The 56,233-nt window shown below is 71.0% G+C and carries 63 protein-coding genes (1 of these 63 cut by a window edge); 43 read left to right on the forward strand and 20 right to left on the reverse strand.

What is annotated here, in order from left to right; genetic code table 11:
* Positions 1–133: 133 nt before the first annotated feature.
* The 32 genes from GA0115233_RS20605 (at position 134) to GA0115233_RS20755 (ending at position 23,996) form a co-directional block, all read left to right on the forward strand.
* Positions 134–820 (forward strand): glycosyltransferase family 2 protein, encoded by a 687-nt coding sequence (locus tag GA0115233_RS20605; protein WP_255310286.1) that lies wholly within the window; start codon positions 134–136, stop codon positions 818–820.
* 211 nt (positions 821–1,031) lie between these two features.
* A complete protein-coding gene (locus GA0115233_RS20610; RefSeq protein ID WP_093721739.1) occupies positions 1,032–1,433 on the forward strand; it encodes a hypothetical protein in 402 nt (133 codons plus the stop codon).
* Positions 1,430–1,780: a hypothetical protein gene (locus GA0115233_RS20615; RefSeq protein WP_093721740.1), complete on the forward strand. Its 351-nt coding sequence runs from the start codon at positions 1,430–1,432 to the stop codon at positions 1,778–1,780. The genes GA0115233_RS20610 and GA0115233_RS20615 overlap by 4 nt, the downstream gene beginning before the upstream one ends.
* Before the next feature lie 125 nt (positions 1,781–1,905).
* Complete coding sequence (locus tag GA0115233_RS20620; RefSeq protein WP_141689545.1) at positions 1,906–2,316, forward strand: MFS transporter; 411 nt, start codon at positions 1,906–1,908, stop codon at positions 2,314–2,316.
* 3 nt (positions 2,317–2,319) lie between these two features.
* Positions 2,320–2,451 carry a hypothetical protein gene (locus GA0115233_RS41820; protein WP_255310276.1) on the forward strand — a complete coding sequence of 44 codons (132 nt, stop codon included), beginning with the start codon at positions 2,320–2,322 and terminating at the stop codon, positions 2,449–2,451.
* Positions 2,448–3,161: a hypothetical protein gene (locus GA0115233_RS20625; RefSeq protein ID WP_093721742.1), complete on the forward strand. Its 714-nt coding sequence runs from the start codon at positions 2,448–2,450 to the stop codon at positions 3,159–3,161. The genes GA0115233_RS41820 and GA0115233_RS20625 overlap by 4 nt, the downstream gene beginning before the upstream one ends.
* Positions 3,162–3,235: 74 nt before the next feature.
* On the forward strand, positions 3,236–3,457 hold the full coding sequence (locus GA0115233_RS20630; protein ID WP_093721743.1) for a hypothetical protein: 222 nt from the start codon (positions 3,236–3,238) through the stop codon (positions 3,455–3,457).
* Between the two features lie 194 nt (positions 3,458–3,651).
* Complete coding sequence (locus GA0115233_RS20635) at positions 3,652–4,794, forward strand: AAA family ATPase (protein ID WP_176711883.1); 1,143 nt, start codon at positions 3,652–3,654, stop codon at positions 4,792–4,794.
* On the forward strand, positions 4,791–6,590 hold the full coding sequence (locus tag GA0115233_RS20640) for a hypothetical protein (RefSeq protein ID WP_093721745.1): 1,800 nt from the start codon (positions 4,791–4,793) through the stop codon (positions 6,588–6,590). Before GA0115233_RS20635 ends, GA0115233_RS20640 begins: the two co-directional genes overlap by 4 nt.
* A 171-nt stretch (positions 6,591–6,761) precedes the next feature.
* Positions 6,762–7,259, forward strand: a complete 498-nt coding sequence (locus GA0115233_RS20645; protein ID WP_093721746.1) for a hypothetical protein — start codon at positions 6,762–6,764, stop codon at positions 7,257–7,259.
* A 107-nt stretch (positions 7,260–7,366) separates the two neighbouring features.
* Complete coding sequence (locus GA0115233_RS20650; RefSeq protein WP_093721747.1) at positions 7,367–7,783, forward strand: hypothetical protein; 417 nt, start codon at positions 7,367–7,369, stop codon at positions 7,781–7,783.
* Entirely contained in the window at positions 7,780–8,553 is a 774-nt protein-coding gene (locus tag GA0115233_RS20655; protein WP_093721748.1) for a tetratricopeptide repeat protein, read from the forward strand. The genes GA0115233_RS20650 and GA0115233_RS20655 overlap by 4 nt, the downstream gene beginning before the upstream one ends.
* Complete coding sequence (locus tag GA0115233_RS20660; protein ID WP_255310277.1) at positions 8,550–9,698, forward strand: hypothetical protein; 1,149 nt, start codon at positions 8,550–8,552, stop codon at positions 9,696–9,698. Before GA0115233_RS20655 ends, GA0115233_RS20660 begins: the two co-directional genes overlap by 4 nt.
* A complete protein-coding gene (locus tag GA0115233_RS20665; RefSeq protein WP_255310278.1) occupies positions 9,695–10,177 on the forward strand; it encodes a hypothetical protein in 483 nt (160 codons plus the stop codon). Before GA0115233_RS20660 ends, GA0115233_RS20665 begins: the two co-directional genes overlap by 4 nt.
* Before the next feature lie 26 nt (positions 10,178–10,203).
* Positions 10,204–10,959: a hypothetical protein gene (locus tag GA0115233_RS20670; RefSeq protein WP_093721749.1), complete on the forward strand. Its 756-nt coding sequence runs from the start codon at positions 10,204–10,206 to the stop codon at positions 10,957–10,959.
* 27 nt (positions 10,960–10,986) lie between these two features.
* Positions 10,987–11,391 carry a hypothetical protein gene (locus tag GA0115233_RS20675; protein WP_093721750.1) on the forward strand — a complete coding sequence of 135 codons (405 nt, stop codon included), beginning with the start codon at positions 10,987–10,989 and terminating at the stop codon, positions 11,389–11,391.
* Positions 11,388–11,750, forward strand: a complete 363-nt coding sequence (locus GA0115233_RS20680; RefSeq protein ID WP_093721751.1) for a hypothetical protein — start codon at positions 11,388–11,390, stop codon at positions 11,748–11,750. Before GA0115233_RS20675 ends, GA0115233_RS20680 begins: the two co-directional genes overlap by 4 nt.
* Before the next feature lie 313 nt (positions 11,751–12,063).
* A complete protein-coding gene (locus GA0115233_RS20685) occupies positions 12,064–12,453 on the forward strand; it encodes a hypothetical protein (protein WP_093721752.1) in 390 nt (129 codons plus the stop codon).
* Positions 12,450–13,256 (forward strand): DUF317 domain-containing protein, encoded by an 807-nt coding sequence (locus GA0115233_RS20690; protein ID WP_093721753.1) that lies wholly within the window; start codon positions 12,450–12,452, stop codon positions 13,254–13,256. The genes GA0115233_RS20685 and GA0115233_RS20690 overlap by 4 nt, the downstream gene beginning before the upstream one ends.
* Positions 13,257–13,286: 30 nt before the next feature.
* The gene (locus tag GA0115233_RS20695; protein WP_255310279.1) at positions 13,287–13,568 is read left to right on the forward strand and encodes a hypothetical protein; all 282 of its coding nucleotides are present in this window, start codon (positions 13,287–13,289) and stop codon (positions 13,566–13,568) included.
* Positions 13,569–13,615: 47 nt separating this feature from the next.
* Complete coding sequence (locus GA0115233_RS20700; protein ID WP_093721754.1) at positions 13,616–13,963, forward strand: hypothetical protein; 348 nt, start codon at positions 13,616–13,618, stop codon at positions 13,961–13,963.
* A complete protein-coding gene (locus GA0115233_RS20705) occupies positions 13,960–14,772 on the forward strand; it encodes a DUF317 domain-containing protein (RefSeq protein WP_093721755.1) in 813 nt (270 codons plus the stop codon). The genes GA0115233_RS20700 and GA0115233_RS20705 overlap by 4 nt, the downstream gene beginning before the upstream one ends.
* 69 nt (positions 14,773–14,841) lie before the next feature.
* Positions 14,842–15,441: a hypothetical protein gene (locus GA0115233_RS20710; protein ID WP_255310280.1), complete on the forward strand. Its 600-nt coding sequence runs from the start codon at positions 14,842–14,844 to the stop codon at positions 15,439–15,441.
* Positions 15,441–16,214, forward strand: a complete 774-nt coding sequence (locus tag GA0115233_RS20715; RefSeq protein WP_255310281.1) for a DUF317 domain-containing protein — start codon at positions 15,441–15,443, stop codon at positions 16,212–16,214. Before GA0115233_RS20710 ends, GA0115233_RS20715 begins: the two co-directional genes overlap by 1 nt.
* Positions 16,215–16,259: 45 nt before the next feature.
* A complete protein-coding gene (locus GA0115233_RS20720) occupies positions 16,260–18,050 on the forward strand; it encodes a type IV secretory system conjugative DNA transfer family protein (protein WP_093721757.1) in 1,791 nt (596 codons plus the stop codon).
* An 81-nt stretch (positions 18,051–18,131) separates the two neighbouring features.
* On the forward strand, positions 18,132–18,893 hold the full coding sequence (locus tag GA0115233_RS20725) for a hypothetical protein (protein WP_093721799.1): 762 nt from the start codon (positions 18,132–18,134) through the stop codon (positions 18,891–18,893).
* A 70-nt stretch (positions 18,894–18,963) separates the two neighbouring features.
* Complete coding sequence (locus tag GA0115233_RS20730; protein ID WP_255310282.1) at positions 18,964–19,773, forward strand: hypothetical protein; 810 nt, start codon at positions 18,964–18,966, stop codon at positions 19,771–19,773.
* A gap of 83 nt (positions 19,774–19,856) precedes the next feature.
* A complete protein-coding gene (locus tag GA0115233_RS20735) occupies positions 19,857–20,231 on the forward strand; it encodes a hypothetical protein (protein WP_093721758.1) in 375 nt (124 codons plus the stop codon).
* A 94-nt stretch (positions 20,232–20,325) separates the two neighbouring features.
* A complete protein-coding gene (locus GA0115233_RS20740) occupies positions 20,326–21,195 on the forward strand; it encodes a hypothetical protein (protein WP_093721759.1) in 870 nt (289 codons plus the stop codon).
* Positions 21,192–22,457 carry a DNA cytosine methyltransferase gene (locus GA0115233_RS20745; protein ID WP_176711881.1) on the forward strand — a complete coding sequence of 422 codons (1,266 nt, stop codon included), beginning with the start codon at positions 21,192–21,194 and terminating at the stop codon, positions 22,455–22,457. Before GA0115233_RS20740 ends, GA0115233_RS20745 begins: the two co-directional genes overlap by 4 nt.
* Positions 22,458–23,567: a DnaB-like helicase N-terminal domain-containing protein gene (locus GA0115233_RS20750; protein WP_093721760.1), complete on the forward strand. Its 1,110-nt coding sequence runs from the start codon at positions 22,458–22,460 to the stop codon at positions 23,565–23,567.
* A gap of 54 nt (positions 23,568–23,621) precedes the next feature.
* Entirely contained in the window at positions 23,622–23,996 is a 375-nt protein-coding gene (locus GA0115233_RS20755; protein WP_093721761.1) for a hypothetical protein, read from the forward strand.
* A 74-nt stretch (positions 23,997–24,070) separates the two neighbouring features.
* Here GA0115233_RS20755 and GA0115233_RS20760 read toward each other — a convergent pair whose 3' ends face one another.
* The 3 genes from GA0115233_RS20760 to GA0115233_RS20770 form a co-directional block, all read right to left on the reverse strand.
* Entirely contained in the window at positions 24,071–24,958 is an 888-nt protein-coding gene (locus GA0115233_RS20760) for a DUF5655 domain-containing protein (RefSeq protein ID WP_093721762.1), read from the reverse strand.
* A 525-nt stretch (positions 24,959–25,483) separates the two neighbouring features.
* Positions 25,484–26,815, reverse strand: coding sequence for a class I SAM-dependent RNA methyltransferase (locus tag GA0115233_RS20765; protein WP_093721763.1), 1,332 nt, complete (start codon positions 26,813–26,815; stop codon positions 25,484–25,486).
* Between the two features lie 55 nt (positions 26,816–26,870).
* Entirely contained in the window at positions 26,871–28,919 is a 2,049-nt protein-coding gene (locus GA0115233_RS20770) for an APC family permease (protein ID WP_093721764.1), read from the reverse strand.
* 461 nt (positions 28,920–29,380) lie between these two features.
* On the opposite strand from GA0115233_RS20770, the gene GA0115233_RS20775 reads away from it, so the two are divergent.
* A complete protein-coding gene (locus tag GA0115233_RS20775) occupies positions 29,381–30,052 on the forward strand; it encodes a potassium channel family protein (protein ID WP_093721765.1) in 672 nt (223 codons plus the stop codon).
* Positions 30,052–30,729, forward strand: coding sequence for a potassium channel family protein (locus GA0115233_RS20780; RefSeq protein WP_093721766.1), 678 nt, complete (start codon positions 30,052–30,054; stop codon positions 30,727–30,729). The genes GA0115233_RS20775 and GA0115233_RS20780 overlap by 1 nt, the downstream gene beginning before the upstream one ends.
* Positions 30,730–30,869: 140 nt before the next feature.
* Here GA0115233_RS20780 and GA0115233_RS20785 read toward each other — a convergent pair whose 3' ends face one another.
* Together GA0115233_RS20785 and GA0115233_RS20790 are read right to left on the reverse strand one after the other, a co-directional pair.
* Positions 30,870–31,589 (reverse strand): DUF3159 domain-containing protein, encoded by a 720-nt coding sequence (locus tag GA0115233_RS20785; RefSeq protein ID WP_093721767.1) that lies wholly within the window; start codon positions 31,587–31,589, stop codon positions 30,870–30,872.
* 3 nt (positions 31,590–31,592) lie between these two features.
* Positions 31,593–31,991, reverse strand: a complete 399-nt coding sequence (locus GA0115233_RS20790; protein WP_093721768.1) for an OB-fold nucleic acid binding domain-containing protein — start codon at positions 31,989–31,991, stop codon at positions 31,593–31,595.
* Positions 31,992–32,126: 135 nt separating this feature from the next.
* On the opposite strand from GA0115233_RS20790, the gene GA0115233_RS20795 reads away from it, so the two are divergent.
* Both GA0115233_RS20795 and GA0115233_RS20800 read left to right on the forward strand, forming a co-directional pair.
* Complete coding sequence (locus GA0115233_RS20795; RefSeq protein WP_093721769.1) at positions 32,127–32,696, forward strand: TetR/AcrR family transcriptional regulator; 570 nt, start codon at positions 32,127–32,129, stop codon at positions 32,694–32,696.
* Positions 32,697–32,707: 11 nt separating this feature from the next.
* Entirely contained in the window at positions 32,708–33,847 is a 1,140-nt protein-coding gene (locus GA0115233_RS20800) for a GDSL-type esterase/lipase family protein (protein ID WP_093721770.1), read from the forward strand.
* A gap of 5 nt (positions 33,848–33,852) precedes the next feature.
* Here GA0115233_RS20800 and GA0115233_RS20805 read toward each other — a convergent pair whose 3' ends face one another.
* The 4 genes from GA0115233_RS20805 to GA0115233_RS20820 all read right to left on the reverse strand — a co-directional run bounded on the left by GA0115233_RS20805 (position 33,853) and on the right by GA0115233_RS20820 (position 37,074).
* Complete coding sequence (locus GA0115233_RS20805) at positions 33,853–35,019, reverse strand: alginate lyase family protein (protein ID WP_093721771.1); 1,167 nt, start codon at positions 35,017–35,019, stop codon at positions 33,853–33,855.
* A 159-nt stretch (positions 35,020–35,178) separates the two neighbouring features.
* The gene (locus GA0115233_RS20810; RefSeq protein ID WP_093721772.1) at positions 35,179–35,940 is read right to left on the reverse strand and encodes a DUF3710 domain-containing protein; all 762 of its coding nucleotides are present in this window, start codon (positions 35,938–35,940) and stop codon (positions 35,179–35,181) included.
* A 1-nt stretch (position 35,941) separates the two neighbouring features.
* Positions 35,942–36,493: a dUTP diphosphatase gene (dut, locus tag GA0115233_RS20815; protein WP_093721773.1), complete on the reverse strand. Its 552-nt coding sequence runs from the start codon at positions 36,491–36,493 to the stop codon at positions 35,942–35,944.
* Positions 36,490–37,074, reverse strand: a complete 585-nt coding sequence (locus GA0115233_RS20820; protein ID WP_093721774.1) for a PaaI family thioesterase — start codon at positions 37,072–37,074, stop codon at positions 36,490–36,492. The genes dut and GA0115233_RS20820 overlap by 4 nt, the downstream gene beginning before the upstream one ends.
* A gap of 58 nt (positions 37,075–37,132) precedes the next feature.
* Here GA0115233_RS20820 and GA0115233_RS20825 point away from each other — a divergent pair, with 58 nt between their 5' ends.
* A complete protein-coding gene (locus GA0115233_RS20825) occupies positions 37,133–37,603 on the forward strand; it encodes a DUF3093 domain-containing protein (RefSeq protein WP_093721775.1) in 471 nt (156 codons plus the stop codon).
* Positions 37,604–37,683: 80 nt separating this feature from the next.
* On the opposite strand, the gene GA0115233_RS20830 is transcribed toward GA0115233_RS20825, so the two are convergent.
* From GA0115233_RS20830 to GA0115233_RS20845, 4 genes are all read right to left on the reverse strand, one after another.
* The gene (locus GA0115233_RS20830) at positions 37,684–38,625 is read right to left on the reverse strand and encodes a hypothetical protein (protein ID WP_093721776.1); all 942 of its coding nucleotides are present in this window, start codon (positions 38,623–38,625) and stop codon (positions 37,684–37,686) included.
* Positions 38,626–38,638: 13 nt separating this feature from the next.
* Positions 38,639–38,935, reverse strand: coding sequence for a DUF4193 domain-containing protein (locus GA0115233_RS20835; protein WP_003997302.1), 297 nt, complete (start codon positions 38,933–38,935; stop codon positions 38,639–38,641).
* A gap of 392 nt (positions 38,936–39,327) precedes the next feature.
* The gene (locus tag GA0115233_RS20840; protein WP_093721777.1) at positions 39,328–40,563 is read right to left on the reverse strand and encodes a sensor histidine kinase; all 1,236 of its coding nucleotides are present in this window, start codon (positions 40,561–40,563) and stop codon (positions 39,328–39,330) included.
* Between the two features lie 6 nt (positions 40,564–40,569).
* Complete coding sequence (locus GA0115233_RS20845) at positions 40,570–41,223, reverse strand: response regulator transcription factor (RefSeq protein WP_007385219.1); 654 nt, start codon at positions 41,221–41,223, stop codon at positions 40,570–40,572.
* A 365-nt stretch (positions 41,224–41,588) separates the two neighbouring features.
* Between GA0115233_RS20845 and GA0115233_RS41120 the strand changes: the two genes are divergently transcribed.
* Entirely contained in the window at positions 41,589–41,762 is a 174-nt protein-coding gene (locus tag GA0115233_RS41120) for a hypothetical protein (protein ID WP_167551858.1), read from the forward strand.
* A 266-nt stretch (positions 41,763–42,028) separates the two neighbouring features.
* Here GA0115233_RS41120 and GA0115233_RS20850 read toward each other — a convergent pair whose 3' ends face one another.
* Together GA0115233_RS20850 and GA0115233_RS20855 are read right to left on the reverse strand one after the other, a co-directional pair.
* Positions 42,029–42,844: an inositol monophosphatase family protein gene (locus tag GA0115233_RS20850; protein ID WP_093721778.1), complete on the reverse strand. Its 816-nt coding sequence runs from the start codon at positions 42,842–42,844 to the stop codon at positions 42,029–42,031.
* Positions 42,845–42,852: 8 nt separating this feature from the next.
* Entirely contained in the window at positions 42,853–43,980 is a 1,128-nt protein-coding gene (locus GA0115233_RS20855; RefSeq protein WP_093721779.1) for a ferrochelatase, read from the reverse strand.
* Between the two features lie 172 nt (positions 43,981–44,152).
* Here GA0115233_RS20855 and GA0115233_RS20860 point away from each other — a divergent pair, with 172 nt between their 5' ends.
* From GA0115233_RS20860 to sepH, 3 genes are all read left to right on the forward strand, one after another.
* On the forward strand, positions 44,153–45,400 hold the full coding sequence (locus GA0115233_RS20860; protein ID WP_093721780.1) for an MFS transporter: 1,248 nt from the start codon (positions 44,153–44,155) through the stop codon (positions 45,398–45,400).
* Positions 45,357–46,679: a D-arabinono-1,4-lactone oxidase gene (locus GA0115233_RS20865; RefSeq protein WP_093721781.1), complete on the forward strand. Its 1,323-nt coding sequence runs from the start codon at positions 45,357–45,359 to the stop codon at positions 46,677–46,679. Before GA0115233_RS20860 ends, GA0115233_RS20865 begins: the two co-directional genes overlap by 44 nt.
* Before the next feature lie 415 nt (positions 46,680–47,094).
* Positions 47,095–48,132, forward strand: coding sequence for a septation protein SepH (gene sepH, locus GA0115233_RS20870; protein ID WP_093721782.1), 1,038 nt, complete (start codon positions 47,095–47,097; stop codon positions 48,130–48,132).
* Positions 48,133–48,190: 58 nt separating this feature from the next.
* Here the strand turns inward: sepH and GA0115233_RS20875 are convergent, their stop codons facing one another.
* Entirely contained in the window at positions 48,191–49,042 is an 852-nt protein-coding gene (locus tag GA0115233_RS20875; protein ID WP_093721783.1) for a sulfurtransferase, read from the reverse strand.
* A gap of 295 nt (positions 49,043–49,337) precedes the next feature.
* Between GA0115233_RS20875 and GA0115233_RS20885 the strand changes: the two genes are divergently transcribed.
* Positions 49,338–50,141 (forward strand): VOC family protein, encoded by an 804-nt coding sequence (locus GA0115233_RS20885; RefSeq protein ID WP_093721785.1) that lies wholly within the window; start codon positions 49,338–49,340, stop codon positions 50,139–50,141.
* 413 nt (positions 50,142–50,554) lie between these two features.
* A complete protein-coding gene (locus GA0115233_RS20890) occupies positions 50,555–51,610 on the forward strand; it encodes a hypothetical protein (protein WP_093721786.1) in 1,056 nt (351 codons plus the stop codon).
* Here the strand turns inward: GA0115233_RS20890 and GA0115233_RS20895 are convergent, their stop codons facing one another.
* The 4 genes in view from GA0115233_RS20895 to GA0115233_RS20910 are tightly spaced (at most 44 nt apart) and all read right to left on the reverse strand, a layout consistent with a single transcriptional unit that may run on beyond the window.
* Positions 51,611–52,258: a thymidine kinase gene (locus GA0115233_RS20895; protein WP_093721787.1), complete on the reverse strand. Its 648-nt coding sequence runs from the start codon at positions 52,256–52,258 to the stop codon at positions 51,611–51,613.
* A 44-nt stretch (positions 52,259–52,302) separates the two neighbouring features.
* Entirely contained in the window at positions 52,303–53,493 is a 1,191-nt protein-coding gene (locus GA0115233_RS20900) for an alkaline phosphatase family protein (protein ID WP_093721788.1), read from the reverse strand.
* Positions 53,493–54,089, reverse strand: coding sequence for a DUF5998 family protein (locus GA0115233_RS20905; protein WP_093721789.1), 597 nt, complete (start codon positions 54,087–54,089; stop codon positions 53,493–53,495). Before GA0115233_RS20905 ends, GA0115233_RS20900 begins: the two co-directional genes overlap by 1 nt.
* Before the next feature lie 40 nt (positions 54,090–54,129).
* Positions 54,130–56,233 carry the 3' portion of a bifunctional acetate--CoA ligase family protein/GNAT family N-acetyltransferase gene (locus GA0115233_RS20910; RefSeq protein ID WP_093721790.1) on the reverse strand. It continues 1,127 nt past the right edge of the window, so the window shows 2,104 of its 3,231 coding nt (coding positions 1,128–3,231); the start codon falls outside the window, past its right edge; the stop codon is at positions 54,130–54,132.

The raw sequence follows: 56,233 nt of genomic DNA on the forward strand, positions 1-56,233 counted from the left end.
TAGCACGGGCACCCCGCACCGTCCCCGACCTCCAGCCCACCCGGAGTACCCGCTGTCCCCGCACTCGCGCCCGAAGATCACCGTGGTCATCGCCACCCAACTCCGCCCGGATCGCCTCGCATTCCTTGCGGCCATGCACGCCAGCCTGTGCCGCCAGAGCGTGCCGTGGGAGGCCGTCGTCGCCCTCGACGGAGCCGACCCCGCCCGGCTGCCCGGCGCTCTCGCCGCCGACCCGCGCGTGCGCATCCTCGCCCTGCCGCGCCCGGTTGGCGCGGCCTGCGCCCGCAACTTCGCGCTCACCGAGGTACGCACCAAGTACGTCAACTGGGCCGATGACGACGACGAGTTCACCGACGAGGCCATGGAGCTGCGACTGCGCACCCTGGAGGAGACCGGGGTGGGCTGGTGCGCCGGATACAGCCAGGACCTCCACCCCGACGGGTCCACGACCCTGTGGCGGCCCCCGACGCCGCCGGGCCGGCACGAAGCCGGGGAGGTGTGGCGGTACTGGAAGAACCCGGCCGACACCATCCCGCTCGGCCCAACCACCCTCCTGGCCCGTACCGACCTGGTGCGCGCCGCCCCGATGGGCGGCCTCGTCCAGGGCGAGGACTACTGCGCTCTCGCGGTCACCTGCCTCGCCCCGGGCATCGTGCTGCCCGTCCCGGTCTACCGGTACCGCAAGCACCCCGGGCAGATGACCGCGCAGGACTCCTACGACCAGTTGGAGGCGAGAGCGCGGGCTTTCGCCCATCGCTTTGGTGTCAGCCTGCGCGCCGCGTCCTCGCCGCAACGCGAAGCCCTCTCCGCCGCCGCGTAGTTGCCGCCGGTCCGCCCGGTACGGCCGCGCGGACCTGGCGCTCGAATGCCTCGCTATCGGTTCTGTCCGCGCCCAGCCAACGGCTTGCTCTCCGCCCGCACCGTTCCGCCGCCTGCGCCCCGCGCCGCGGCAGGGCACCGCTGACCGCTCCAGAAAGGAATCCTCTCTGTCCGACCACTTCCGGTTCGGCGCCCACCCCGACCACGGATTCGTGGCCGCCGCCACCGCCAACATCCCCGCACACCTCGCCAACTGGTTCCTCGTACGCGAGCAGTTCGAGCCCGTACCCGACACCCCGGGCCTGTACAGGCTCACCAACCCCGAGCAGGACGGGATCCGCCGCACTCGCCAGGCCGTTCACGACCTTCGACGCCACGGCTACGAAGTCCACGCCGACTACAGCCTCGACCCCGGCCGCAGCGCCTTCCCGCCCCGGCCGACCGTGCGCAACGGGTTGATGGAGCGCCGCAACCGCATCGCGCAGGCATCCGCCACGTGCTCCCCACAGCAACGCGACGCCCCGACCGCAACGCTCCCCGAGCTTCTGCCCCAGCCCGGCGCCGTGCCAGTGAGCGGGCGGGCCCAGGCAGCCGGGAAGGGACGGAGCCGATGAGCGACGAGCCGATCCGCATCACCCGCGGCCAGGGCGGCGAAGTCGACGTCGAGGGCCCGGTCGACGGCTTCGCCGCCAGCGTCCTCAAGCGCGCCGGATTCGACACCTACCCCACCTTGCGCGGCGTCTGGATCCGGCTGCCGTTCGACCTGGGCCGCACTTGGGAGAACGAACACGCCACCTGGGCCGCGGAGATGCTCGCCGCCGCCCGCTACAGCGTCGACCTCGACCCCGATCTGCACGCCGTCCCGCCCACCGCGTCCGCTTCATCTGCGCCACGCCGCACGAAGACCGCCATGACCGCACAGTCCGCACCCGCCAGCACCCCGCGGCGGCAACGGCGTTGACCGCCGATTCGACGCTAAGGCCCTCCGACGTGACTTCCTCCACTGCCATCTCCCGGCAGCGGTCGCCGCCGGACGCACCCGCTAACCCTCACCCCAGCCAGAAGCCCACGGAAAGCATCGCCGCGTTGAATTCCGACACCAGTTGCCCGCCGGACCGCACTACCTCCCGGCCGTTGCTCGCCGAACGGCATGTCGCCCGGCTGTTGCTGGGCACCCTGATCGGTCGCCTGCCCAGCGGCATGGTGCCCGTGGCGATCCTCCTGCTGATCGTCGAGCGGGGTGGATCGCTCGCTGTCGGCGGGCTGCTGTGCGCTCTGTACGGCCTGGCCAGCGCTGTCGGGCAGCCGGTGCTGGGACGGATGGTCGACCGGCGCGGCCAGACCCGTGTCACGACAGCCGCCGTCCTGGTCACCACGGCCTGCCTCCTGCTGCTGTCTTACGCAGACGCCCTCGCCCAGCCGGGGCTCGCGGCGGGGCTGCTCGTCCTCGCGGGGCTGAGCACGCCTCCGTTTGAGGCGAACCTGCGTGCCCTGTAGAGCGTGGTGCTGAAGGACCCGGAGCGGCGCCGCGCCGTGCTCGCGCTCGACACCGGCGCCCAGGGGCTGATCTACGTCGCTGGGCCGCCGCTGGTCGCCGCGCTCTCCGCCCTTAGGGGCCCGGCGCCGCCATGACGGTCACCGCGGTACTCGGGCTGTTCGGGGCGAACGCCGTACTCAGCGCCGCACCGTCCAGGCAGTGGCAGCCTGAGGGCACGCAGGCGGGCGGACTCCTCGGGCCCTTGCAGCATGGCGGGCTGCGGCTGCTGTTCCTCGCCGTCTCAGGGGTCGGCTTCTCCCTGGGCGCGATGAACGTGTGGGCGGTGTCCATCGCCGACCGGCACGGCATGGCCCTGCTGTCCGGAGTCATCCCCTCCGCGCTGTCCGTCGGCAGCCTCCTCGGCGGCATCCTGTACGGCCGACTTCGCCGACATGGCCCGCTGGGCACCCAACTCCGTACCGCAGCACTGCTGTTCGCCCTCGCCTGGGTTCCACTCGCCACTTGCCCCGGCCCGATCGCCGCGACCGCGCTCACGGCACTGCCGGGCCTCTTCCTCACCGCACTGATCACCAGCGCGTTCCTGACGGTGGTTGCACTCGCGCCCGCCGACACCCGCACCGAGGCGTACGCCTGGCTGATCGCCGCGGTCGGCACCGGTCAGGCCGCAGGCACCGCGCTCGCGGGTGCGCTCTCCACGCACCCGTACGCCGCCGCCCTCCCGGCCGCGGGGGCCTTCACCTGCCTGCTGGTGCTGCTCGGCGCCCGCCGCAGTCTCGCCGTTTCAGCTGCCGCACGCCGCCGGGGCCGGCACCGCCGCACACCTGCCCATGCCGCGCATCGCTGAGCCTCACACCCCACCTTCCTCCCGCCACCACCGATAGGAGATCCGCCTTGCCCGAAGCACCAGCAGAGCCGTTCATGACGATCCGGCACGCCATCACCGGCGAGATCACCACCACCGGCTACAACGCCGCCGCCCGGCGGATCCTGCTCCAGTCCGGCTTCGAAGAGACGCCAGGCTGCGCCTGCCGAGCGACGGAACCCGGTACGGAGCGGACGCACGGGCCTGCTCGGCAGCCAGCGAGCTGCTCGTCGCCGGCCATCCCCTGCACCTGTACCGATCCCTCACTCGGCCGGTGAGCGCCGACGGTACGCCCCGGTTGGCCCGGTCGCCGATGTCGGCACAGTCCGCGATCCGCTCCGCGAGCGGCCAGCCTCTCCAGCACATCGCCAACTCCACCCGCACCCACACCTCTTGAAGGAACCTCGCCGTGACCACACCCGGACCGCCTACCCGTCCAGCGCGCACCAAGGGCGGCGAACTACGGGCCAAGGTGGCCCGACTGCTGGCCGACCGGCCGGCGGACACGCTCACCATCGGGGACATGGCCAGGCAGCTGGGCCACTCCCACGGCGCCGTCCGCAACGCCGCCCTCACCCTGGTGCGACGCGGCGAGGCCGACCAAGGCGGAATGGGACAACCGGAGTTCCGCGCGAACGCGAAGACCGCCGCAGCCGCGCAGACCGCTGTGATCAGCCCACCGGGCACCCACCCTCCCCGCGGCCAGACGACCACGGCCCGCACGACCACTCCCGCAGCAGCCACGCCCAGGCAGACCGGCCCGATCCGCCGCGCGGGGGGCCAGCTCTACCACCCCCGGGAGCTGGCCGATCTGCCCGACGTCGAGGCGTTGAACCGGCTGCGCGACGCCGACGTGCCGGTGCTGCTCTACGGCCCTCCGGGCACCGGCAAGACGAGTCTGGTCGAGGCGGCGTTCCCGGACCTGCTCACCGTCGCCGGTGACGGCGACACCACGGTCGGCGACTTGATCGGCGAGTACACACAGGACGAGACGGGAGCCTACGTCTTCCAGTACGGTCCGCTGGTCACGGCGATGACCGAGGGCCGCGCCCTGCTGATCGACGATGCCACCTTGATCTCACCGAAGGTCCTGGCGGCGCTGTATCCCGCGATGGACGGGCGCAGGCAGATCCAGGTCAAGGCCCACAAGGGCGAGACCATCAAGGCCGAGCCGGGCTTCTACGTGGTGGCGGGCCACAATCCCGGCGTCCACGGCGCGGTGTTGACGGAGGCGCTCGCGAGCCGGTTCAGCGTGCAGATCCAGATCGGCACGGACTATGACCTCGCCCTGGCGCTGAGGATCGATGCCCGGGTGGTCCGGGTCGCCCGACACCTCGCCCACCAGGTCGAACTCGGCGAGCTGGGCTGGGCCCCCCAACTGCGAGAGCTGCTCAGCTACCAGAAGACCGAGGCCGTCCTCGGCACCAAAGCCGCGCTCGCGAACCTGGTCGGCATCGCTCCTGTGGAGGATCGCGACATCGTCGCCGCCGCCGTCATCAAGGCTGTCGGCGTCAAGAAGATCGCGCCCCTCACCCTCGGCAAGCAGCTCCCCGCGTCAGCTGCCCGGCAGCCCCCGGGCAGCACCGGCTCCGCGCACCGGGGCCGCTCGCGATGAGCGCCCACCACCACGTCCAGTCCCCCGCCACCACGCCGGACGACGACGCCGACCTCGCGCGCTGGGACGACGACGGCGCCCCGCCCGCGCAACCCCGTTCCTCCTCGGCCGCGTGGCTGCGCGTGGGAGCCGAACTCGGCGACCGGCTGGTCGCCCTCTCCGGCCGCCAGGACCTCCTCGTCACCTGCCGCCCCGGCACGCGCAGCGGCGCACCGGCCGCGTTCTTCCCCACTCGGGGCGAGATCGAGTTCGACGCCGGCCTGTTCGCCCCGCTGAAGCCCCACGAGATCCATCCGCGGATCGTGGGCGACGAAGAGCGGTATCCCGCCGCCTGGGGAGTGTTCGTCCACGAGGCCGCGCACGCGGCCCACTCCGTCTGGACGGCGCCTGCCGGAGCGGACCCCCGTGTCGTCGAGGCCGCGCTCCTGCTGGAGGAGAGCCGTGTCGAAGGCGCACACCTGATCACGCGGCCCACGGACCGCACGTACCTGCGCACCAGTGCCCGAACCCTGGTCATGCCCGACATCGCCCACCCCACCCTCCAGGGCATCGAGCACGCCGCCGCCGTGGCGGCCCTGATCCTCGGCCGCCGTGACGTCGGCATCCTGGACGCCGGCGAGACCCGGGCCGTCGCCAATCTGTGCGAAAAGGTACTCGGCGCAAACCTGCTGGCCACACTCACCCGCATCTGGACCGCAGCCCACCAGTGCGCCGACCACGACGCCACGGCCATGCTCGCGCACGGTCAAGAATGGTGCGACGCTCTGGACACCGCGGCCCCTGCCCTGCCCGTGCCGGAGAACCTCACCGATCTGCTGTCCGGGGCCGTGAGGGTCGTCATGGACAGCACGGCAGCCACCGACGCCGCCGACCTCGCGGCACAGGCCGCAGCGGACAACGCCATCGCCGCGAAGTCCACTGCGCAGGCCCAGGACCGCGCCCAGCGGGCCGGCCAGCGACGCAAAGCCGCCGCCACCGCCAAGTCGGTCTTCAACGCCCGTGGCGCCACCGTCACCCCCGACGGCACACCGGCGCCCTACGGCAACCCGGTCACCGGCACCCGCAGTCCCACCGCCGCCGAGCAGAGCGCCGCCGCGCGCCTGAGCCGCGCCCTGCGTGCCGCCGCCTACCGCGAGCGGACCGAGGAGCGGACCACCAGCCCCACCCCGCCCGGCCGCCTCAACATGCGTGCGGCCCTCGCCCGCGACGCTCAGCGCGCGGCCGGGTCGGTCCCCACCGCGGAACCGTTCACCCGCACCCGCCGCCGCAACTCCCCCACCCCACCGCTGCGTGTGGGTATCGCCGTCGACGTTTCCGGCTCCATGCGTGCCGCCTGCGCGCCCGTCGCGTCCGCTGCCTGGATCGTGGCACGCGCAGCAGCCCTGACCGACCCCGACTCCCTCACCGCCACCATCGCCTACGACAGGCACCTGACCGCATTGACCCGACCCACCCACCGAGCACCAGAGCGCGTGACGACGTTCGATGCCAACGGCGGCCACCACAACCTCGGCGACGCCATCGACGCACTCGACCACGGCCTCGAACTCAGCCGCCCCGGCGCCGGCCGCCTCCTCGTGATCGTCACCGACGCCCACTACGGCAGCGACGAAACCGCTCAAGCCGTCACCCGCATCAAGCAGCTCACGACCACCGGCTGCGCCGTACTCCAGCTCACCCTCACCGCGAAGTCCCAGCACCTGCCGGGGACCACCTTGCTGCACCTGCCCCGTCCCACCAGCGCTCCCGCCGCCATCGCCAAGGCGGCCACTGACGCCATCCGCAGGACACGCTGAGACGACGCAGAAGGCGGAAGCGTCCCCGAGACCACCGCCAAGCACTCCAGACCGCCTCCGCAGGCCAGCCCATGTCGCGCGCCGCTGAACCCCCACCGTCAGTCCACTCGACCGCACATGCCCGGCCTTAACCCCTGAACTGCCCGCCACGGCAAGGAGATCACCCAGAACATGGCTGTCCGTACGACCTGGAAAATTGTCCACAGCTGTGGACACGAAGTAACGCATAACCTGTCCGACCGGCCCGCCGACCGGCGCGCCGGATTCGCCCGCTGGCTCGAAGGCCGCGACTGCACCGACTGCTGGAAGGCCGCCCACAACTCCGACACGGAATCCAAGGAAGCCTGGATCGCCGCCAAGCGTGCCGAGGAGCAACAGGTCGCCGCCGAGTGGGCCGAGCAGTTCGACATGCCGCCGCTCGATGGGCCCGAGAAGGCCCTCGCCTGGGGCGAGCGCTCCCGCCACCAGCTCGTCACCGCCGCGTACAGCGCGCTGGTGAGCGAGGGCACCTGGGACGAGGCCGACTGGGCCGTCCTGGAAGACAAGATCCGCACCGTCGACCGCGCCGGATGGTGGATCGACCAGAGGGACGCCGAGGGCTCTGACCTGCCCGAACTCCTGGACGCCGCCACTTCGGACGACATCGGGACGGAGAACCCGTTCCGGTAGGACGCGGGGCTGTATACCCGACGATCCCCGGTTACCGAAACCGGGGATCGTCCGGATCCTTGTTCCTCCCACCGCCTCCCCGCGTCCCTCGTGGAAGGAACCTTGCTGTGCCCGTTTCCCGCCATCCGCATGCCCCCGGTGACATCGTCACCCCCGACCGGGACATCACCCACGCCCACTTCCGGCCCGGTGACCAGGTCGTCATCCTCAAGGGCACCTCGGGCAGCGAGCTGTGGGGCGACGTCTACAAGGTCGTCACCCCGTCGTGGCACACCCCGACCGACGAGGACGGCTGGCGCCTGTACGACCCGGCCGGCGGCGAGCGCACGTACATCACCGCGCACCCGCGCTACCTCGTCCACCTCTCCAGCCGCTGCCCGGACTGCCTCATCTACCAGCAGGCGCTGCGCACTTACCTCATCCCGCGCCTGGCCGACGCCGACGAGGACGTCGACTGCGGCTGGTACTCGGTCAACCGCCTCAACCAGGTGGTTCACGTCGCCGACGCCCGGGGCGGCCAGTGATCCATGCACTCGGCTCGCAGCGCGCCGCAGCCCTGAAGGGGGCGGCTACAGCGGCCATCGAGGCGCTCACCGGGAGAGAGTGGCCGACGCTGCTCGCCGAGGCCCTGCGCGAGACAGACGCGACCTGGCAGGAGTCGGCCGAAGTGTGCGCCGACGTCGCCTGGCAGGCCCGCGCCGCCGACAACAGCGCGCTGATCGTGCTCACCCCCGAGCACGTCACGGACGCCAGCCAGGACCCGGTGATCTGGCGGACGTACCGGCACCTCTACCTCAGCACGCTGCGCTACGACTTCCGCTGCCGCGACATCGAGTCACTCATGAACAGGGTGCCGGTGAGCGTGCTGAACGAGGACCCGTACAGCGAAGCCCTGTACGGCTTCGCACGATTGGGGCAGTCCCGCTCCGACGGCCTAGCGGTCCTGCACCGGGTCCTCGTGGCCGCACCCGGCCACCCCAAGACCCTGCACGTCCTGCTGCACGGCGTGTGGCTGGGCACCTTCCTCCCCGGCCGAGCACCCATGCTGCTCGCCCTGGTGGGACTGCTCCCCGAGGGCGGGCTGAACGATCCGATCGCGCTGTTCCGCATGGCCTCGGCCCGGCGGAGTCTCGGCCAGTACCCCGAGGCCCTCACCGCCATCGACCACGCCCTGGAGCTGCTGCCGCCCAACGAACTGGCAGTCCACGCCGACCTGGTGCGCGAACGCGCCCTGATCACCACGGCGCACGACCTGGCCCTCCTCATCCCAAACCGCCCGGATCCCACCCCATGATCATCCGTATTGGACCGCGTAACCTCAGCGCCGGCGAGGCGCTCGCCGAAGCCCTCGGCCGCCCGGTCAGCGACCACGAGGCCCTGACCGGCCACACCGTGGTCGCCCACTGGGACAACCTCGACGTATACACCCCCCTCGATGAAGGGCAGAGCTGGACGACCGCCGAGTTCGCCGAGCACCTGGACGACCCCAACTGGCGCCACCCCGTCCCGGTCAGTCCGCACGGCGACCGCCGCTCCATCTGGCACGCGGACGTGCGGCTGCACCCAAACGACCGGGAGCTGACCCGCCCCGAGTGGACTGAGATCGCCCACCGGATCGCCCGCGCCGCCGGCATCCAACACCCCGGCGACGACCACGGCTGCCGCTGGATCGCCGTGCAGGCACAGCCCGGCCGCCTCGATCTGATCGCCAACCTCATCCGCCCCGACGACACCTGGACCGCACAGCCACACCGGTTGTTCGCGCTCCTGGCGGCGGAGAGCCGACGCATCGAGGCCGAGCTGGGCCTCCTCTCACCCCGTACCGGACCGGATCCGCAGCAGCCCGACCAGCAAGCCCGGTTCGCGGGGCACCGGCTGGAAGCCGGCACCGCCGATGCCGCTTCTCCATTCGGTGTGCTGCTGCGGCAGCTCGCCGCCGAACGCACCGGGCCGCTGTCCACGGTTCGTGGCCTCATCGAGCACGCAGCCACCGCCTCGATGACCTGCCGGATGCGTACGGCCCCGACATCGCGCACCAGCTGGAGATGGTGGCCCGCCGCCTGTACGGCATCCAAGAGAGTCTCGAGTCTCTGGCTGCGGCCCTTCCAGCACCCTCTCAAGCGCCCATTGCTCGTCCAACACCCCGTGCATCCACACGGATCGTCGCACCTGGCCCGTCCGGCCCCCGGCTCTCCCGCTGACCCGACTGAAAGAACCCTTCCTGGCCTTGCCGATCGCTTCCTGACCTTGAGGCGTGACGTGCACTCCGGGGAAGTTCTCGCCCGCGGCGGGGATCCCGAAGCCCACAGCATCCTGAGCCCAGCGGCTTCGTCCCCGTCGTCCACCTCCACGAGACCCATCACCGGCTGCCCGTCGGCCTTGGCGAAGCCGAGGAGCAGCGTCTCGCCACCCGCGCCGTCGCCCGCCTGCGTGCCGTGAAGTACGACGTCGACACCGACGACGCCTTCGACACCGAGATACGCGAGGCGCACTACCTTCCGCTCGGCTGCTCCATCGCGCACCTGGCCGAGCGGATCCGCGACGCCACCACCAGCGACGGAGGCTCCGACCTCCTGACCGAACTCACGGCCTCCCACGACGGCGTGCTCATCGCCCTCGGCTGGGTGCTCGCGGCCAACGCGGCCTTCCATCAAGACCTCGGCCAACCGCCGGATCCGCACACCGCGAAGCGGCTGCAGTACCTGGCCGAGCACCGGCTCGCCGTCCTGTCGTCCGACCTCGCACACATACGCAACGACCTCGCCGACCGGCACCAACGCCGCGCGTGCACCGCCGAGGTCGGACCGGAGGAACGCGAAGCCTCCGCCGTCTGCGCCTGCCCGCCAACTCCGCCGCGCCTGACCACCAGCCCCGTCGCCGTGCCCGCCGCACCCGCACCGGCACACCCGCGACGCTGATCGCGCCCTTCCCTTCCGAGGAGCCCATGCACGACCCCACCCCCGACACCAGCCTCGGCTCGTTCGCTGCCGTCCTCGCCGGCGAGCTGCCGGGCACCTGGACCAGCGCGTACCACCCTGACCGTGGCGGCCTCAACGTCCACCACGTCCTCACCGACGCGGTCTGGGACATGAACGAGGTCGCCGAAGCCCTGGCCAAGCACCCCGTGGACCACTGCGCTGTGCTGCAACGGCACGACGGAACGCGCCTGTTCGTCACGGACCAGCCCGGCCACGCCGAGGGGTACCTCATCGCCGCACTGGCCCCCGACGACGTACCGGCCGAGGCATTCCGTGGCGTACGCGAGCCCGACGGAATCGCGGTCGACGCCGACCCGTTCAGCGCGGCCGAGAACGTCACCTTCGACCTCCTTCCCCGCTACTACGTCGCGGCCCACCAGGTCTTCAAGAACGCCGAGCACCTCACGCGGGCATCGTCCGCACCAGAGCGCCTGGTCATGACCTGGTCGGACGGTGCACTCGTGGTCGACCAGCCCGACCGCGCCGACATCACCCAGGTACTCACCGACCACGGCTTCGTTCTCGACACAGTGCGAGCCGTCCTTGTCCTGTCGGGCGACGACACCGCCCGCCAGGCTGCCTCCGTACGAGCCACCGGAGAACGGCTGTCCGCGCTGGGCATCGACACCGTGCTGCGCCACCCGCCGACCCGGCCCGCCCTGGACACCGCCCCCGTCGCGCCGCCCGCGACCTCGTCCGTGCCGTCCGCGCGACGGCGATAGCCCCGAACCGCACAGGAGTAACCGCACGTGGGAAACCGTGCCGACGACGAAGGCACCGACGTCACGATCTACCGCAAGCCCCTCACCGACACCGTGCACGCCGATACCCCGACCGGCGCTCCCGAGCAGCTGCTCGCCCTCCTCGACGACCTCGGCTTCGAGCGCCGGATCCTGCCCACCCCCGGGCCCGTCTACGTGTGGCACGAAGCACCCGCCCACCTCGACGAGGACGCGAAGAAGCAGCTCGCAACCCATGCGGTGCCCTGGCTGCACCAGGCCGGATATGTGGTTCGCATCGACGATGACGTCTGGGATGCTGCCGCGTACACCGACGCCGCAACGGCCATGCACAACCACAGCGCCCCGGTCACGCCACGCGCCGTGGCCGCCGCGCCCGCGACGGGACGTCCGGCAGGGGCACACCGACGGTGAGCCTCGCCGATGACTACGACGTTGACGTCACCTGCTACCACCGCGACGGAACGATCTACGTCGATACCCGCACCGACGCCCCCAAACGTCTCCTTGCCCTGCTCGACGCCCTCGGCCTCGACCGGCGCCAGGTCGAGGGCGACGTCTGGCATCAGATCCCGGACGAGATGGACGAGATCACCATGAAGACCCTGGTCGACCGGGCCTCGCCGCTGCTGGCCCGTGCCGGATACCGGATCGACATTGACGCGGGTCTCTTCGGCGGCACCGCCTATCGGGCGGCACTCGCCGAACAGGCAGCACACCCAGCGTCACCGCCGCCCGCATCACCCGCCGGGCAAGCCCGCCGTACGCGCTGACCACTCGACCCTCGCCGGCCCCGGCCCAACGGGGCCGGCCCCACTCTCCCCAGGAGCCCGCCGTCACTCACAACCCCGACCGCACACCCCCGCCCATCACCGCCGACCGCAAACCTCGCCTGGTCACCGCCCTGTTCCGCCGCTACCTGCGCGCCGTCACCGTCGGCAGCCGGGAGCGCACCATCCCGCTGGCCGGCGGACGCCCCGAGGCAGCCCTCGACGAAGCCCACCGCCGCGACGCGTTCCTCCTCATCGACAGCCACCGCATCCGCCACCACGACTAGCACCTCAGACCGGCCTGTTCAGGAGGCCCATGACCGACTCGAACCTCCCCGCCATACAGCTCGCCAACGCGATCACCGCCCAGCTCGGACAGCTCCGCCGCCACCTCGCCCTGGCACCGCCGCACGAGGCCGCCCAGATCCTCGCCACCGTCCTGGACTACGACACCGGCCTCCTCGGCGAGGTCACCGACCTCGTCTCCACCGGCTCGCGTTTCGCGAAGCACCACTCCGAGCGCGGAGCCCTGCCGCCCGAGGTCTGGCTCGCTCTGGGCCGCGCCGCCAACGAACTCAACAGCGTGGGTGCCGACCTCAACGAGCACACCGGCACCATCAAGCAGGTCGCCGGGCCCACCGCTCCGTCCAGCAGACCGGCCACGGTGCCGGTCGCCTCCGCAATGGTTCTCCGGCGGCGCCGGTGAAGAAGAACAAGCAGTGGTCCGGCTGGGGCCCCACCGGTCAGCAGGCCCAGCAGTACTACCTCATCGAACCCCGCCACCTCGCCGGCGGCGGCGACCTGCGCTTCGTCACCGAGTACCTGCGCGCCTCGGGCTGGAAGGACAAGTCCAAGCCCGGCGGGCCCGTCGTGTTCGACAGCCCCGACAAGTCCGTGCGCATCGGGTACGACCCGTTCACCCAGCCCGGCGGCTGGACGATCAGCGGGAAGCAGACCCGGACGGAGGGGGCATGGCACGCCACACTCGGCCGGCAAGTCCCCGTCGAGATCGTGGCGGGCATGACCGACGCACTGACCAGGCCGCGCTCCGCACACGCCCCCAACGTGTGGGCGCCGCTTGAGGCCCAGGGCTGGGAGACCGAGCGCGGGCAGCACTTCACCGCCCGCAGTCCGGACGGCGACGCCGTCGTCCGCTTCTACCAGGACGCCCCCGGACAGGCGCACTGGTGGGCCGGCGCCCGCAACGAGCACGGGACGGTATGGCAGGCGACGTTCACGCCGACCACGCCGATGCATCTGGTGCAGGCGTTCAGCACCGCGCTCGCCGACCCGCAGCCGGTGATGCGGCCCCTCGGCCACGTCCCGCCCTCCCAGAGAATCCGCACGACCTCGGTGTCCGTGCTGCCCTCGCAACTCAACGCATGGCAGCAGGCCCGGATCACCGCGGCCCGCGCCGCCACCTGGGCCAGCAACACCTTCGCCACCAACAGGGCACGCCCTCAAGGTCCCGGGGCCCGCCCGTACGCCAAGGCCGGGCGGATGCGATGAGCCACGAACGTTTCTACTCCCGCGTGGACCATGCGGCTGGCCGGCAGAGAGCGTGCCGCCCTGTCCCCGGACACGACCGCCTACCTGTCCCGCGAGTCTTCACTCGCCGAAACGCCCTTCCATCGCTGGGCAGTTCAGGTCTCCGTACCGCTCTCCGAGAAGCGGCACCGGTGGATCTGGAACGCCTCCATCGACGAACAACACCGCCTGCAGCATCTGCGGCGCCTCGAATCCGCGCAGCGCACCGGCACGGACACGCCCGCCCCAGCACCGCCGCCGGCCGCACCGGCTCGCCACAAGCGGCACCGCTGACCCGTGGCCCGTACGACCTCACCCTCCCCACTCGCCCAAGGACATTGATGCCCACTCCCTCCGCACCCAGCGCCGACGACGTCTCGCAGGCAACCGCCACCCTGGCCCAGGTCCAGAACTACCTGCACACCAATCCGCCCGTATCCAACGTGCTGCCACTGCTCGCCGTCCTCCTCGACGAGGACACCGGCGTCCCCATCCTGCTCGGCGACATCCTCCGCGACACCGCACGCCTCATCGCCCAGGAAGCGAAGGCCGAGAGCGACGAGATCCACCTGATCGTCGCCGGGCTTCGGGAAGCCGCCCAGGAGGCCACCGACCTGCACGTCCTGCACTGGGACGTACAGCGCCTGAACCACTACGCGGTTGCGCCCGCCGGTCCCTCGGCGCCGTGACACGTCCCTATGTCGCCAGCGCAGCCGACGATCCCTGGTCACGGATCTGGTGCGACACCACGCCCCGCCACCTCGCCGGAGCCGGTGACCCGCGCCACGTCACCCAGGCTCTACGGGCCGGCGGATGGAAGAACTTCGGCGACCCCGACTTCCCCCACGTTGTTCTGGGCAGCCCCGACTACCAGCACACGCTCGTCCTGGAGCCGACCCCAAACGCATACGGCTCCTGGTGGCGGGTCTCGTCGCAGCTCTGGTCCGCGTTGTTCGGCGGCAACACACCCGTGGAGATCATCGCCGGATTCACCGACGCCCTCCTGTGCTCCCCGCCCGCGGCAGAGCCGGATATCTGGCCGACGCTGCGGGCAGCGGGCTGGACGTACGAGTGCGACGAACGGGGCAACGAGCGCGCCCATCATCCGGACGGCATCACCACCATGGAGCGGTCGGCGACGCTGACCAGCGACTACTTCAGCTGGAAGGCCGAGGTCGCGCTGCCCACCGGCCTCGGCGGCCACCACCGGCTCTGGCACGGGTACTTCGACGACCGCACCCCGCGCCACCTGCTCGCCGGATTCGCCACAGCCCTCGTGGACCCGGCGCCCGTCTCCCGCGGCCGCTACGACGTCCCGCATGACCACCTCGTCACGCAGGTGGAACGCGGCGCCCAGGGCGAACAGCTTGCCGCCGCCCACGAAGCGCGGCTGAAGGCCAGCAGGTCCGCCGCCCGCAGGGCCCGCCGCAGCGCCGCACCCACCACCCGGCCGTCGGTAGGCCCCGCTACCGAGGCGACCACGGCCCGCAGCCGCTGAACGTGCGGAGCGGCTCCGGCCGCTGCGCACCCCGTCCTCCATTACAACTGCCCACCCAAAGGCCCCTTTTTGACCATCTCACTCGAACCCGGGAGCCCGTCCCACCGGCTCTATCTGAGCCAGCTCGCCATCTATCTGCGGCACAGCCGGCAGATCCTCGCCGCTTGGGACCACTATTCCGACCGGCACTCCGACCCCGAGACGTTCCAGCCGCACGACGAGGACGCCTACGGTCGGCGTCAGCAGAAACGCGATGCCGACACCCTGTCCGCGTTCGGCCGGGTGTACTACCACGCCGACGAACTCGTGGATGTCGCCGAGCGGCAGCTCGCCCAGCTGTCGCCTTCCGACCGGACCCGCCGTTACGCGTGGCAGGTCCGAGAACTGCGGGAGGCAACGCAGCGCCTCTACGCGGTCCGCAACGACTGGCTCACGGTACGCGCCGCGCTGCCCGCGAGCGCGCTGCCTGGCACGAAGGCGTACGAGGAGCCGCTCGCCGAGAGCTACGCGGAAGCCTGGTCCTACCTCGACCAGTGGGCGATCCACGGCCAGGCGCTATTCGCCGTCAACGCGCTGGCCCAGCGGCACTCGGCGACGTCCGCACCGACCCAGTCGACGACAGCGTCCGTACACCCGGCTGCCGCCACACCCTTCATGGGTCGGCGGTGATGGGCGTGAGCGACACCGTCGAGCAGGCGTTCATCACTCCGCGCTCCCTCGCGGGCATCGGCGACCCCGGCTGGGTCACCCAGCCGCTGCACCGCGTCTCCGGCTGGAGTTACGGACATGACCCGCTCATCCCACGCGTTCTGCTCACCAGCCCGGACCAGCTCACGCAACTGCGTCTGGCCCCCGGCAATCCGGATGATCCGGACTGGTGGACCATCCGGCAGGCGCGAACCGCGGATCATCCCGCCTGGGCGGCCACCTTCCAGGCCCGCACCCCCGTCGAGATCATCGCCGCCTTCACCGACGCGCTGACCGACCAATCGGGGCCGCTGACGGCTTCGCCCGACCCCTTCACGGCGTTGCAGGAGGCGGGATGGGAACCGCCCCGTCACTTCGGCGGGCTCGCAGCCCCCGACGGCATCACGCGCGTCGAGCGGCTCGGGACCCCCGGCAGCGACCTGTGGCACATCGAGACGGCCGTCATCCGAGACCCGACGATCTGGCGAGCCGTGTTCACCGGCACCACGCCCCTGCACCTGATCGCCGCGGTGACGCAGGCGCTCGCCGACCCCGCGCCCGTCAATCGCGCCCCTGGCCGCATCCCGGGCTGGGCCCGCGACCGCATGACCGTACACACCCGCCACGTCCCCGCGAGTGACGTCGCCTTCGCCCTGGAGCGGCGCATCAGCGCCCTTACCGAGCGGCACCACCACGTGGCCGTGGCCGACGTTGCCCCCGCGCCGCCCGGACCGTCGCGAGGCCGCACGCGCTGACCAGTCCGTCGCGGCCGGCCCCTCCCTCCGTACCTGGAACAGCCCTTGCCCCAGTCCAACTCCACGTCCACCGACGGCTACGACATAGCCTTCAAGGTCCTCCTCGGCGCCATCACCGTCGCCGTGCCCCTGTCCAACCTCGCCTGGCTCGGCGGCAATCTCACCGCCTGGACCACCGACTCCGCCGCCGCCCCCTACCAGCCGGTACAGGCCCTCCTGCACCCCGACCAGCTGTGGCCCAACCTGAGCGAAACGTCCCTCCTTATCGGCACACGCATCCTGCCGGGCGCCGTACTTGTCGCGCTCGGCATCACCGCCGCGGTGCTCTACCAGCGGCACCGAGGCGGTGGCAGCGGGCGCAAGAAGCGCGTCGCCGGCATGGCCAAGCAGAAGGACATCGAGCCGCTGATGGCCAAGGCCATCACCGACAAAGCGCGCTCTTTGCGCCCGAGTCTGAAGGACGCGAGGCACATCTCCGCAGCCGACACCGGCATCCTCCTCGGCAACCTTCAGGGCACCAAGCACGAGGTGCGCATGGGATACGAGGACGTCGCCGTCGCGATCATGGCGCCCCGCTCCGGCAAGACGACCAGCTTGGCAATCCCCTCGATCCTCAACGCACCCGGACCCGTCCTGCTCACCTCCAACAAGGCCGCCGGCGACGCCTACACCGCAACCCTCGATGCGCGGGCCGCCGTCGGCCGGACTTGGTCGATGGACCCGCAGCAAATCGCCCACGCGGAGCGGGCCATGTGGTGGAACCCCTTGGCCGATGCCAAGACCCTCGACGGCGCAGGGCGGCTGGCCGGGCACTTCCTCGCCGCGAGCGTGGACGCGTCCCAGCAGGGCGACTTCTGGTCCAAGGCCGGCAGCAACATCCTGAGCCAGCTGTTCCTGGCCGCCGCGCTCGACGAGCGGCCGATCACCGACGTGATGGCCTGGCTCGCCTTCCCCGCTGACCGCACCCCGCTCGACATCCTGCGCGACCACAAGTTCGCCGCGGTCGCCGCCCAGCTCAAGGGCACCGTGGAAGGCCCGCCGGAAACCAGGGACGGCATCTACGAGACGGCCCGTCAGTACGCCGCCGCCCTGCTGAACTCGGAGATCGCCGCCTGGGTGACTCCCCAGAAGGACGTGCCGGAGTTCAAGCCGTCTGCGTTCGTCACCTCGACGGACACGCTCTACCTGTTGTCGAAGGACGGCGGTGGCGGAGCCTCGGCGCTCATCGCCGCGTGTGCGGACAGCGTGATGCGGGCCGCGACCGCGCAGGCCGAACGCGCCGGCGGACGTCTGGACCCGCCGATGCTGGCGATCCTCGACGAGGCCGCGAACGTCTGCAAGATCAGTGACCTCCCGGACTTGTACTCCCACTTGGGATCGCGCGGCATCATCCCGATCACCATCCTGCAGTCCTATCGGCAGGGCCAGAAGGTGTGGGGCGACGCGGGCATGGACGCCATGTGGTCCGCCTCCACCATCAAGGTCATCGGCTCGGGTATCGACGACCCGGACTTCGCCGACAAGCTGTCCCGCCTGATCGGCGACCACGACGTCGAGACGACCTCCACCTCAACCTCGGAGTCCGGGAAGTCCACCTCGGTGTCCATGCGCCAGGAACGCATTCTGGCCGCCGACGCGATCCGCGCGCTGCCCAAGGGCACCGCGCTCGCGTTCGCCACCGGCATGCGCGCGGCCATGCTCGACCTGCGTCCCTGGTATCTCGAGCCCGGGGCCGACGCGCTCTCCGCCGCCTCCGCCCGCGCCTCCAAAAGCATCACCGCCCGCGCCATCGCCAAGGCGGCCCCGGAGCAGAGCGACTTCGGCCCGGCCGCCTAAGCCCCCCGAGAAGCCGACAGCCGTACCCCACCCGACGGGAGCACGTTCCATCCACCCCTGCCCGACCGCGTGGCGGCGCGCATGACCGAGCCGCCCGCCGAATCCCTGCTCTTCGATGTGGCGCCACCGCCCACGCCCGTCGAACGACTCCTCCACCTGGCCGACCAGTACACCCAGCACAACGACGCGCTGGACCTTCTCCTGCGCGCCACCGACCCGCCTTCCGACGCCCACGCCGCCTCCGCGCAGCATCTGGCCACCGACACCCAGTCCGCCATCAAGGCGATCCACGGCGAACGGCTCTATGAGAGCGTCGAGTTGACGGAGACCGTCATGCGACTGAAGCAGCTCGCGTTCTTGGCCGGCGCCTCGGTAGACCTCGACGCCAGGGCCGCACGCGAGTTGACCGCGCTGGCCCCGGAAGCCGCTGTCGGCTGCGCCGTGACGCTGGCCGGCGAGACCCGGCGGCGGCGCTGGACTACCGCACCGGCTCCCGACGAGCGGCTGAACGCCGTGCACCGCACGGCCCTGGCCGAGATCGCCTGCGGGCACGTCGTGGCCAGCAGCTCTCTGGGCCGCGAGTTCACCCGCTCCCGCGAGCCCAAGGTGCTGATGAGCACGCTGCGTTCCCTGGAGACAAAGGGCCTGGCCGAACGAACCGCCCGCTCGGCGCCCGCCGCCTACATCGGCGGCCCGCCCCTGGACCGCGTACGCCTCACCTCGACCGGCGTCACCGCCCTCGCCTCCGTGATTGACGCGCCTCCTGCCGGGCCGCGCACCGCGCCCGGCACCACACCCCGCCCGCTGCCCGCCACCGCACAGGCCACCACCCGAAGCCGCTGAACGACACAGGAGCCATCCCATCCCCACACCCCCACTCGATCTGAACCAACAGGCCCGCCAGATACGGCAGTTGGCACACGACTTCGAACCCCTCAAGGCGCGCGTCCGCGACATCTCCTACACCCCCGGCAGGGACGCACTGCGCCACATCAGCCCGCTGCTCCTCCAGGCGCAGGACCTCACGGCCACCGTCCTGGTGCGCCTCACCGCCCTCGACAACAGCGCGTACACGAGCATCGCCGGCAGCCGGGCCGGCCTGGAGCTGATGGCCTCGGTCGTGTCCTCGTCATCGCTCGCCGGCACCGACCTGGCGCACGTGGTGCTCGCCAACCCGTACGAGGGCGCCCAGTTCGCCGGATACCCGGCGGACGACGAGGCGGTGCGCACCGTCCGTCACGCCGAGGTCATCACGCAGATGAACGGGCACCTCGACGATGCCGTCCACCAGCTCGACCTGTGCGCCATCGGCTGCCGCTACGTCGCCACCGGCATCACCGAGAACCTGGCCAGCGAACGGGAGCACGAGTCCGCGGCCGTACGACAGACCACCGGTCCCACGGTGACTGCCGCCCAGTACGACGCCCTGAGCGCCCTGGCCGGCGGCGGCCTCCTCTACGAGAGCGCCACCCGCGGGCTGGGCGCCACCCGTGTCGCGACCGAGGACGGCACCCGCGTCTCCATCGTCACATACCGGGCCCTGCACGAGCGCGGACTCGTCACCCGCGACACCACCACCTCACTGATGAGCGGCGGGCAGAAGATCACCGTGCCCGAGCAGGGGCGACAGGCTCTGGCCCGGCCGCGCCCCAACGCCGCGCCGACGACGACCACCTTGGCCGGGCCCCTCAAGGCCGCAGTCGCACAAGGAGCCCGACGGTGACCGCGCACATCCCCGACGGCCCCCTCACTCCATTGCCGCCGCAGTCGCGCACTGGGCGTTCGCCGACACCGGACTCCCCTGCGTTGCCGGAGCCTTCAAGCGCTGAACGGTCGGCCATCAGGCGCAGCCTGACCTGGCAGCAGCGTGCCGCGCTGCGCGTTCTCGCCCGCACGCCCAGCAGGATCAGGCAGCGCGCCACCGGCACCCTCTACGTCGACACCCAGACCTCGGCGCACATCGCCATCGCCACGTGGCATGCCCTGGAACGCAAGGGCCTGGCCCACCGTGATCTGGCGGCACATCCTGCCTCGGCCATCGGTCAGCGCCTGGCACTGACCCCACTCGGAGTGATCGTCCTCAACGACATCTCCGGTCTCACCTTCCCACCCTCACGCGCACAGCTGTGGCCGCCGGATCCCCCGAGTCACTTCACCTGCGCCCCCACACGCCGCCGCTGACCGATCCACCCCCCGCTCACCGCAAGGACGCCTCATTTCCACCGACCCTAAATTCAAATGCATCTCGCTCGGCGCCGGAATTCAATCAAGCGCGATGCTTGTCCTGTCAGCCGAAGGAGTACTCCCCAAGGTCGACTACGCCATTTTTGCCGACACAGGGTGGGAACCAAATGCAGTGTATTCCCACCTCGACCGACTGGAGCGGGAGATAGCGAAGCCGGCAGGTATACCCATTCTGCGCGTGACGTCCGGGAACATTCGCAATGATGCGCTAGACCCGGATCACAGATTCGCCTCCATGCCGCTCTACATCCTCAACCAGGACGGCAAGGCAGGGATGACCAGGAGGCAATGCACAGGCGAATATAAGATAAAGCCCATCAAGAAGAAGGTCCGCGAACTTCTCGGCTACCCCTACCCCGCCCGCATTCCGCGAGACGTGTTTGTGGAGCAGTGGGTGGGCATCTCGACCGATGAATTCCACCGCGCCAAGGACGCGGACGTGAAGTACATGCGCAACCGGCACCCGCTCATCGACATGGGCTGGTCGCGCAGCGACTGCATCCGTTACCTGTCCTCGCTCGGATTGGCCGACACTCCGAAATCGAGCTGCCTTGGATGCCCATTTCACGGCAACGCCCAGTGGCGACACATTCGCGACAACTCTCCTGCCGAGTGGGCAGATGTGGTGGAATTCGACGCAGCCATCCGCAAGGGAAACGCCCGCGCCAACGCCACCGGCAACCGTCTGCTCGGCGAGGCATTCCTGCACCGCTCCCGCATCCCGTTGAGCGAAGCCCCGATCGACCACGTAACCGCCGCCGAATGGGCCGCTCTCCAGCAGGAACTCGGCGCCGAAGAAGACGCCGAGCAACTGGAAGAGGGCGTAACCGACGGGTGCTCTCCCTGGACCTGCCGAGGTGAAATCGCCGCCACGCAAGACGACTTCGGGCTGGCCACGTGATCGTGCTCGACCTGTTCGCGGGACCCGGTGGCTGGAGCCACGCACTGGCCGTGCTCGGCGTGCGGGACATCGGCCTGGAATGGGACGAGTGGGCCTGCAAAACCAGAGCCGCGCAAGGACAGTTGACGATCCGGACCGACGTGGCGATTTACCCGGTGTGGCCCTTCCTCGGGAGGACCACCGGGCTCATCGCCAGCCCGCCCTGCCAGGCATGGTCGATGGCCGGCAAACGGCTCGGCCTCCTCGACCAGCCGCTCGTCCACCAGGCCGTCGCCGACCTCGCCACCGGCCGCGATACCCGCGAACAGCTCCTGGCCTCCTGCCGCGACAAGCGCTCCCTGCTCGCCGCTGAGCCTATGCGCTACCTGCACGCCCTCCACCAGCACGGCGAACCCGAGTGGGTCGCCATGGAGGAAGTGCCCGACGTCCTGCCGCTGTGGCGCCAGTACGCCGCGATCCTGCGCAACTGGGGCTTCTCGGTATGGACCGGGATCCTTAACGCCGCCGACTACGGCGTACCCCAGACGCGGCGCCGAGCGATCCTCATCGCCTCGCGCACCCGGACCGCCGAGCCCCCGCCGCCCACGCACGCCAAGAGCGCCGAGCCCGAGTCGCTGTTCGGGCCGGGCCGCGCACGGTGGGTGTCCATGGCCGAGGCCCTCGGCTGGGGCGCCACCGACCGGCCTGTGCCGACCGTGTGCGCCGGCGGCGGACCGGGCGGCGGACCCGAACCCTTCCCGTCCGGCTCCCGCAAGACGCTCACCGACGCCCGTGACCGCGGGACCTGGAAGCCGCAGAGCGCCCTCGTCCCGAAGTCCCGTCGCGAGGGCGTCGGGTCGAGCGCTCAGCACGGAGCCAGGGACAACCGGGCAACCGCCGCCCCCGCCCCCACGTGCACCGGCGAAGCACATCGTTGGTCGTGGTCGCTGCGCAGCAACAACCAGCCGAACGCGACCGTGCGGCGGGCCGACGAACCCGCCGGGACGCTGTTCTTCGGTCACCGCGCCAACGAATGCGTCTGGGTCGCCGAACCCGCTCCCTCAGACGGCGGCGAGGAGCAGCCGACGCCGGAGTCCATCCGGATCACCGCCCAGGAGGCCGGCCTCCTGCAGACCTTCCCCGCCGATTACCCCTGGGCCGGGAACAAGGGCCAGCAGTTCTCCCAGATCGGCAACGCGGTGCCCCCTCGGCTCGCGGCCCACCTGCTGGCCCCGCACCTCGGCAAGACCCTGAATCCCGACGACTTCACCCTGGCCGCCTAAATGCCCACCGATCCGTACGAGGACGACCTGACCGACCTGCCCCCCGCCCGCCCAGTGCACTACGCCGAGCAGGCGCTGCTCGGCGCACTCCTCCTGGACCCCCACCGGCTCGACGACATCGGCGACCTGGACGCAGGCCAGTTCGACAACCATGCCCACGGCGCTCTCTTCCAGGCCATGCGTACGGTGCCTTCCCCTGCCCCGGAGATCCACCGCTCCGGCCCCGGCTGGCTGAACACCGTGCTCGACGCAGCGCGCCCTCATGCTCCCGGGCTTACCGCCTCATATCTCCACGCCCTCATCCAGGTCTGCCCCTGGCCCCGGCACGCGCCGACGTACGCGCGGATGATCCGGGCCGATCACGCCCGGCGCACACTGCTCATTCACGCCGAACGCCTCGCCCAAACCGCCACCGACACCACCCTGCCCAACCCGGTCGCCACCACGGTCGGACAGGCCGACACGCTCGTCCAGTTCTTGGACACGCTCGCCGGACAGTTCGCCTCGCACCCCGGCTCCCTGCCCCACACCTCAGTGCCGGGCACCGCTCTGGTGCGCAGCAGCGAGGAAGCCCTCGACGAGGAGCGGCTCCTCCTTGCCGCAGCCACCGCGCACCCCGCCGAGCTGAAGAACATGCGCTGGCTGCAGCCCGACGACTTCACGCTGCCCCTGCACGCCACGGTGTGGCAGTGCCTCACCGCCCTGGTCCACAACGGGGAGCCGGTGGACCAGGTCACCGTGCTCTGGGAAGCCCAGCATCGAGGGCTCCTGGCCGACGGCCTCGCCCCCGGCGAACTCATCACCCTTCTCTCCGCGCCCGTCGGCTCCCCCGAATACTGGGGTGAACGCGTCCTGCAACGTGCCCTGCTGGCCAGCGCGTTCGACGTCGCCACCCGCATCACGGCTTACGCCCAGGACCCGGCCAACACACCGCACCAACTGATCACCGGAAGCCGCCGCGCCCTTGCCGACCTCACCGCCGTGCGCACGCGCTGGCAGCGCAGCACTGCCCTCACGCCGCCGCCATCCCGCGTATCGCGCGGCCCGGCCGTCTCACGGGCTGGCCCGCCGCCGCGAGCCGTCGCCCCCAGCGCACGAGCACTTCGATAGCCCCCGTCACTCCGGCCGGCCTCGCGTCGGCCGGAGCCGTGAATCGAAAAAAGATTGCCGCACCCCGATGCCGACCTGAACCTTCGCCTCGGTCTTCTGAACGATCGCTCCGGCGCCGTCACCGCCACCATCACGGGCACCAGCACCCCCATCGTGCGGGCCCTGCTCTCCCTCCACGGCTTCGAGCCCCTGGACGAAGCGACGATGGTCATGGCACGCATCGACCGCGAGGAACCTCACTGCGCCGAACTGACCGCGCACGCCCTGCGCGCCGAGGGCGTCCGCGTGGACATCACGCCCCAGCTACGCGAAGAGGTCGACACCGAATGGACCTGGGCGGCAAAGCGAGCGCGGCAGCATAGCGGCGGATCCCCGGTTACCGAAACCGGGGATCCGCCGAATACTTGTAGCTCCACCGCCACTTCCTGACCGCCCGTCGAAAGGCAGCACTGCCACGATTCACGACGTCACCGCCACACGGACGCGATGCCGTTCCTGCCCCGTCACGCCGAGACGTAGCTCAGCCGGAACAGGTCCTGGGCGCGCTCCAGGTCCCGCTCCGTGCGCAGCTGAACCTCCAAGTCTCCCGTGCCATGGTGGCCGAGCCCGGCCACGTCCCGGGTAAATCCGGGCACCAGATCCACGGCCGTCGGATCCGCTTTCAGGTAGACCAGCACCTTGGTCTGCTGGGGTGGGATGAGGCAGGCGAAGTTCCGCAGCCGCTGATAAGCGCGGTACTGCTTGCGCTGCACCCGGGTGATGCCGGCGCCCAGACCGACGAGGACCTCGTCGACCGCTGCCGCTAGCTCGGCCATCGCACCGCCCTGCTGCCGAACCGGCAGACCGGGCGCGCTGCGGCGTGCCCGCTTGGCCTTACCCGTGTGCCCGATGACCGAGGCCACGGTCTCAAGGCTGAAGTGGTCGCTGCCGAAGTACCGGTAGCGGACCAGGTCGATTGAGCGCCGGTGCTCACGTACGGCGTGCACGTCGTAGCGGGTGAAGTCGCCAGCCACGCAGATCAGCCGCGGTGCGCTCCACAGGATCTGGGACGCGGCCGTCACCCCGAGCCGGTCGCGAACCAGACTGCGGAAGTCGCTTTTGTGGCTCATCAGCCAGGCCATGTAAAAGAGGCCCTGGTTGATGACCCCGGCGTCAGTACCCCGCTTGTACTCGACGATTACGGGCGCCCCGTTCTCGTCGAGCCCCAGCGAATCGATGCGCCCACCGTCGACGCAGTCGATCACATACTCGCTCGCGAGGAAGGTGACACCCAGCATCGCCTCCATGTGCGCCTCGACGAGATCCTGCACATCCGCCTCGACAGCAGCAAGACGCGGCGTGACCTCAGTCACGCCGCTATTCGTCGTGTGGAACAGCTTCAGCCCCGACACCTTCCCTCCTCGGCTAGGAGATCGACAACGTCGGGCGGGTGCAGATTTGATTCCGAACGGGGGCCACGGAGCCGTGAAGAGACCGTGCAGATTGAAGCCTCTTCCTGCCCACCCGTTGCACAGTCACCGCACTATCCGAAGCCCAGGTAAGAACGAAGGGTCCGATCCCCAGGACTCGGACCCCCTCTGAACTGCATATTTGCCAGATCGGCGACATGGTGACACATCACCCGCTACACGCTGCAGCGGAATTCGGCCACCGCACGAACGCCCACGCCGCCCGGCGGCGACCAAGCCCGCCGCGATCCTCCCAGCCAGGGGCACGCACAGTGACGACTCCGCCTGCGAGACGCAGTGAGACCGAGCACCCAACAGCCAGGCTTGACGCTCCATCATATTTGGCCGCGACTGCCTGACGATCCATCAGGACATGCGTCAAACGTGCGTCACGTGCGTCAAATATGCGTCAAGATATCGCTCGTAACGCACACAACGCCCATAACGCACACTCGACTAAACCGCAGGTCAGGCGCCCTTTGCGGCAGGCTCAAGGATCGCGACGCACTCGACATGATGCGTCATCGGAAACAGATCGAACACCCGAAGCGTCCGCACCCGATACCCCCCGTCCCGGAAGTACCCCAAGTCCCGCGCCAGCGCCGCCGGATCGCAGGCCACGTACGCGATGCGCCGCGCGCCGAGCCCCGCCAGATGGGCCACCGTCTTGCGCCCGGCCCCCGCCCGCGGCGGGTCGAGGACGATGAGGTCGACCTCCGTGATGCCCGTGCGCGGGAGGACCGACTCGACCTTGCCCTGTTCGATACGGACCCGGTCGAAGTCGGCGAGGTTGTGGCGGGCGTCCTCCACCGCGCGCTTGCCGGACTCGATGCCGAGGACCGCGCCGGTCTCGCCGAGGCGGTCGGCGAGGGCGCCGGCGAAGAGGCCGACGCCGCAGTACAGGTCGAGGGCCGTCTCGCCCTTGCGCGGCAGCAGGCCCTGCATCACCGCCGTGACGAGGGTGTCGGCCGCCTTCGGGTGGACCTGCCAGAAGCCGCCGTTGCCGACCCGGTAGGTACGGCCGTCGGCGCGTTCGCGGACGAACGGGCGGCCGTGGACACGGTGGACACCGCCGTCCTTCTCGCCGACCCGGAGGACGGAGACCGGCTTGTCCAGCTCCACGATGGGCAGGCGGGCTCCGGGGCGCGGGGTGAGGATCACCTGGCGGTCCTGCGAGCCCGTCGCCGCGATCGCCTCGACGGACTCCATCCCGGACCAGTCCCGGCGCTCGATGCCGAGTTCGCTGACCCCCTCCGCCGCGATCATGCAGTGGTCGATCGGCTCGACCTCGTGCGAGCGGTGGCGGCGCAGACCGGCGCGGCCGGACTCGGCGTCCACCGCGTACTGCACGCGCGTGCGCCACTGCGGCACCTGGCCCGCGGGCAGCTTGTCGCCCTCGGCGGGCATCACCGTGCCGTCCCAGCCGGCCTCCTCGGGTGTGAGCCCGGCCAGCCGCTTGAGCTGCTCGGCGACGACCTCGCCCTTCATCCGCCGCTGCGCGCCCGGCTTGGCGTGCTGCCAGTCGCAGCCGCCGCAGCGGCCGGGACCGGCGTAGGGGCAGGGCGCCTCGATGCGGTCCTTGGACGCCGAGAGCACCTCGACCGCGTCCGCGCGCAGGAAGCGGGCGCCCTCCTCGCCCTCGGTGACCCGGGCCACGACCCGCTCACCGGGCAGGGTGTGCCGGACGAAGAGCACCTGGCCCTCGTCGGTGCGGGCGATGCAGTGGCCGCCGTGGGCGACCGGCCCGACCTCGACCTCGTACTCCTCCCCCACCAGCGACTTCTTCGGTTCTGCCTGCATGGCGGGGTGACTCCAGAGAGGTGAGAGGTACGGCTCGGGACAACAGCCCACCAGTCTACGGCTGCTTCGAGGACTCCTTGCCCGGCTCCACGGCCGGACCGCGCCGCACCGAGCCCGGCGCGTTCCACTCCGACCGCTTGCGGGCCCGCTTCTTGGCGGCCTCGGAGGACTGGAGCTGGTAGGGCACGGACGTCACCATCACACCCGGCGTGAACAGCAGCCTGCCCTTCAGGCGCAGGGCGCTCTGGTTGTGCAGCAGCTGCTCGTACCAGTGGCCCACCACGTACTCGGGGATGATCACGGACACGGCGTCGCGCGGCGACTCGCGCCGCAGGTTCTTGACGTACTCGATGATCGGCCGGGTGATCTCCCGGTACGGCGAGTCCAGGACCTTCAGCGGGACGTCGATGCCGCGCCGCTCCCACTCGGCGTTGAGGGCGCGGGTCTCGGCGGCGTCGACGTTGACGCTGAGCGCCTCCAGGGTGTCGGTGCGCATCAGCTTGGCGTAGGCCAGGGCGCGCAGCGTCGGCCGGTGGATCTTGGAGACGAGGACGATGGAGTGCACCCGCGAGGGGCGCACCATGTCGTCGCTGGGGCCCTCGGGCGCGGCGATCTCGTCGGCGACCCGGTCGTAGTGCCTGCGGATCGCGGACATCGTCGCGTAGAAGATCACCATGCCGAGCAGCGCGACCCAGGCGCCGTGCGTGAACTTGGTGACCAGGACGACGACCAGGACCAGGCCGGTGAAGAAGGCGCCGAAGGCGTTGATGGCGCGGGAGCGGAGCATGTGGCGGCGCTTGGCGCGGTCGGTCTCGGTGCGCAGGTGCCGGTTCCAGTGCCGGACCATGCCGGTCTGGCTGAGCGTGAAGGCGACGAACACGCCGACGATGTAGAGCTGGATCAGGCGCGTGGAGTCGGCGCCGTAGACCCAGACCAGCAGGGCGGCGGCGCCGGCCAGCAGCACGATGCCGTTGGAGAAGGCGAGGCGGTCGCCGCGGGTGTGCAGCTGGCGGGGCAGGTAGCGGTCCTGGGCGAGGATCGAGCCGAGCAGCGGGAAGCCGTTGTACGCGGTGTTGGCGGCGAGGAAGAGGACCAGCGCGGTGGCCGCCGCGAGCAGGACGAAGAAGAAGGTGTCCTCGCCGAAGACGGCGGCGGCGACCTGTGCGATCACCGGGTGCTGGACGTAGTCGCCGCCGACCGGCACGCCGTCGTGGAAGAGGTCCTTGGCCGGGTTCTCCGCCATGTGCACGTTGGTGGCCATGGCGAGCGCGATGATGCCGCAGAACATGGTGACCGCGAGCAGGCCCATCATGGCGAGCGTGGTCGCCGCGTTCCTCGACTTGGGCTTGCGGAAGGCGGGCACGCCGTTGCTGATCGCCTCGACGCCGGTGAGGGCGGCGCAGCCGGAGGAGAAGGCGCGCAGCAGCAGGAAGACCAGGGCGAACCCGGCGAGGCCCTCGTGCTCGGGCTTGATCTCGTAGTCCGCGGTCGGCGAGGCCATCGTCTCGTCGAGGACCACGCCCCGGAACGCGCCCCAGGCGATCATCAGGAACACACCGGTGACGAAGACATAGGTCGGGATGGCGAAGAGCTTCCCGGACTCCTTGACCCCGCGCAGGTTCATCAGCGTCAGCAGCACGATGATGCCGACGGCGCAGGCGACCTTGTGCTCGACGACGAACGGCACGGCCGAGCCCAGGTTCTCCACGCCGGAGGAGATCGACACCGCCACGGTCAGGACGTAGTCCACGAGCAGCGCGCTGGCCACGGTGAGCCCGGCCCGGGGGCCGAGGTTGGTGCCCGCGACCTCGTAGTCGCCGCCGCCGCTCGGGTAGGCGTGCACGTTCTGGCGGTAGGAGGCGACCACCGTGAACATCAGGACGACGACCGCGACCGCGATCCAGGGGCTGAAGTGGTAGGCCGACACGCCCGCGATGGACAGGACCAGCAGCACCTCGCCGGGTGCGTACGCCACCGAGGACAGCGGGTCGGAGGCGAAGACGGGAAGTGCGATGCGCTTCGGCAGGAGCGTTTCGCCGAGCCGGTCGCTGCGCAGTGCGCGCCCGATCAGAATCCGTTTGGGCACGTCGGTCAGTTTGGACACAACAGAGGATCGTAGGCGTTCGAACGGGCTGTCGCCCACCCGCCACCCCTGTTCCACCGGCCCCCGCACTCCCGTTCCCCCGGGCCCCTGCCCTCCGAGTGAAATCGCCGGTGGCGCGGCTGCGGGTGCCACGGCGCACGGCATCGGCATGCCTATATGACTAAACCCGCCCGCTTTGATGACTAAACCCGCCCGCGTTCCCGGCCGTTGGCCCGCCCCTCGGCCGCCCCTGGAGGCCCCATGGACACCACCGCCCAGCTGATCGGCGCCGCCGCCGCGCTCGTCGCCCTCGGAATCCTCACCCTCGCCAGCGTCCGCAGCATCAGCCGCCGCTGATCGGTCCAGGTCCCGGGCAACCGTGCACGGGGGTGCCGTCGTCCTAGTGCGCGTGTGTAGCTTGGGCGTCGATCTGAGAACCTGATCTGGCTGAGCTGTATCTCTTGACATCTGGAAGGACGGTCGTGCACATCGTCATCATGGGCTGCGGACGCGTGGGGTCCGCTCTCGCCCAGACCCTGGAGCAACAGGGGCACACGGTCGCTGTGATCGATCAGGACCCCACCGCCTTCCGCCGGCTCGGCCCCGGTTTCGGCGGCCGCCGGGTCACCGGCATCGGCTTCGACCAGGACACCCTGCGCGAGGCCGGCATCGAGGAGGCCGGTGCCTTCGCCGCGGTCTCCAGCGGTGACAACTCCAACATCATCTCCGCGCGCGTGGCCCGCGAGATGTTCGGTGTGGAGAACGTCGCGGCCCGGATCTACGACCCCCGCCGCGCCGAGGTCTACCAGCGCCTCGGCATCCCGACCGTCGCGACCGTGCGCTGGACCGCCGACCAGATGCTGCGCCGTCTGCTCCCCTCGGGCGCGGAACCGCTGTGGCGCGACCCCACCGGCGGGGTGCAGCTCGCCGAGGTGCACACCTCCCCGGCCTGGGTGGGCCACAAGATCAGCAGGCTCCAGGAGGAGACGGGCGTCCGAGTGGCGTTCCTGACCCGCCTGGGCGAGGCCATCCTGCCCAGCTCGCAGACGGTGCTGCAGGAGGGCGACCTGGTGCACGTGATGATGCGGGTCGACGAGGTCGACAAGGTCGAGGCGGCGTTCGCCCAGGGTCCCGAAGAGGAGGGCGGTCACTGATGAGGGTCGCCATTGCCGGTGCCGGCGCCGTCGGCCGCTCGATCGCGGGCGAGCTGCTGGAGAACGGCCACGAGGTCCTGCTTATCGACAAGGCGCCGACCGCCATCTCGGTCGAGCGCGTGCCCCAGGCGGAGTGGCTGCTGGCCGACGCCTGCGAGATCACGTCCCTGGACGAGGCGGCGCTCCAGCGCTGCAACGTCGTGATCGCCGCCACCGGCGACGACAAGGTGAACCTGGTCATCTCCCTGCTGGCGAAGACGGAGTACGGCGTCCCGCGCGTCGTCGCCCGCGTCAACAACCCCAAGAACGAGTGGCTCTTCAACGAGTCCTGGGGCGTCGACGTGGCCGTCTCCACCCCGCGCCTGATGTCCGCCCTGGTCGAGGAGGCGGTGAGCGTCGGCGACCTGGTCCGGCTGCTGCGCTTCAGCCACGGCGACGCCAACCTGGTGGAGCTGACCCTGCCCGAGGAGTCGGCGCTGGCCGGCACCCAGGTCGGCGATGTGGAGTGGCCGCAGGACACCTCGCTGGTCACGATCATCCGTGGTACCCGGGTGCTCACGCCGACCCGGGAGGACTCCCTGGAGGCCGGCGACGAGCTGCTGTTCGTGGCCGCGCAGGCCCGCGAGGAACAACTGGAGGACCTGCTCTCCGTGCGCCGCGAGGACGCTAAGGGCTGAGGGTTACGACAGGAAAGGGCGCCCCGGGATCTCCCGGGGCGCCCTTTTCACTGCACGATTCAGTTGCCCGAGCTTCACTGCACGATTCAGCTGCCCGAGCTTCACTGCATGATTCAGCTGCCCGAGTTCCGCTGCACGGTTCAGTTGCCCGAGCGGGCCTGCGCCTCGCGCTCCTTCTCGGCCTTCTCCGCCGCTTCCATCTCCGCGAAGACGTCGATCGGCGCGGGCGCCTTCGCGAGGAAGACCCACGTCAGCCAGACGGCGAGCAGGAACGGCGGGATCTTCAGGGCGACCAGGACCCAGCCCAACTGGGTGGTGTCCGCCCACCAGTAGAGCGGGAAGAGGACGGCGCACTTGGCGAGCAGGATCGTGCCCCAGGCGTAACTGGCCTTGGCGTACGCCTTCTTGCGGCCGGGGTTGCGCGTGCGCCAGGAGAGGTTCTCCTTGAACACCGGGCCGAGGATCAGTCCGATCAGCGGAACACCGCACAGCGTGGTGATGATGTACGCGAGCCCGAGGCCGAGGGTGTAGAGCATGCCCGGCAGGTAGAAGTCCTTGGCGTTGCCGGTCATCATCGCGAAGACGACACCGAAGGCGACCCCGAAGACACCGCTGAAGGCGTGCTTGACGGTGTCCCTCATCGCCAGCCGGACCACGACCAGGACCAGCGACACCGCGAGCGCGGCGATCGCGGACATGTGCAGGTTCTTGTTGATCGTGTAGATCGTGACGAAGAGGAGTCCGGGCAGCACCGTCTCGACCATGCCGCGCATGCCGCCGAAGGCTTCGAAGAGCGCGGCCTCCGTCACCGCGCGCGAATCGTGCTGGGCCTCCTGGGTCGGCTTGTCGAGCGACGTCACCGGCTACTCCCGTCCGAGCGGTCTCAGTTCGTATTTCGGATTGAACAGCACCCGGCGGCCCCGGCTCATGGAGACCCGGCCCGATGCGATCAGCTTGCGCCCCGGCTCGATGCCCACGATGGAGCGTCTGCCGAGCCACACCACGTCCAGTGCGGCGGAGCCGTCGAACAGTTCGGCCTCCAGGGCCGGGACTCCGGCACGCGGCCGCAGGGTGACCGTGCGCAAGGTACCAGTAACGGTGACTATCTGTCGGTCCTGGCAGTCACAGATACGCGTGCAGCCGGCGGTGTCGGCGTCCTCTCGCAGTTCCTCGGACTCCAGGTCCTCCTGCGACGAGGAGAGCCGGTCAAGCATGCGCCGGAACCGGCCCACCGGCTTTTCGGAACGAGGAACAGAACTCATGTCTGAAGCGTACCGGGGTGCTCCGACACCTACGTACCCGCCGGATCCGGGCTCCAACCAAGGGTGAGCATACTTCGAGTTGCCTAAAGTCTTTAGGAAACTGCACAATATGTTTCGGTAAACGAGAGGACATTCATGGCACGCGCAGGACTCACCCCGGAGCTGCTCACCCGGGCCGGGGCGGAGCTGGCCGACGAGGTCGGCTTCGACCAGGTCACCGTCTCGGCGCTGGCCCGCCGCTTCGACGTCAAGGTCGCGAGCCTGTACTCCCATCTGAAGAGCTCCCACGACCTGAGGACCCGGATCGCCCTGCTCGCGCTGGAGGAGATGGCCGACCGCGCGGCCGACGCGCTGGCCGGCCGGGCCGGCAAGGACGCCCTGACCGCGTTCGCCGACACCTACCGCGACTACGCCCGCGCCCACCCCGGCCGCTACGCCGCCGCCCGCTACCGCCTCGACCCCGAAACGGCGGCGCGCAGCGCGGGCGTCCGCCACGCCCAGATGACCCGGGCCATCCTGCGCGGCTACGACCTCACCGAACCCGACCAGACCCACGCCGTCCGCCTCCTGGGCAGCGTCTTCCACGGCTATGTCGACCTGGAACTGGCGGGTGGTTTCGATCACAGCCGGCCGGACAGCCAGGAGTCCTGGGTACGCGTGCTCGACGCACTCGACGCCACCCTCCGCAACTGGCCCTCAGCCTGAAAGCCCTCCCCATGCAGAGCATCCCCCTCACCCCCGACCTGATCCGCGGCGCCCTCGACCTGGAGCGCACCGAGCACGGCCTGCTCCCGCACCGGCTCCCGGCACGGGCCCGCGCCCAGTGCGCCGACCCGCAGCTCGCCATGGTCGAGGCCCAGCCCTCCGGCGTACGGCTCGCCCTGCGCACCCGCGCGACCGCCGTCGAGCTGGACACCCTCCCCACGAAGCGGTCCTACGTCGGCCTGCCGCCCCGCCCGGACGGTCTGTACGACCTGGTCGTGGACGGCGTGCTGACGGGGCGGACAACGGCGGACGGCGGCAACGCCCTCACCGTCGACCTGGCCACCGGCGCCACCGAGGACCGCCCGGGCCCGGTCGCCACCCTGCGCTTCACCGGCCTGCCCGCGCGGGAGAAGGACGTGGAGATCTGGCTGCCGCACAACGAGACGACGGAACTGGTCGCCCTGCGCGCCGACGCCCCCGTCGAGCCGCTGCCCGACCGCGGAAGGCGGGTGTGGCTGCACCACGGCAGCTCCATCAGCCACGGTTCGGACGCGGCGAGCCCCACCGGCATCTGGCCCGCGCGCGCCGCGGCCCTGGCGGGGGTGGAGCTGATCAACCTGGGTCTCGGCGGCAGCGCCCTGCTGGACCCCTTCACCGCCCGCGCGCTGCGGGACACCCCGGCGGACGTGATCAGCGTCAAGATCGGCATCAACCTGGTCAACCTGGACCTGATGCGGCTGCGCGCCTTCGGCCCGGCCGTGCACGGCTTCCTGGACACCATCAGGGACGGCCACCCGGACACCGAGCTGTGGGTGGTCTCCCCCATCCTGTGCCCCATCCACGAGGACACCCCGGGCCCGGGCGCCTTCGACGCCGCCGCGCTGGCCGAGGGCCACCTGAGCTTCCAGGCCACCGGCGACCCCGCCGAACGGGCCGCCGGCAAGCTGACCCTCACGGTGATCCGCGAGGAGCTGTCCCGGATCGTGGAGCAGCGCCGGGCCGACGACCCGAACCTGCACTACCTCGACGGCCGCGACCTGTACGGGGAGCGGGACTACGCGGAACTTCCGCTCCCCGACGAACTCCACCCCGACGCGGCCACCCACGACCTCATCGGCACTCGCTTCGCGGAACTCGCCCTGAAGCGCTGACCCGCTCAGGCGGGGTTGTCGCCGTGGGTGAGGGTCTCCCAGGCGACGAAGAGGTTGTTGCTGCCGGAGGGGCGGTTGCGCATGGTCAGCGCCTCGGTGTTGGTCATGGCGTGCCCGAGGCGGTTGTGCAGCGCGTTGTGGCCGACCTCGGTGACCGGCCCGAGCCCGAGGTGCAGGGAGCCGCCGCACAGCCAGCCCGGTACGGCCGTGCCGAGTTCGTACTTGGCCTGGAAGCCGAGGGCGTGCCGCAGCCGCTCGCCGACGTCGGTGCCGTACAGGTCCTGGCCCTGGATCCGGCTGGTCTCGGCGACGTGGGAGATCGCGGAGATGCCGTAACCGGTGTGGGTGAGGTCGCGGCAGGTCTCCTGGGTGAGTCCGGTGACGAAGGTGGACTGGCCCTGCCAGTACTTGACGATCTTCTCGCGGGTGTTGAGGTTCTGGCTCGGCACGGTCCTGGGCAGCTCGCCGTCGGAGGCGAGGTAGACGTAGGCGGCGGTCCGGGTGCGGAACTTCGCCATGGCCCTGTCGTAGGACGTCCTGTCCTCCAGGAAGACGGAGATGCCGACGGCTGCCTCCATCATGGACAGCTCCCAGTTCCCGTTGGAGTTGGAGCCGTTGATGATCTCGGGCAGGTAGACGTCGCGCAGCATGGTGGCGAAGCGGCCGGAGTTCGGCCAGCCGCCGTCGTAGGTGTGCTTGATGATCTCGGCGGCCTTGGGCCAGGAGGAGCCCGCCCAGCCGGTCTGGAGCGGGGCGTTGCTGTTGGTGTGGTCCTTCAGGACGGCGGACCAGGCGTCCATCAGCTGGATGGACTTGCGCGCGTAGCGCGCGTCCCGGGTGACGTACCAGGCGAGGGCGTTGGTGTACGCGGCGATGGCGTCCTCGCGCTCGTCGGTGCAGCCGTTGTTGGGGTTGGAGTACGAGCCGCACTCCACGACCGCGCGCGGCTTGGGCGTGCGGTTCTGGTCGGCGTACTTGCTCGCCATCATGCGGTCGTAGGCGCCCTTCCAGGGCTGGGCGCCGGCGAGCACCTGGGAGCGGGCGAAGTCGAGCTGGCCCCGGGAGACGGTGACTCCGGGGTGGACGAAGGTGGTGGGGGCGGCGTCGGCGGGCCAGGCGAGCGCGCTCGCCACGAGGGCGGCCACGGTCGCGAGGAGGGGGGTACGACGCATAGCGACTCCGTTCGAGTATGTGAACTGAGAGCGCCTTTATGAACGCAGGCGTTGGCCCGGACCATAGGTACAGACCAATAGACCGTCAAGGGTCCCGACAGCGCAAAGGGCCGCACCCCGAGGGGTACGACCCTTGCTGCCTGCTTTGTCCTGTGCCGACTAGCGGACCTCGGTGATCTCCGGTCCGCGCTGCAACTGACCCATGCCGCCGGAGAAGCGGGAACCGCTCTCCTCCTGCTGGACCCCCTCGGGGACCATCTGGGCGTCGTTCGGCAGCTTCAGCACGATCGGGTCGCGGGGCGCCATCGGGCCGTCGCCGCGGACCACGACCGTGTCCCGGAAGATCTGCTCCAGCAGCCCGGCCGCCTGCGGCTGCACCGCGCCCTGGCCGGAGATGACTCCGCGCAGGAACCAGCGCGGGCCGTCCACACCCACGAACCGCACGACCTGGAAGCCGCCCGTGCCGTCCGGCAGCTGCACCGGGACTTGGGCACGCAGCTCCCAGCCCAGCGGACCCTCGACCTCGTCGATGATGCCGCCCTGCTGGGTGATGCCGGCCGCGATCTCCTCGCGCACCTCGCCCCAGATGCCCTCGCGCTTGGGAGCGGCGAAGGCCTGCAGCTGGATGGCGCTGTCCCGCAGGACGACGGTCGCCGCGACGATCGCGTCGCCCGCCACCTCGACCCGCAGTTCCATGCCGTCGACCCCGGGCACGAAGAGCCCGCCCAGGTCGACCCGGCCCTCGCCGGGCTCGCGCACCTCGCTGCTGTCCCACGGTCCGTCGGGACGCGGCCCCGGCTCCAGGCGCACGCGCTCGCGCGTGCCCTCGTCGTCCGCCTCGGTGTCGACGCCGTCGACGACCTGCTCGGGCTCGCCGGCCGCGTCCTCGGCGGCACCCTTCTTCTTGCGACGTCCGAACACGTCACTGTCCTTCCCGGTCGGATACGACCGAAGCGTATCTAGTCCCACCCTTAGTGCCGCCTTCGGCGGCCTGACCGCTTGTGCCGCGCCCGCCGTCCACGGCGGCATGACCACCGGTGGACCCGAAGCCCCCCTCGGCCCGCTCCGAGTCGGGAAGCTCCGCGACCTCCTGGAAGCGGACCCTCTCGACCTGCTGGACGACCAGTTGGGCAATCCGGTCGAAGCGCTCGAACCGCACTGCCTCGCGCGGGTCGAGATTCACCACGATCACCTTGATCTCCCCACGGTACCCGGCATCAACCGTCCCTGGGGCATTCACCAGGGCGACACCGCAGCGGGCGGCGAGACCGGATCGAGGGTGCACGAAGGCCGCGTACCCCTCAGGGAGCGCCACAGACACCCCGGTGGGCAGGACGGCCCGCTCGCCCGGCTTCAGTTCGCAGGGCTCGGTGGTGCGCAGATCCGCCCCCGCGTCACCGGGGTGCTCGTACGACGGAAGCGGTACGTCCGCATCGACGCGGCGGATCAGCACGTTCAGGGGGTCACGGCTCACGGGTTCACCTCGAAGGCGCGGGCCCGGCGGACCTGGTCCGGGTCGCTCATCGCGGCCTGGATCTCCTCCTCGCGGCCGTTCTCGATGAAGTGGTCCACCTTGACCTCGATGAAGAGGGCGTCGGCGCGCACCGCGACCGGTCCGTCGGGGCCGCCGACCCGTCCGGTGGCGGTGGAGTAGATCTTCCGCCCGGCCACCGCGGTCACCTCGGCCTCCAGGTGCAGCACGGTGCCCACCGGGACCGGGCGCCGGAAGTCCGTCTCCAGCCGTCCGGTCACGGCGATGGTGCGCAGCAGCCAGTTCAGCGAGCCGAGGGTCTCGTCGAGCGCGGTGGCCAGGACGCCGCCGTGCGCGAGGCCCGGTGCGCCCTGGTGCTCGGGGCGCACGGTGAACTCGGCGGTGAGGGAGACCCCTTCACCCGCCCGTGCCTGGAGGTGCAGCCCGTGCGGCTGCTCGCCGCCGCAGCCGAAGCACTGGCCGTAGTGCGCGCCGAGCAGCTCTCCGGGGGCGGGAGCGTCGGGGTGCCGCACCGGCTTCACGGCGTCCGCCGGGGGCTTGAGGCTTGAGGATGTACCACTCACAGCCGCAGACCTTACCCGCGCGTCGGCGGCTTCCCGACACCGTGCCAAGCTTGGTTTCATGCAGCTCTCCGCCACTCCGTACGAAGAACGCCTCACCGCCCCCCGCTCGTGGTGGCTGATCTCGGCGCTGGTCGGCCTCTCCCTGGCGCTGATCCTGCTGCCGTTCGGCACCCTGCCGATGCTCGGCGGGCTGGTCGGCGGCACCGCCGTGGCCGCCGTCATGGCCAGCTCCTACGGCTCGGTCCGGATCCGGGTGGTGGGCGGTTCGCTGATCGCGGGCGAGGCGAAGATCCCGGTCACGGCGCTGGGCGAGGCCGAGGTGCTGGACCCCGAGGAGGCCCGCGCCTGGCGGACCTACAAGGCGGACACCCGCGCCTTCCTGCTGCTGCGGGCGTACATCCCGAGGGCGCTGAAGGTCGTGGTCACCGACCCCGAGGACCCGACGCCCTACCTGTACCTGTCGACCCGCGACCCGCAGGCGCTGGCCGAGGCCATCGAGGCGGCGAAGGCCGCCCAGTCGGCGGCGTAGGACACGGCCTAGTACACAGGGTCGAAGGGTCCCCACAACGGGGTCCTGGTTGAGCCCGCCCGCTCGGCGGGGGCCGTGGCTCAGCGCCTGAATCTGCCGCTTCCCGGCCATCTGCGGCCGACGTCCCGGGTGACCTCTTCCATCGTGATCGGGTCGGCGGGCTTCTCCAGCGCGGGCAGGTCGGGCAGCGCGTCCCAGGGCACCTGGATCTTGCGCAGATCGGCGCGGATACGGTCCGCGAGCTTCTTGGTGTCCCGGCGGTTCATCAGCGCGCCCACGGCCGCGCCCACCATGAACGGCATCAGGTTCGGCAGGTTGCGCACCATGCGCTTCATGATCTGCTGGCGCAACTGCTGCTTCATGTGGGTGTTCAGCGCCGAGCTGACGGTGGACGGCTTGGTCACCTGGATCCCGCGCTCGCCCGACCAGGAGTCGAGGTAGGCGGTGGAGCGCTGTTTGAGGTTCCCCGGCGGCCGTACGCCGTAGACCTCGTGGAGTTCGGCGATCAGCTTCAGCTCGATCGCGGCGACCCCGGTGATCTCCGCGGCCAGTTCGGTCGGCATCGCGGGCGGCACGGGAAGCATGGCGGCCGCGCCGATGCCGGCGCCCACGGTCGAGGTCGCGGTCATCGCGCCCGTCACGAGCTTGTCGGCGATCTGCTCGGGGCCGAGCCCCGGGAACTGCCGCCGCAGGGTCGCGAGGTCGCGTACGGGCACACGCGGGGCGATCTCGATGAGCCGGTCCGCGAGGTAGGCGAGCCCCGCCTTGGCGCGGCTGCCGCCCTTGCGGACGCCTTCCCGGGCCCTGTCACGCATCGCCGCTGCGCGCCGTCGCGCCATTGGCGCGGGAGCCTGTGCCGGCGCCGGCTCGTCGCCAGGGCCGGCCACCGGTTCGAGCGAGGCCGATCCGGGACCGGATGAGCCTCGCTCGTCGTCACGCGCGCCGTGCGGGCCGTCGGACGGCCCTTGGTCCGCTCCCCCGTTCGGGAAGCGGCGCTTCCAAGGAGGGGTCGAGCCGGTCATGCCCGACCCGTCCTCAGTCGCAGTCGCGGCAGATCGGCTGACCGTTCTTCTCCCGGGCCAGCTGGCTGCGGTGGTGCACCAGGAAGCAGCTCATGCAGGTGAACTCGTCCTGCTGCTTGGGCAGCACCCGGACGGCCAGTTCCTCATTGGAAAGGTCGGCGCCGGGCAGCTCCAGACCTTCCGCGGCCTCGAACTCGTCGACGTCCACAGAGGAGGTCGACTTGTCGTTCCGCCGGGCCTTGAGCTCTTCAAGGCTGTCCGAGTCGACGTCGTCGTCGGTCTTGCGTGGGGTGTCGTAATCCGTTGCCATGTCGCTCTCCCCCTCTGGGTGTCTGCGGTGTCTCCAGCGCACGTAACGCGTGAGAGGCCGGACTTGTGCCCGACCCGAGGCGGAGATTTTGCCTCACATCAAGGTCTGTTACTCAATCGACACCCAACCGGACCCCTCAAGAGTGATCGGCTTGGATGGCGAACGGGACCGTACACGGTCCCAACGCCGCACTTCAAAGGCGTCTCACCGTGTACTTCCCGTGATGCGGACCCCCGAAAACCCGGATTTTCCCGGCTTTCCGACAGGTCACATGATCACGCAGCGTAGATGGCCGGAAATTCGTCCTTGTGATCGATCACACACAGCAAAGGCCACTTGCCGCCCTGAAAATTCCGCTCAAAGCGAACAAGCCCGGGTGTCGGAACACGGTCTCACAGTGGCAGGGCCACTCTCATCACCAGCCCGCCCCCCTCGCGCGGCTGCGCCGTGATGTGCCCGCCGTGCGCCCGCGCCACCGACCGCGCGATCGACAGACCGAGCCCGACGCCCTTGTCGCTGCCGGTGCGCTCGGTGCGCAGCCGCCGGAAGGGCTCGAAGAGGTTGTCGATCTCGTACGCCGGGACCACGGGCCCGGTGTTGGACACGGTGAGCATCGCCTGGCCGTGCTGGCTCTCGGTGTTCACCTCGACCCAGCCGCCCTCGGGGATGTTGTACCGCACGGCGTTCTGGACCAGGTTCAGGGCGATCCGCTCCAGCAGCACGCCGTTGCCCTGGACCACCACCTGGTCGCGCTTGCCGCGGATCTCCACGCCCTTGGCCTCGGCCTCGGCGTGCACCTGGTCGACGGCCTGCTCGGCCACCTCGGCGAGGTCGACGGGCTTGCGCTCGACGATCTGGTTGTCGCTGCGGGCCAGCAGCAGCAGTCCCTCCACGAGCTGCTCACTGCGCTCGTTGGTGGCCAGCAGGGTCTTGCCGAGCTGCTGGAGCTCCACCGGGGCGTTCGGATCGGACAGGTGCACTTCCAGCAGGGTGCGGTTGATCGCGAGCGGGGTGCGCAGCTCGTGGGAGGCGTTGCCGACGAAGCGCTGCTGGGCGGTGAAGGCGCGCTGGAGGCGCTCCAGCATGTCGTCGAAGGTGTCGGCGAGCTCCTTCAGCTCGTCGTCCGGGCCGTCCAGCTCGATCCGGCGGGAGAGGTCGGAGCCGGCCACCGCGCGGGCGGTGCGGGTGATCCGGCCGAGCGGCGACAGGACGCGTCCGGCCATCGCGTAGCCGAAGGCGAAGGCGATCACCGCGAGGCCGAGCAGGGCCAGCAGGGACCGGCTGAGCAGGGCGTCGAGGGCGTGCTCGCGCTGCTCGTTCACGCACTCGTTGAGCATCTGGTTCAGCTCGTCCGCGGGCAGGCGGGTGGCCGTCAGATCGCACATGTCACTGGAGACGGAGCCCGTCACGACACGGAACGGCAGGTCGCTGCCGACGCGGAGCGCGCTCGCGGCGACCAGGTAGATGATCGACAGCAGCAGGATGCCGGCGATCAGGAACATGCCGCCGTAGAGCAGGGTGAGGCGTATCCGGATGGTCGGGCGCAGCCACGGGAAGGGCTGTACCGGCCTTCTGGGGTCCCAGGTCGGCTTGGGCGGTGCCTGGGGCGGTGCGGGGGACGTTGCCATGGGAACTCAGATCCGGTAGCCGGAGCCGGGGACGGTGACGATGACGGGCGGCTCGCCCAGCTTGCGGCGCAGCGTCATGACGGTGACCCGGACGACGTTGGTGAACGGGTCGGTGTTCTCGTCCCACGCCTTCTCCAGCAGCTGCTCCGCGGAGACGACGGCGCCCTCGGAGCGCATCAGCACTTCCAGGACGGCGAACTCCTTGGGCGCGAGCTGGACCTCCTTGCCGTCACGGAAGACCTCGCGGCGGTTGGGGTCGAGCTTGATCCCGGCCCGCTCCAGGACGGGCGGCAGCGGGACGCTGGTACGACGGCCGAGGGCACGCACGCGTGCCGTCAGCTCGCTGAAGGCGAAGGGCTTGGGGAGATAGTCGTCGGCGCCGATCTCCAGGCCCTCGACGCGGTCGCTGACGTCGCCGGAGGCGGTGAGCATCAGCACGCGCGTGGGCATGCCCAGCTCGACGATCTTGCGGCACACGTCGTCGCCGTGCACGAGCGGGAGGTCGCGGTCGAGGACGACCACGTCGTAGTCGTTGACGCCGATGCGCTCCAGGGCCGCCGCGCCGTCGTACACGACGTCGACGGCCATGGCCTCCCGGCGCAGTCCGGTGGCCACCGCATCGGCGAGCAGTTGCTCGTCCTCGACGACGAGTACGCGCACGTCGTTCTTCCTTCCTGAAGTCCACCCGCGTAGCGCCGCTCGGGGCCACGCGGGCAGGGGTCTGCTGGGGTGTCTTGGCCTCCATCCTGCCCTTTTCGGCCATAAGTCGGCAGTAAGACCAGGGAGTGACCGCATGAATGCCGGGTGTGCGGCCCGGGAATGCCAGATTTTCTCGGTGGGTTGAGGTTTCCGTGAAACAGAGCGGGGGGAGGACGGCTTTACACCCCGCGATCACGCTCCGCTTGTGCCGCACCACCATGCGGTACAAGGCAATCCGCTTTCCGCAGAGCGGCCCACGTGATCGCCCCTTCCGAACGGCACACCCCCGTGCCACCGACCCACGACCCAGGACGAGGGGGCACAGCATGGACGCATTCACCGCAGGGCTTCTCCAGCGCATAAGGGCGACCGAGTCCGACCTGACGCGAGCCCGCGACGAGGGCGACGACTTCCTCGTCGAGGTGGAGCAGGGCGAGCTCGACGACCTGCGCCGCCTCGCCGCGGAGCACGGTGTGGAGGTCGGCGCCTACCGCGTCTGACCGGCACGCACACGCAGAGCGGGCCCCCGGCGAATCCAGCGCCGGGGGCCCGCTCTTGTGCTGTCCGGGGGCCGGGCGGCCCACCGGCCCGCGCGCCGCTCTCCACGCCGGCACTGCCGATCGGTCGGGACCACCTCGACCGCGAGGCCGCCGACCCGCCCGTTTCCGGGTCCGCCGCCCAGGTGGTCGCCTCGGCGGCGGGGCCACGACGTACCTCCGGGCCGGCCCGGTCGCGGCGCCCGCGGAACCGCTACGACAGCGGCAGGTCAGTCGTGCCAGGCGCCGAAGTCCTCCAGGAGCTGCTGGAGGGGCTCGAAGACGCCCGGGGTGGCGGCGACCGTCAGGGCGTGGTTGGGGCGCTCTCCGGGGCGTCCACCGGTCATGGCGCCCGCTTCCCGGGCGATCAGGTCGCCCGCCGCGAGGTCCCAGGGGTGCAGCCCGCGCTCGTAGTAGCCGTCCAGGCGTCCGGCGGCCACGTCGCACAGGTCGACCGCGGCCGAGCCGGAGCGGCGGATGTCGCGCAGCAGCGGGATCAGCCGGTGGGCGACCTCGGCCTGGTGCCGCTTGACGTCGGTCACGTAGTTGAAGCCGGTCGAGACCAGCGCCTGCTCCAGCGGCGGCGCCGGGCGGCAGGCCAGCTCGCGCTCGCCGTCCCAGGCCCCGGTGGCCCGGGCTCCGCCGCCGCGCACGGCGTGGTACATCTCCCCGCGCATGGGTGCCGCGACGACCCCCACCACGGTCTCACCGGCCTGCTCGGCGGCGATGGAGACGGCCCAGGTCGGCAGCCCGTAGAGGTAGTTGACGGTGCCGTCGAGGGGGTCGATCACCCAGCGGACCCCGCTGGTGCCCTCGGTGGAGGCGCCCTCCTCGCCGAGGAAGCCGTCGTCGGGGCGGTGGCCGGAGATCAGGTCGGTGATCAGCTTCTCGGCGGCGATGTCCATCTCGGTGACCACGTCGATCGGGCTCGACTTGGTCTTCGCCACCGCGAGGTCGGCCGGGCGGCCGTCCCGCAGCAGGTCGCCCGCGCGGCGCGCGGCCTCCTGGGCGATCCGGAGCAGCTCCGCGTACAGGGGGTCGGTCACGGGGCTCCTCAGGCGTAGGGGCTGTCGGCGCCCGCGGCGGCGGGCCGGGGGGCGCGGGCCGGGCAGCAGCCGACCGGGCAGAGGTGGTGGCTCGGGCCGAGCGTGCCGAGAACGCACGGGGTGACGTCCCGGCCGCTCTCGACGGCGGCGCGCTCCAGGACCAGCTCGCGCACGGCCGCGGCGAAGCGCGGGTCGGCGCCGACGGTGGCCGAGCGGCGCACCGGCAGGCCCAGTTCCCCGGCCTTCGCGGTGGCCTCGGTGTCGAGGTCGTACAGGACCTCCATGTGGTCCGAGACGAAGCCGATGGGGGCCATCACGACGGCCGGGACGCCCGCGGCGTGCCGCTCCTCCAAGTGGTCGCAGATGTCGGGCTCCAGCCACGGGATGTGCGGGGCGCCGGAGCGGGACTGGTAGACGAGCTGCCAGGGGTGGTCGACGCCGGTGCGCTCGCGGACCGCGTCGGCGATCAGCCTGGCCACGTCCAGGTGCTGCCTGACGTACGCCCCGCCGTCGCCGTGCCCCTCGGCCGGCCCGGAGGTGTCGGCGGCGGAGTCGGGGATGGAGTGGGTCGTGAAGGCGATGTGGGCGCGGTCGCGGACCTCCTCGGGGAGGTCGGCCAGGGAGCGCAGCACGCCGTCGGTCATGGGCTCCACGAAGCCCGGGTGGTTGAAGTAGTGCCGCAGCTTGTCGATCCTCGGCAGCTCCAGCCCCTCGTCCTTCAGGGTGGCGAGTGAGTCGGCGAGGTTCTCGCGGTACTGGCGGCAGCCCGAGTACGAGGCGTAGGCGCTGGTGGCCAGGACGAGGACGCGGCGGTGGCCGTCCTGCACGATCTCGCGCAGGGTGTCGGTCAGGTACGGCGCCCAGTTGCGGTTGCCCCAGTAGACCGGCAGGTCCAGGCCGTGGTCGGCGAAGTCCTTGCGCAGGGCGTCCAGCAGGGTGCGGTTCTGGGCGTTGATGGGGCTGACCCCGCCGAACTGGAAGTAGTGCTGTCCGACTTCCTTGAGCCGTTCCCTGGGGATGCCCCGGCCGCGGGTCACGTTCTCCAGGAACGGCACCACGTCGTCCGGGCCCTCGGGGCCGCCGAAGGAGAGCAGGAGCAGGGCGTCGTAGGGGCGGGGATCGAGCGCGTCTGGCATGCCTCCGATCCTGCCACCCGGCACCGACACCCGGACAACGGCGGGGGGTGGACCTGGGTTCCGCGCCGTCCGAAGGAGTGCGTTAGGGTCACCTAACTCGTAAGCTGTATCAACCATCTACACGCCTTACGCGGCGCTGTCGCGCGCCGCCCTGCCCGCCACCGGAGAGCCCGTGCCCAGCCCCTACCGCGCCTTGTTCGCCGCTCCCGGCTCCAAGGGTTTCTCCGCCGCGGGTTTCCTCGGCCGGATGCCCCTGTCGATGATGGGCATCGGCGTGGTCACGATGATCTCCGAGCTGACCGGCCGCTACGGCCTGGCCGGCGCCCTGTCGGCCACCATCGCGCTCGCCGCGGCCCTGGCCGGACCGCAGGTGTCGCGCCTCGTGGACCAGTACGGCCAGCGGCGCGTACTGCGCCCGGCGACGCTCGTCTCGCTCGCGGCGGCGGCCGGGCTGCTGCTCGCCGCGCACTACGGCTGGCCGGACTGGACGCTGTTCGTGTTCAGCGCGGGCATCGGCTGCGTACCGAGCGTCGGCGCGATGATCCGGGCCCGGTGGGCGGCCCTGTACCGGGGCACACCGCAACTGCACACCGCGTACTCCTTCGAGTCCGTGGTGGACGAGGTGTGCTTCATCTTCGGGCCGATCATCTCCATCGGGCTGTCCACCGCGTGGTTCCCCGAGGCCGGTCCGCTGCTGGCGGCGGGCTTCCTGGCGGCGGGTGTCTTCTGGCTGACCGCGCAGCGCGCCACCGAGCCCGCACCGCACCCGCGCGAGCAGCACGGGCGGCGCGGCAACAGCGCCCTGCGCTCGGCCGGTCTGCAGGTCCTGGTGGCCACCTTCGTGGCCACCGGCGCGATCTTCGGGGCCGTCGACGTGGTCACCGTGGCCTTCGCCGAGGAGGAGGGCCACAAGAGCGCGGCGAGTGTGGTCCTCGCCGTCTACGCGGCCGGTTCCTGCCTCGCGGGCGCCGTGTTCGGGCTGCTGCGTCCCAAGGGTGCCCCTGAACCTCGCTGGCTGCTGGGCGTATGCGCGATGGCCGTGAGTATGATCCCCCTCCTACTGGTCGGAAACTTGCCGTTTCTGGCCGTGGCGCTGTTCCTTGCGGGGCTGTGCATCGCTCCGACGATGATCACGACGATGTCCCTCATCGAGCAGCACGTACCACGCGCGCACCTGACCGAGGGCATGACCTGGGTGAGCACCGGGCTCGCGGTCGGGGTCGCGCTCGGCTCCTCCGTGGCCGGCTGGGTGATCGACGCGGCCGGGGCGCGAGCCGGGTACGGGGTTCCGGCCGTCTCCGGAGCCGTCGCGGTCGCGGTCGGTTTCCTCGGGTACCGCCGGCTGAGCAGGCCGGCGCCGGGTCGGGGAGGCACCGTTGAGCAGCACAGCGAGCGGGACGAGGAACGGCACGTGGCGTAACTGGGGCGGGAACGTCGCCTCCCGCCCCGCGCGGGAGGTCGAGCCCGCCTCGGTGGAGGAGCTCGCGGACGCCGTGCGGCGGGCCGCCGAGGACGGGCTGAAGGTGAAGGCCGTCGGCACCGGGCACTCCTTCACGTCGATCGCCGCCACCGACGGTGTGCTGATCCGGCCTCAACTGCTGACGGGTATACGCAGGATCGACCGGGACAGCATGACCGTCACGGTCGAGGCGGGCACCCCGCTCAAGAGACTCAACATGGCTCTGGCCCGCGAGGGTCTGTCGCTGACCAACATGGGCGACATCATGGAGCAGACGGTCTCCGGCGCGACCAGCACCGGCACCCACGGCACGGGCCGCGAGTCCGGCTCGATCGCCGCCCAGATCACCGGACTCGAACTGGTCACCGCCGACGGCTCGGTGCTCCACTGCTCCGAGAAGGAGAACCCGGACGTCTTCGCGGCGGCCCGGATCGGGCTCGGCGCCCTCGGCATCGTCACCGCGATCACCTTCGCCGTGGAGCCGATCTTCCTGCTCACCGCGCGCGAGGAGCCGATGCCCTTCGAGAAGGTGCTGCGCGACTTCGACGAACTGTGGGCCGAGAACGAGCACTTCGAGTTCTACTGGTTCCCGCACACCGGCAGCACCAACACCAAGCGGAACAACCGCAGCGCGGGCCCGCAGCGCCCGGTGGGCCAGGTCAAGGCCCTGTTCGAGGACGAGTTCCTCTCCAACGGCGTCTTCCAGGTCGCCCAGTGGGTCGGCCGCGCGGCCCCCGCCACCATCCCGGCCATCGCCCAGATCTCCAGCAAGGCCCTGTCCGCGCGCACTTACACGGACATCCCCTACAAGGTCTTCACCTCGCCGCGCCGGGTGCGCTTCGTGGAGATGGAGTACGCCGTCCCGCGCGGGGCGGTCGTCGAGACGCTGCGCGAACTGAAGACCATGGTGGACCGCTCCGACCTGAAGGTCAGCTTCCCGGTGGAGGTGCGCACCGCTCCCGCGGACGACATCACCCTGTCCACCGCCTCGGGCCGGGACAGCGCGTACATCGCCGTCCACATGGCCAAGGGGACGCCGTACATGCGGTACTTCACGGCCGCGGAGCGCATTTTCACCGCGCACGAGGGCCGGCCGCACTGGGGCAAGGTGCACACGCGGGACGCCGAGTACTTCGCCGAGGTCTACCCGCGCTTCGGCGAGTTCACCGCGCTGCGTGACCGGCTGGACCCCGATCGGCTGTTCCAGAACGACTACTTGAGGAGGGTTCTGGGGGCGTGAACGGCTGCGCGCCTCTTCGCTCCCAATGGGAGGTTTAGGTGAAGTACGCCACTTTCAAGATCCCCACTTCCCTTGCCGGACAAGGCCAAGTCCCGCCTCTTGCGCCAAGTTGGGCGGCGTGCCAATCCACGCACGTGGCCCGAATGGAGTACTGTTGCGAGCCCTGGGTCCGGTCTCCCGCCTGGGCGTCCGCGACCTTCAAGGACCGCCGGGAGGGGGCTAGTTGCACAGGGTGACGGAGTTGGTCACTTAGCGTTGCGAATAGGTAACCGTGCCATAACGGCGATCCAGGGCCCGCGCCCGACACGCCGGGCAACTCGGCAAGGTTGTGGCAGGCTGCACCCGGGCAGGCCACACTCGACTAGCGGAAGCAGCGACGCACGTGACGTCGGCAGGCACCACCCGGGAGGTCCCCATGCCCGAACTGCGTGTCGTGGCCGTCTCCAATGACGGCACACGGCTGGTGCTGAAGGCTGCGGACAGCACGGAGTACACGCTTCCGATTGACGAGCGTCTGCGCGCCGCCGTACGCGGCGACCGTCCCCGCCTCGGCCAGATCGAGATCGAGGTGGAGAGCCATCTCCGCCCCCGCGACATCCAGGCGCGTATACGCGCGGGTGCCACGGCCGAGGAAGTCGCCCAGATGGCGGGCATTCCCGTCGACCGCGTCCGCCGCTTCGAGGGCCCCGTCCTGGCCGAGCGCGCCTTCATGGCCGAGCGGGCCCGCAAGACCCCGGTCCGCAGACCCGGTGAGAACGCCGGCCCCCAGCTGGGCGAGGCCGTCCAGGAGCGGCTGCTGCTGCGCGGCGCCGAGAAGGACTCCGTGCAGTGGGACTCCTGGCGCCGTGACGACGGCACCTGGGAGGTGCTGCTGGTCTACCGGGTCGCGGGTGAGCCGCACTCGGCGAGCTGGACGTACGACCCGCCCCGGCGGCTCGTCCAGGCCGTCGACGAGGAGGCCCGCTCGCTGATCGGCGAGTCCGACGACCTGGCCGCGCCCGAGCCCAGCTTTCCGTTCGTGCCGCGTATCGCCCGGCTGCCGCGCGACCGTCCGCTGGACCGCGGCCACGACCGGGAGCGGCCGAGCCTGCCCGCGGCGGCGTCCGAGCCGGAGGAGACCGCGAGCGAACGGGACTCCCTGACCAGCCTGTTGGAGGCCGTCCCGAGCTTCCGCGGCGACCTCGTCGTACCGGAGCGCCCCTCCGACGCCCCGGCCGCCGAGGAGCCGCCCGCCACCGAACCCGCGGCGGAGGAACCGCCCGCCCCCGCGGCGTCCGCCGGTTCCGCCTACGCGGACGTCCTGATGCCCCGCTCGGTGGGCAGCCACCGCGACCGGCTCATCGGCTCCACCGACCGTCAGGCCGAGGCCGACGGCGTCCGTCCCGGACGCCGTGCCGCGGTCCCGAGCTGGGACGAGATCGTCTTCGGCACGCGCCGCAAGAAGCAGGAGTAACAGGCGGCCGAAGTGCCTCCGGGGCCCGCGCTGTTGAGCGCGGGCCCCGTGTTTGTGCCTACTGCGGGTCAGGCCCCACGGCGACCGGCCGGGACGGGTCGGAGGACCACTCCGACCAGGAACCGACATACAGCGCGGCCGGGATGCCGGCCACGGCGAGCGCCAGCACCTCGTGTGCCCCGGAGACGCCCGAACCGCAGTACACGCCGATCTCGGTGCCGTCGGTTGCGCCGAGGCTCTTGAAGCGGGCGTGCAGCTCCTCGGCGGGCCGGAACCGGCCGTCGGGGGCGACGTTCTCGTTGGTCGGCGCGGAGACGGCGCCCGGAATGTGCCCGCCGACGCGGTCGATGGGCTCCACCTCACCGCGGTACCGCTCCCCCGCGCGGGCGTCCAGCAGCAGCCCGGAGCGGGCCAGCGCGGCGGCGCCGTCCGCGTCGAGCAGCCCCTCCGCGGCCGGGTTCGGCCGGAAATCGCCTGCGGCCGGGGTCGTCAGCCCGGTCTCCAGGGGTCCCTCCCAGGTCGGCAACCCGCCGTCGAGGACCCGCACGTCCGGGTGACCCGTCCAGCGCAGCATCCACCACGCGCGGGCGGCCGCCCAGCCCTGCCCGCCGTCGTACACGACCACCGGCCGGTCCGCCGAGACACCCGCGCGGCGCATCGCGGCGCCGAACTCGGCGATGTCCGGGAGGGGATGACGGCCGCCCGTCCCCGGCGGCGCGGCGAGCTCTTCGTCCAGGTCGACGAAGACCGCGCCGGGGATGTGGCCTTCCTCGAATGCGGCCCGTCCGTCGAACGGCGGCTCGCCCGCCGCTTGAGCCACGCTCAACTGCCAGCGGACGTCCAGCAGCGTCGGCGGACGCCGTCCTGCCAGGTCGTCGGCCAGTTCGGTTGCGGAGATGATGGCGTTCATGGCCCCCATCCTTTCGTACGGGGTGGCCGCTTCGTCCATGTCCGGCTACTCTGCTCGGCCGGACAGCTCCGATCACGAGGCGTACGGGATCGGGCACATGCTGTACAGCCGATCACCATGCGTGGGCCGTCAACGGGGACGGATGGGACACGGCACCGAGGGCATCCTCCGGACGGAGCGCGCGGTACGGCGGCGCGCCCGGGACGCATGACGGCACGGGTGGTGCGAGCATCGGCACCGGGGTCCGGAGAGCGGAATCGACGCGGCGCCGCGAGGGGCCGAGGAGAGAGTGACGATGACCGAGGCACGGGGGTCGGCCGGCCCGAACGGCGAAGCGCGCGCCCGGCACGAGCCCGGCTCGCCCTGCTGGGTGAGCCTGATGGTGCACGGGCCGGCCGCGACCCAGGAGTTCTACGGCGAGCTGTTCGGCTGGGAGTTCCAGCCGGGTCCGCAGCAGCTCGGGCCGTATGTACGGGCGTTGCTGGACGGCAAGGAGGTGGCCGGGATCGGCCAGTTGCCGCCGGACCGGCATCTGCCCATCGCCTGGACGCCCTACTTCGCCTCGACGGACGTGGACCGGACCGCCGACACGGTACGGCTGTGCGGCGGCACGGTCGGCGTGGGTCCGCTGGACGCGGGCGAGGCCGGCCGCATCGCCATCTGTTCCGACCCCTCGGGCGCGGTCTTCGGTATCTGGCAGGCCCCGGACCACCTCGGCATCGCCCTGACCGGCGTCCCCGGCACACCGGTCTGGAACGAACTGCTCACCTTCGAGACCTCGGCCGTGGTCAAGTTCTACGAGACGGTTTTCGGCCACGAGCAGCAGGCCGTCGCCTCGGCGGACTTCGACTACGTCACCCTCCACCTCGGCGGCCGCACGATCGCCGCGGTCCTGGGCCTGGGCCAGTCCCTCCCCCGCGACCGGGGCCCGCACTGGATGACGTTCTTCGAGGTCGCCGACACGGACGCCGCCACCGCCAAGGCGGTGTCCCTGGGCGGCCACGTCCTCAAGCCCCCGCACGACAGCGCCCTGGGCCGCATGTCGACGGTGGCCGACCCGGAGGGTGCTCGATTCTCCCTGCTGCAGAGCAGGCCCTAACGCCGTACACCGGCGTCGGCGAGCCGCGCGAGATACACGACCCGCCGACGCCGGCCGCCCGCTCCCGCGCATCGGGCAAGCGCCGGAACAGGAAGCAGGGATCGTTCAGAGCGGCGCTCCCCGGCGCATGCCCGACGTACTTGTACCCGAACTTCCGTGCCACGCAAGCGAATTCGGCATGCCTCTTCAGCCCACCCGCCATAGGGCCGCACGACGAACTCCCCGTGCTCCTCCGCCACGGCTCTCATCAGTCTGTTCGGCAAGTGCCGTTCGACCACTACGTGTTCCCCCGCCGATCCTGCGTCGTCACGCGACGAAGGTACGTCGCAGCGCCCACCGGGAAGCACCCGCCTCCGTCACCGCGATAACGTCGCCGGGCACAGAACAATCGGCGAGCAAGGGGCAACACGGGCATGACGATCGAGCGCGTATCGGTCATCGGCGGGACGCAGCCTGTGGAGGCGAAGGAAGTCGGTCTGCCCGATCTGGGGCTGCGTGAGCGGGCGGATCTACAGAAGTGGATCATCAACGACCCGTCTCTCGTCGAGCCCGGACTCCTCATCCTGACCGAGGAGTACGACAAGTGGGCCACATCGGCCGGGGATCGGCTCCGTGACCGACTGGACCTGCTGGCCCTGGACACCGAGGGCCATCTCGTGGTGATCGAACTCAAGCGTGACGGGGCGCCTGACGACGCACACCTGCAAGCGATCACCTACGCGGCCATGGTCTCCCGGTTCACCGAGGACGACCTGGCCCGCATCCACTGCGAGTTCCTGAGGCGTTCGGGCCGGGAGTGCGACGCGCAGGAGGCGTTGCGCGCCCTCCGTGAGCACTGCGGCGACGATCTGGACGTCGCCCTGCTCAAACAGCCGCGGCTGGTGCTGGTCGCCCGTTCGTTCCCGCGACAGGTGACCTCGACGACCGTTTGGCTCAGCGAGATGGGTCTGGACATCAAGCTGGTCCAGTTCCGGCTCTGGGACACGGGGGCGGGCCATGTGATGACCACGTCGGTGCTCTATCCCGTGCCGGGCATGGAAGAGTTCACCGTGGTCCCGGCACGCACCGAGAAAGCCGAGACCACCCAGCGGGCGGCGAACAGCGTCCGCAACCGCAAGGCGGTGCTGCGCATCCTCGACAACGGCGCTGTGAAGCCCGGCCAGACGCTTCGGTTCCGTTCCTTCCCGGAATCGCTGGCGTGGAACAACGACGACATGGATCAGTGGGTGGCCGAGGACCCCGCACGAGGACGTGCGACCTGGACCGGCCACCGTCTGCGGCCCCTGCGGTGGGAGTACGACGACGCGGACTACGCCCCGACATCGCTGGTCAAGACGATGGTGGAGCAGCTGACCGGCAGCAGGCCCAACACCGTCTACGGCACCCGGTACTGGGTGGACACAGCCGGCCGGGATCTGGCGGAACTGGCCGAGTTGCCGGCCGGGACCGAGTCCGCCGTGGCGGGGTGATCAGCCCGAAGTCACCGGCAGTACATCCGGTGACAGAGCCGCCGCCCTCGCCGTGGCCGCGGTCATGCGGCGGCGGTGGTGGCGGCGGCACAGGACCTCGTAGCCGATGTCCTCGGGCTGGTTGACGTCGCCGACGACGACCTGGGCGCCCTCGACGACCATTTCGCCGCCTATCGTGCGGGCGTTGTGCGTGGCCCGGGCTCCGCACCAGCACAGGGCCTCCACCTGGAGGACCTCGACGCGGTCGGCGAGTTCGACCAGGCGCTGGGAACCGGGGAAGAGCTTGGTGCGGAAGTCCGTGGTGATGCCGAAGGCGTAGACGTCCAGGCCCAGGTCGTCGACCACGCGGGCGAGTTGGTCGATCTGTTCGGGGGCGAGAAACTGGGCCTCGTCGGCGATCACGTAGTCCGCGCGGCCGCCCTGGGACAGGTGGTCGACGAGGTACCCGTAGAGGTCCTGGCCGTCCTCGACCTCGACCGCGTCCGTGACGAGGCCGAGGCGGGAGGACAGCTTGCCCTCGCCCGCCCGGTCGTCACGGGTGAAGATCATGCCGGCCAGGCCGCGTGCCGAGCGGTTGTGCTCGATCTGGAGAGCCAGCGTCGACTTCCCGCAGTCCATCGTTCCGGAGAAGAACACCAGCTCGGGCATGGCAGGTCGGTCACCTTTCGGTGGTGGGAAGGGCGGGGCGGGCGTCAGGAGCGTACTTCCAGCAGGGGTACCAGTTGTTCCGCCGGGGTCATCGAACCGTGGTTGCCGACCATCACCGACTCCTTGGGCTCCCGTTCGGAGGCGATGATCAGCACGTCGTCACGGGCCGCCGCGACCACATCGCCGATCCGGCCGTACACCCGTTCGTCGATGTGCGGGCCGAACCAGCCCGCCGCGATCGCCTCGTCCCGCGAGGCCACCCAGAACTGCTCGCCGAGCACCTCGCGCCAGCAGGTCAGGACGTCGTTCCCGGCGCCCGGGACGGCGTAGACATGGCGGGCGCGGCCCTCGCCGCCCAGCAGGGCGACCCCGGCGCGCAGCTCCCAGTCCTCGTCGAAGTCGATGCGGTGCTGCTCGTCGAAGGGCACGTCGACCATGCCGTGGTCGGCGGTGACGTACAGCGCGCTGCGCGGCGGAAGCTGCTCGGCCAGACGCTGGACCAGCCGGTCGACGTACATGAGCTGGCCGCGCCAGTTGTCCGAGTCGACGCCGAAGCGGTGGCCCGCGCCGTCCACCTCGGCGTAGTACGTGTAGACCAAGGACCGGTCACCGGCGGCCAGTTGCGCGGCCGCCAGGTCCATCCGCTCCTCGCCGCCGAGCCGCCCGTGGAAGGTGCCACCGCTGAGCGCCACCTTGGTCAGCGGGGTGTTCTGGAAGGCCGGCGAGGACACCTGCGCGGCGTGCACACCGGCGTCGTGGGCGAGCTGGAAGACCGTGGGGTACGGCTGCCAGGCGCCCGGCGCTGTCCACGGCTGCCAGCGCAACTGGTTCATCAGCTCGTCGGTGTCGGGGTTGCGCACGGTGTAGCCGGGCAGCCCGTGCGCGCCGGGCGGCAGCCCGGTGCCGACGGAGGCGAGGGAGGTCGCGGTGGTCGCCGGGTAGGCGGTGGTCAGCGGCCGTCCGGTGCCGCCGCGGGAGCTGGCCAGCAGGGAGGTCATGAAGGGCGCTTCCTCGGGGTGCGCCTTCAGCTGCTCCCAGCCGAGCCCGTCGATCAGGAACACGCAGTTCCGGTCGGCCGGGGTCAGCTCCTCGATCGCGGCGGCCGTGCCGGGCACGCCCATACCGGCGGCCAGCGTCGGCAGCAGGTCGGCGAGCGAGCCGGAGCCGTACTCGGGCAGCGGGGCGGAGTCGAGGGGAAGAGGGTGCGGTTCGTGCTCCCAGGCGGGCTGGGCCATCAGCGGGTGACGTCCGCGGTCGCCTCGGAGAGCGCCTGCGCGAAGGCGAGCGCCTGGCGCACGGTCTCCGGGCCGTCCCCGGCCTCGCTGACCCGCAGGCTGAGGTCGTCGGCCGTGGAGTTGCCCGTGTAGCCGTGGTCCGCCTCGCAGTTCGGGTCACCGCAGGCGGCGGGCTCCAGGTCGATCCGGGAGACCGCTCCCCAGCCGATGGTCAGCACGACCTCGCGGGGCAGGGTGCCCGGCTTGTACGCCTCCGGGTTGGCGACCACCCTGCTGAGCACGACGGAGGAGATCCGGTCGATCCTGACCGACTCGGTGGACGTCGTGGCGTACGGGGTGGGCGAGGTGTTGTCCGCGGCCTGCTCGTCGGTGTGGCTGACGATGAACCGGTTGTCGGTGAGCACCAGCACGGTGACGTGCCGGCGCACCTCGTTCTGGTCGAAGGTGGTCTCCTGGTGGACCAGGTACGACCGGATGGGCTCGCCGCCCACGGCGGCCTCCACCGCCTCGGCCACGAGGGCCGGGTAGTAGCCGCTGCGCTCGATCGCCGCTCGCAGCCCCTGGGTCGTCGTACTGGTCTTGGCCATGGCCCCCATCCTACGGGGGCCCACTGACTGCGAGGGACCGCTCGTGCGGTCAGTACGCGGGGAGCGTACGCGGGCCCAGGTCGTCGCGGGCGGGCGGCGGCGCCAGCCGTACGGTGGCGCCGAGCACGGTCAGTCCGCGCGGGGCGACGACCACCGGTTCCAGGGTCACCGCGACGACCTCGGGGTGATCGTGGACCAGTCGGGACACCCGCAGCAGCAGCTCCTCCAGGGCGGGGGTGTCGGCGGGCGTGGAACCCCGCCAGCCGAACAGCAGCGGCGCGGTCCGGATCGACCGGACCAGAGTGCCGGCCTCGCGGTCGGTGACCGGGATCAGGCGGTGGGCCATGTCCCCGAGCAGCTGCGAGGCGGCCCCGGCGAGCCCGAACGACAGTACGGCACCGGCCGCCGGGTCGATCACCGCCCGTACGACCGTGTCGACCCCGCGCGGGGCCATCGCCTGCACGACCGGCCGCAGCTCCTCGGGCGTGCCGAACAGCTCGGTCAACTCGGCGTAGGCCCGCCGCAGTTGTTCCTCGTCGGCGAGGTCGAGCCGTACGCCGCCCAGGTCGGCGCGGTGGCGCAGGTGCGGGGCGGTGGCCTTGAGGGCGACGGGGTACCCCACCGCGCGGGCGGCCTCGACGGCGTCGTCCGGGGTGGGGGCGGCGAGGGCCCGGCGCACATGAATGCCGTACTTCCCGAGCAGCTCGCAGGTCTCCTCGGAACCGAGGGTGAGGCCCTGCCCGCGCGTCAGCAGCCCGTCGATGAGCGCGGCGGCCCCGCGCTCATCGATGTCGTCGTACTCCGGCACCCGCCCCGGCTCAGCCGCCTCCCGCCGCCACTGCGCATACTTCACAGCCTCAGCCAACGCCCGCACGGCCCGCTCGGCGGCGGGGTAGGCAGGGATAAGCCGAGGCACGGACGCAACCTCCGACCGCACGGCGTCACCAGGCCCCGCCTCCGCCGAGCCACTCACGCCGCGAGCCACCGACTCGGCCGAGCCACTCAAGCCGCGGCCTACCGACCCCGCCGAGCCGCTCAGTCCGCCGCCTCCCGACCCCGCCGACTCCCCCGAGCCGCGGGCTCCCGACCCCGCTGAGCCACTCAAGCCGCCGCCTGCCGACCCCGCCGACTCCCCCAAGCCGCTCAAGCCGCGGCCCGCCGAGTCACCCAAGCCGCAGGCTCCCGACCCCGCCGAGCCACTCAGGCCGCGAACTCCCGACCCCGCCGAGTCACCCAAGCCGCGGGCATTCGTGCCGCCAAGGGCGGCACGGGTGGGCGCGGGCGGCACCCCGTCAGCGCCGGGCCGCGCGACCTCCCCGGCCTCAGCGCCGACGCCGGTACCCGCGTCGGCAGCAGCACCGGCACCCGCCTCAGCGGCACCCGTACCGACGACCCCCGCTCCCGGCCCCGTACTGGCCGCCGCCGACAGCGCCTCCGCCAGCCCGCCCAGCTCCACGTGCACCACCAGCACCGGCTTCCCCGGCGCCTCCTCCGCCGCCGACCGCAACGCCTCCGCCAGCACTGCGTCCCCCGCCGCGGACGGCACCCCGAGCGCCGGGATCGCGGTCACCACCACGGCATCGCACGTGTCGTCGGCCAGCGCCCGCGACAGCGCCTTGCGGAAGTCCTCCGGCGACGCCTCCGTCGTCAGGTCCAGCGGCGCCAGTGGACGCAGCCCCTCCGCCAGGCACGCGTCGTACGTCAGCAGCCCCAGCGACTCGGAGTTGCCGAGGATCGCCACGCGCGGCCCCTTCGGCAGCGGCTGGCGCGCGAGGAGCAGCCCCGCGTCGACGAGCTCGGTGATGGTGTCGACCCGGATCACCCCGGCCTGCCGCAGCAGCGCCGACACGGTCTCGTGCGGCAGCCGCGTCGCCCGCACCGCGTGCCCCTGCGGGGCGGCCCCGCCGTGCCGCGCGCCCTGCACCACGACCAGCGGTTTCACCGCGGCCGTCCGCCGGGCGAGCCGGGTGAACTTCCGCGGGTTGCCGATGGACTCCAGGTACATGAGGGCGACATCGGTGTCGGGATCGTCGTACCAGTACTGCAGGACATCGTTGCCGGACACGTCGGCCCGGTTGCCGCTGGAGACGAAGGTGGACACGCCGGTCACCCCGGTGACCCCGCCGCCGCGCCGGTGCAGCCGGGACAGCAGC

Source organism: Streptomyces sp. DI166, from assembly GCF_900091315.1.
GTDB classification, from domain to species: domain Bacteria; phylum Actinomycetota; class Actinomycetes; order Streptomycetales; family Streptomycetaceae; genus Streptomyces; species Streptomyces fuscus.

Coding starts and splice junctions, on each gene's coding strand:
- GA0115233_RS20605 (WP_255310286.1), top strand. CDS start 134: ATGCACGCCAGCCTGTGCCGCCAGAGCGTGCCGTGGGAGGCCGTCGTC.
- GA0115233_RS20615 (WP_093721740.1), top strand. CDS start 1,430: ATGAGCGACGAGCCGATCCGCATCACCCGCGGCCAGGGCGGCGAAGTC.
- GA0115233_RS20625 (WP_093721742.1), top strand. CDS start 2,448: ATGACGGTCACCGCGGTACTCGGGCTGTTCGGGGCGAACGCCGTACTC.
- GA0115233_RS20630 (WP_093721743.1), top strand. CDS start 3,236: ATGACGATCCGGCACGCCATCACCGGCGAGATCACCACCACCGGCTAC.
- GA0115233_RS20640 (WP_093721745.1), top strand. CDS start 4,791: ATGAGCGCCCACCACCACGTCCAGTCCCCCGCCACCACGCCGGACGAC.
- GA0115233_RS20645 (WP_093721746.1), top strand. CDS start 6,762: ATGGCTGTCCGTACGACCTGGAAAATTGTCCACAGCTGTGGACACGAA.
- GA0115233_RS20660 (WP_255310277.1), top strand. CDS start 8,550: ATGATCATCCGTATTGGACCGCGTAACCTCAGCGCCGGCGAGGCGCTC.
- GA0115233_RS20670 (WP_093721749.1), top strand. CDS start 10,204: ATGCACGACCCCACCCCCGACACCAGCCTCGGCTCGTTCGCTGCCGTC.
- GA0115233_RS20685 (WP_093721752.1), top strand. CDS start 12,064: ATGACCGACTCGAACCTCCCCGCCATACAGCTCGCCAACGCGATCACC.
- GA0115233_RS20695 (WP_255310279.1), top strand. CDS start 13,287: ATGCGGCTGGCCGGCAGAGAGCGTGCCGCCCTGTCCCCGGACACGACC.
- GA0115233_RS20700 (WP_093721754.1), top strand. CDS start 13,616: ATGCCCACTCCCTCCGCACCCAGCGCCGACGACGTCTCGCAGGCAACC.
- GA0115233_RS20715 (WP_255310281.1), top strand. CDS start 15,441: ATGGGCGTGAGCGACACCGTCGAGCAGGCGTTCATCACTCCGCGCTCC.
- GA0115233_RS20725 (WP_093721799.1), top strand. CDS start 18,132: ATGACCGAGCCGCCCGCCGAATCCCTGCTCTTCGATGTGGCGCCACCG.
- GA0115233_RS20740 (WP_093721759.1), top strand. CDS start 20,326: ATGCTTGTCCTGTCAGCCGAAGGAGTACTCCCCAAGGTCGACTACGCC.
- GA0115233_RS20750 (WP_093721760.1), top strand. CDS start 22,458: ATGCCCACCGATCCGTACGAGGACGACCTGACCGACCTGCCCCCCGCC.
- GA0115233_RS20765 (WP_093721763.1), bottom strand. CDS start 26,815: ATGCAGGCAGAACCGAAGAAGTCGCTGGTGGGGGAGGAGTACGAGGTC.
- GA0115233_RS20780 (WP_093721766.1), top strand. CDS start 30,052: ATGAGGGTCGCCATTGCCGGTGCCGGCGCCGTCGGCCGCTCGATCGCG.
- GA0115233_RS20790 (WP_093721768.1), bottom strand. CDS start 31,991: ATGAGTTCTGTTCCTCGTTCCGAAAAGCCGGTGGGCCGGTTCCGGCGC.
- GA0115233_RS20795 (WP_093721769.1), top strand. CDS start 32,127: ATGGCACGCGCAGGACTCACCCCGGAGCTGCTCACCCGGGCCGGGGCG.
- GA0115233_RS20800 (WP_093721770.1), top strand. CDS start 32,708: ATGCAGAGCATCCCCCTCACCCCCGACCTGATCCGCGGCGCCCTCGAC.
- GA0115233_RS20805 (WP_093721771.1), bottom strand. CDS start 35,019: ATGCGTCGTACCCCCCTCCTCGCGACCGTGGCCGCCCTCGTGGCGAGC.
- GA0115233_RS20825 (WP_093721775.1), top strand. CDS start 37,133: ATGCAGCTCTCCGCCACTCCGTACGAAGAACGCCTCACCGCCCCCCGC.
- GA0115233_RS20830 (WP_093721776.1), bottom strand. CDS start 38,625: ATGACCGGCTCGACCCCTCCTTGGAAGCGCCGCTTCCCGAACGGGGGA.
- GA0115233_RS20835 (WP_003997302.1), bottom strand. CDS start 38,935: ATGGCAACGGATTACGACACCCCACGCAAGACCGACGACGACGTCGAC.
- GA0115233_RS20840 (WP_093721777.1), bottom strand. CDS start 40,563: ATGGCAACGTCCCCCGCACCGCCCCAGGCACCGCCCAAGCCGACCTGG.
- GA0115233_RS41120 (WP_167551858.1), top strand. CDS start 41,589: ATGGACGCATTCACCGCAGGGCTTCTCCAGCGCATAAGGGCGACCGAG.
- GA0115233_RS20855 (WP_093721779.1), bottom strand. CDS start 43,980: ATGCCAGACGCGCTCGATCCCCGCCCCTACGACGCCCTGCTCCTGCTC.
- sepH (WP_093721782.1), top strand. CDS start 47,095: ATGCCCGAACTGCGTGTCGTGGCCGTCTCCAATGACGGCACACGGCTG.
- GA0115233_RS20875 (WP_093721783.1), bottom strand. CDS start 49,042: ATGAACGCCATCATCTCCGCAACCGAACTGGCCGACGACCTGGCAGGA.
- GA0115233_RS20885 (WP_093721785.1), top strand. CDS start 49,338: ATGACCGAGGCACGGGGGTCGGCCGGCCCGAACGGCGAAGCGCGCGCC.
- GA0115233_RS20890 (WP_093721786.1), top strand. CDS start 50,555: ATGACGATCGAGCGCGTATCGGTCATCGGCGGGACGCAGCCTGTGGAG.
- GA0115233_RS20895 (WP_093721787.1), bottom strand. CDS start 52,258: ATGCCCGAGCTGGTGTTCTTCTCCGGAACGATGGACTGCGGGAAGTCG.
- GA0115233_RS20900 (WP_093721788.1), bottom strand. CDS start 53,493: ATGGCCCAGCCCGCCTGGGAGCACGAACCGCACCCTCTTCCCCTCGAC.
- GA0115233_RS20905 (WP_093721789.1), bottom strand. CDS start 54,089: ATGGGGGCCATGGCCAAGACCAGTACGACGACCCAGGGGCTGCGAGCG.